This is a genomic window from Bacillus cereus group sp. BfR-BA-01331, assembly GCF_022663915.1.
Taxonomy (GTDB): Bacteria; Bacillota; Bacilli; order Bacillales; family Bacillaceae_G; genus Bacillus_A; species Bacillus_A mycoides.
On the sequence record NZ_JAKUGJ010000003.1, the window covers coordinates 57,198 to 114,868 of the forward strand.

The following is a 57,671-nucleotide window of genomic DNA, read 5'->3' on the forward strand; positions in this document are numbered from 1 at the left end:
TCACGCGATGTGAAGCACCAACCCCTAAAATAGAAGAAGAGATAACGTGCGTCGTACTAACCGGTAAGTGAATAAATGTTGCGCCGAAAATAACAAGTGATGATGATAAATCGGCAGCTACACCATTTACAGGACGAATTTTCATAATTTGTCCACCGACAGTTTTAATAATTTTCCAACCACCGACAGAAGTACCAAGACCCATTGCGATTGCACAAGATAATTGTACCCAGAAAGGGATATCGCCAGAAGTATGATAGTTATTGGCCATAAGAGCCATCGTAATGATTCCCATTGCTTTTTGTGCATCATTCGTACCGTGCGTATAAGCTTGTAATGCAGCGGTGAAAATCTGGAATATACGGAAGTTCTTGTTCGTTTTCGTTAAGTTAAAGTTTTTAAATACCACTTTAAAAATACTATATACGATGTAACCAATAACAAAAGCGATGATCGGTGAAATGATTAAAGCTTCAAGAATTTTTATAAACCCTTTATAGTTTAATGAGCTAATACCAGCAGCAGCAATTGCTGCACCAGCGATTGCGCCAATGATTGCATGCGAAGAACTACTTGGAATGCCATAGTACCAAGTGATCAAATTCCAGACTATTGCCGCAAGCAAAGCAGCTAAAATTACAAGAGAACCATTTTGCAAAGCAAACGGGTCAACAATATCTTTTGTAATCGTTTTTGCTACACCTGTAAATGTCATCGCACCTAAAAAGTTCATAATAGCTGCCATAACAATTGCATGTCTAGGCTTTAGAGCTTTCGTTGAAACAGCCGTTGCAATAGCGTTTGCTGTATCGTGAAATCCATTGATAAAGTCAAAAGCTAAAGCGCAAATGACTACTAAAACGGTCAGTATCAAGAGTGTATCCATGATCAAACTCCTTACGCGTTCTTCATAATGATTGTTTCTAATACGTTTGCAACGCTTTGACAGCTATCAGCTACTTCTTCAAGCTCTTCGTAAATCTCTTTAAATTGAATAATCTTAATCGGATCTTTCTCACGAGAGAATAAGTGCTTAATCGCATGACGGCGAATATCATCACATTGTGACTCGTAATCCTTAATCTTGATCGCATTTGTACGAATATCGACTAATTTCTTTTTAGAAAGTAGTTCAACAGAATTTGCAATCTCAATCGCACATTGATTAATTGCTTCAACGAATTTAATCATGTATTCATCAGCTTCTGTAATAGAATACATTTCGAATAGACTAGCACTGTGATCTAATCCGTCTAATACATCATCCATACTCATTGCAAGTTGTAGGATGTCTTCACGTTCAATAGGAGTAATAAATGCTTTGTTTAGCTCCATAATGATTTCGTGAATGAATGAGTCACCTTTTGACTCATACTCTTTCATGCGCATAGAAAACTCTTTTAAATCGCTAGCATTTTTAATTTTATACTCCACGAAAAACTGCGCGCCTTCTTTTAAATTTTCGGAAACGTTCATAAGCATTTCAGAAAATTTATCTTTTTTTGATTTAAAGACCATTATTGTTACCCCCACAAAAGTAATATATGTAAAATATATTGGCTAATCAATTCTAACAAAAAACTGTCGTTTTTTAAAACATTTTATCGAAAAGTTTACAAAAACTTAACATAACTCTCATTGTTGTATTAATAATATTAATACTCAACAATGAATATCTTACTTGTAGAATGTCCTTTTCTTGCAAAAAGTATGAATGTGAAAGAAAAGCTTTACACTATAGGAACGACTACGTTATTATAATAAATTTAAAAGGAGGTATATTCTTCCTTTTAAAAAGAAGAGTGTAAACAAATGAAGGAAGTGAACCAATGAAATTGAAGAACACTCACTTAAAAAAAACGCTTGAGTGGTTCAATAAGAGGAAGAAACTACGCAATTCATTAATTGTATTGGGAAGTTTACTTGCTACTCTATTTATTGTTGTAAATATAATAATTTCCATTCAAGATATATCTGAATTAAAACAAGCTGTTCCACAACCGACTTTAATTTATGATGCAAATAATGAAGTTGCGACTAAATTAGCTTCTTCTAAAACAGAAGGGGTCAAAAGGAAAGATATTCCTGATATTATGGTTCAAGCAATTGTTGCAGTAGAAGATAAGGAATTTTTTAGTCATCATGGTATTTACTATAGTGGAATTATAAGTGCTGTATTTAAGAACATTACAGCTGGAGAAGTTGTGGCAGGTGGTAGTACAATTACACAACAACTTGCGAAAAATGTATTTTTAACGCAAGACCGTACATTCTCTCGTAAAATAAAGGAATACTTTCTAACGAAAAAAATAGAACGTACTTATACGAAAGATGAAATTGTTGAAATGTATATGAATCAAATTTATTTTGGTGAAGGTGCTTGGGGGATAAAAAGAGCAGCTAAATCTTATTTTGATAAAGAAGTAAAAGACTTAACGATTTCAGAAGCTGCAACGATTGCAGGATTAATTAAAGCGCCATCTGCGTATTCGCCGTATAAAAACTTTAATAAATCAATTGAAAGACGTAATGTCGTATTAGGTTTAATGAAGGAGCAAGGATATATTTCTGAAGAACAATATAATCAGGAGAAAGAATCAGGTCTTGTATTACGACGTGGTGTTGACGATAAATATAAGGGGAAATATTCTCAATACGTAGATTATATTGTTAGAGAAGCGATGGACAAGTATGAATTAACACAAAATGAAATTTTAGCAGGTGGCTATCGTATTTATACGGAACTTGACTCGAAAAAACAACAAGCGGTTGAAGATGTTGTGAATAATGATAGTTATTTTAAAGATAGTGGCTCAGATCAGCTTATGCAAACTGGAGTGGTCCTTATGAATCCAAAAACTGGCGGTGTTCCGGCTTTAGTTGGAGGCAGAGGTCCTTATCAATTTTTACAGTTTAATCATGCAACACAATTAAAAAGACAGCCAGGTTCAACGTTAAAGCCTCTTGCAGTGTATGTACCAGCGTTAGAACAAGGATATGAAGTATACGATGTCTTAAAAGATGAACCGTTTAATATTAAAGAATATGCACCACAAAATAGTGATCATACGTTCCATGGTAATGTGACGATGTATGAAGCGGTGGCAAAGTCATATAATGTTTCAGCAGTTTGGCTATTAGAGAAAATTGGATTAGATAAAGGATTGAAATCTTTAGAGCGGTTTGGTATTCCATTAGAGCCTGAAGACCATACGTATCCGATTGCTTTAGGAGGTATGCATGTAGGGACTTCACCATTTGTAATGGCTCAAGCGTATAGCGCACTTGCAAATGATGGTGTCCAAGTAGAAGCTCATGCCATTAGAGAAATCCAAAATGCTGAAGGGGAAACAATTGGAAAATGGTATAAGAAAGAAACTCGTGTGACGAACGAGAAAGTTGCCCAAAAGATGACATACTTATTAAAAGGTGTTATTGAAAGGGGAACAGGTGAAAAAGCGAAAGTTAATAATATCGATACCGCAGGCAAGACAGGGACTACCCAGCTTGTAAATGGACCAAGCACTGGTGCGAAGGATTCGTGGTTTGTTGGATACACACCGGATTTAGTAGGTGCGATTTGGGTAGGGTATGATAAAACGGATAGTGAGCATTATGTGCCAGGAGGCAGCCAAATTACAACGACAATGTTCCGGGATATTATGAAGAAAGCGAATGGAAATCCAACTCAAAAGGCATTTCAGTTATCACTAATACCTGAGGCGGATTATACAAAACAATTAAAAATGATTGAGGAAGAAAAACGAAGGAAAGAAGAAGAGAAAAAACGAAAAGAAGAGGAACAACAAAGAAAAGAACAGCAAAATGAATGGATAGATAAAGTGAAAGAGTGGATTCCATTTTGGTAAAAAAAGAGGCGAATAGCGAGTTCGCCTCTTTTTTATGAGAAATGAGCGGTTTTATCTCGGTTCAAAATGCGGCAACAGAAAAGAAGTTAGGTGAGAATCGAGCTGCCTATAAAAATTTGATGGGTTTAACTTAATAATCCGTGGGGATGGGAAAAGCGCCACGGATTAAAGCTTCAGTTTATTTAGCGTAACATTGGTCCTACCGAAGGATTGAGAATCATACGTGACGGTTATTATTCCTTTACTAATAGGTTCATATGGCAATTCCTCTTCGAAACTTCCAGTATTTTCATTATGGATAGAGAGTATTATTTCATCAACGTCTTTATTTTTATATTGATCTTTAATCGTTTCAGCGATTTGAAGTAGGTTTTCATAACTAGAAGCTTCTGTAATAAGCATTCCTTTTATAACTTTTTTTTCATTTTGTGTGGAAGAGGAATACGGGATGTTGTTTTGTTTTGTATACAGAAGTTCGTATGGAATGGTTTTTCTTTCTGCTTTTGAAACATCTGAATAGTTTAGAGTTAAAAGAAACCCTATACATAAAATTATGCATACCATAAGAACAAACCAAAAACGTGTCAGTGATATAATTCGCATTGTCATCCCTCTTTCATGTCTTTGTCTTCACTATTCATCATACAAAAAGAGGATTAAGCTAGAGTAAATTTGAAGTAAAGAAACGTAAAGAAGGAGCACTTATCCTCCAAAATAAGTGCTCCTTTTTATTAAAAGAAAGATTTAACATACAATCAAAATAATACAAATTACTATAAATCAAACATTCTTGGTCGTTCAAAAATAAAATGAAAACTAAAATTAGTAAATTCGGAAGACTGATAGTGTAGCTGTTGTGTCACCAGTGTTAGGGATGGAAATAGTATTTACTGTAGGTTGTACAGAGATTGTTGTACCAGCTGTTAAAGTAACAATTGTGGAGAAAGAAACCGCACTACCGATAACGTTAGTTGAAAAATTACGAGTAGGTGGTTGACCGTTGAATGAAATACCGAATCCAAATGGTGAAGAACCCGGGAAGGTTGTAGATGCTGAGAAACTAATATCGTATACTCCTGTTTCTAAAATAGTTAAAGTATCTGAAGTGTCATTAAAAATGAGATTATTTAGTTCGAAAACTTGATTGAATTGGATATTCGTTCCAGGTGATATAGTTTGTGGATTCGAATTTCCTATTGCTGCTATAGTTACAGGGATTGGTGTGCCCGACGGTCCAGTAGCACCTTGAGCACCAGTAGCACCAGCCGGACCTTGAGCACCTTGAGCGCCAGTAGCACCAGCCGGACCTTGAGCACCTTGGGCACCAGCAGGTCCTTGAATACCTTGTGGTCCTTGAAGTCCAGTAGCACCTTGAGCACCAGCCGGTCCCTGAGTCCCTTGAATACCTTGAGGTCCTTGAGGTCCAGTAGCACCCCGAGCGCCAGCCGGTCCTTGAGGTCCAGTAGGTCCTATTGTTCCTCCACCAAGGCAAGCTGATCCATATTGAACTAGGATAGCTTGAATTTCTGTAATGAGCTTAACTAGTTTATCGATAGTACAGCAATCGATTTTGAATAACTTAGCAATATACAATAAATAATTAAGCAAACTTTGTAGTTCAACGTACAATGCTCCGCATGAGAAAGGTGAGGACTTTAGGATAGTTAATAAGTTAGCAATAATAGAACTACCAATTTTTTCTTGTGCAGGTGATAAATTTAAGCAACTGAGGAATTTTTGAAGATTATTCAGGAGAGTAATTAGTTTATCGATGTTATCTTGAGAAGGGTTTTGAAATACAGCTTGAATACTTTGACCAAGAGCTTGAAGAAGTCTAGCATACTCTTTTAGTTCTGCCTTAGAGATGTTAATATAACTGCAAGCTCTTACTTCGCAACAATCATTACCATAAAACACTTTCCCTTTATTTTTGTTGGACATTTGTTCATTCCTTTCTTTTATAGAATAAATAGTCGTGACTATATAATAAAATGAAAATTAAACTGAATTCGTGAGGGACAAACTACTATTTCTAAAAAAATAAGAAGTTTACCTATCTTGTGAAAACAAAGAACAATTAAGAGATAGAGAAAGATTTATATGAGTTAAAAAAGAATAGGTTAGAATAAAAAAACTGCACGCAAATTGTTAGATTATATCTAACAATTTGCGTGCAGTTCGTGGAACAGCCCAACCTTTTTAATGATTAATTCGTTCATAGTTCGCTTTAGGTAAAATTGGAATAGAAATAGTGAAAGTTGTACCGTTTTGATTACTAGACATTTTTAATGTACCGTTATGATTTTGAATAATTTTCTTCGTTACTGACAAGCCCAGTCCTGTTCCTGAATCTTTTGTTGAGAAGAATGGATCAAAGATATATTCTTGAATAGCTGGAGGAACCCCAGTTCCGTTATCTGTGAAAGTAATCCGAACAAAGTTATCTAGGCGATAACTAGAGATTTGAATGGAAAGAGGTCTTTCGCCTCGAGCATCGATAGCATTTTGAAATAAATTTAAAAAAACTTGCACAAGTTCATGACGATCGATATTGACAAGTACACCATCTAATTCCGTAGAAAATTCATAGTCAATAGAAATGTTGTGTAAAAAAACTTCACTAGCAAGTAGTTGTTGAATATATTCGCGTAAAAACGTATTGATGGGAAAAGGTTCTCTAGTAAATTCACGCGTTTTTGAAATGGCTAAAAATTTTGTGATAATACTATTTGCACGATCTAGTTCAGGAATGAGTAGACTTTTAAACAATTCTTTATTGGATGGAGAAACGTTATCTTGTAGAAATTGCAAGTATCCACGTACCGTTGTAAGGGGATTTCGTACTTCATGAGCAATCCCAGCTGCGATTCGTCCTGCTAATGAAAATTTTTCTGCATCACGTTCTGTGTTTAAATAATGGAAGACACTAATAACTCTAAAAATCTCTCCGTTATAATCCCGAATAATTCGATTGTTTAAAATACCATAGTTTTTGTCTAACACTTCTTCATTATATATTTCTGTTCCTGTTCTTAATGTTTCAATCGCTTTAATTTGTTCTTCTGGCAAGTTTAGTAATTGTTGAATTGGCTTTCCAATTATATCATTTCGTACTACACCAAAATCATCTGCTGCAGCTTGATTACATAAAGTTATATTTCCTTTACTATCAACAAAGGTGACATGATGTGAAAAAGCATCAAAAATATGAACAAAGTATGTTTCAAGTTGTTCAAATAAAAATAATGAATCGCAAGTAAGTTGAAAATCAGCCTTTTTATTCTCTTTTTGTATGTTTTGAATGGAATGAGTCGTTCTCGTTTTCTTTATTTGTAAACCAATATGTGGATTTTTGTATGTGAAATGATGTGGTAATTGATTCACAAGCTCTTCATATAACCGCACTTTATTTTCTAGTTCTTCTATTCGTTTTTCATGAGATACAATATCATCGTTTGGAAGCATAAATAAATAACCCCTCAATTTAAAAATTCTTCCATTTAGTATATCATATTTTTATACGGATACTCTTAAAGAAGGGGATACTTAATGAAATTGATTAGCTGAAATGTCCGGGAAGTGAGTAGAATGGATAGAAGGTGAAGTTAAAAAGGGAGGGATATATTTGCTTTTCATTGGAGTGACAGGGTGGGGAGATCATGATTCTTTATATATAAATCCCTATGAAAATAGAAATAAATTGCGAACTTATAGTGAACATTTTCCCATTGTGGAAGTAGATAGTTCATTTTATGCGATACAACCTGCGCGGAATTATACAAAATGGGCGATGGAAACACCGAAAGATTTTTCTTTTATAGTAAAAGCCTATCAAGGAATGACAGGACATATGAAAGGGGAAATCCCTTTTTCTACGTTCGATGAGATGTTTGATGTGTATAAACAATCCATTCTTCCTTTAATAGAAGCAAATAAATTAAAAATGATTTTATTTCAATACCCACCATGGTTTGATTGTAAAGTGAAAAATGTAGATTTACTTCGATACACGAAAGAAAAAATGGAAGATTTCCCATGTGCAATAGAATTTCGAAATCAAACATGGTTTTATCCAGAAATGAGAGATAAGACGTTACAGTTTTTAGAAAAAGAAAACTGGATTCATACAATTTGCGATGAGCCTCAGGCTGGAATAGGATCAGTACCGCTTATATTAGAGGCAACAAACTCGGACATGGCGTTAATACGTTTTCATGGCCGAAATGTTCATGGTTGGCTGGATAAAGGAGAAAATTGGAGAGCGGTTCGCTGTTTATATCGTTATAATAGTAAAGAATTGGCGGAATGGGTAGAACGATTAGAGCGATTGAAAAAGAAGACGAAGGATATATTTGTATTGTTTAATAATAATTCGGGCGGAGATGCAGCGGATAATGCGAAACAGCTTATGAAAATGATGAACATTACATATGGTGAGCCGAAGCCTGAGCAATTAAATTTGTTTGAATGATGATAAACAAGAAAGGCACTGTACAAACAGGGGGAATGTACAGTGCCTTTCTATATGAAAAAGAGGGGTAACAATGTTACTGAGCGTTTGGTTGATTCATCAATTGTTGGCTTCATAATAAATGATAATGGTTATCATTATCATTGTCAATGGTTTTTCGGAAAATAAGTAAAAAACTTTTTATCCCGCTATTTGCGGCAGTAAAACCCCTACCTCAAAATTCGGCTGGAGCAAAGAAGTTAGGTGGGAGCCCTGCTGCCCGTAAGCGCCCGATTGGTGAAGGCTAATAATCAGTGGGGGATGAACAAAACCCCCACTGATTAAAGTTTCACTTTATATTTTAAATAGTAATAAAAAAAGAACAGCAATTACTGCTGTTCTTTTCCATTGATGATTTGTTGTAAATCAAAAGGAGTTATCGCTTGGATAAATTCCTTTGAGATAAGTGTTTGAACGAGAGTGCTTTCAGAAATTGTAGCACCTGTTTTCTTTTCATAAGATTTCTTTAATAAATCAAGTTTTTCAGCCGTTTCTTTCGGTAATTCAATTGTTAATGTGTTCATAATTTCTCCCCCTTACTATTAGAGTACCACTACAGTATAGGAGAGACAAGAAAAGAGAATATGAAACATAAAAAAGGTTACCAAATTTACAAATGGTAACCTTTTTATGTATAAGAGTTATTAAGCAATACCGATATACTTTAAAGTTTTGGATGGAGTACTGTGATCAAAGAAGTGTTGTAAAAATGCAATATCAACACCTGATTTGTATGCACAATAGCCCCAAGTTTTTCGAAGTGTATGTGAGCTAATCCCTTCTAATCCAACTTCTTTTGCAGCTTTGTTTAAAATGTACCATGCATGTTGTCTCGTAATAGACTTTGTTCCTTTTTGAGACTTTAATAATGGTTCATTACGTTTCCAAGTTTTACGTTCTTTCATGTAGTCTTCGATTGCGTGCTGTAAGTCTTCATTTACAGCAAACCATTTATGTTTCTTTACTTTTTCATTGTAAAATAAAATGGAATGGCGAACATTTTCGTCTTCATCGATTACATCACTAACTTTTAATTGTAAGATTTCACTTACTTTTAAGCCAGAATTTACAGCTAATACGAATAATAAGCCATCACGTTTCGAAGATTGTAAAAGTATATTTTTGATAGTTTCTAATTGTTTTTCATTTTGAATAGGTTGTCCTGCTTGTTTCATTTCACGCACTCTCCTCTTTTATATGTGTAAAGGAAAGGATTAACTTGTTTCTTACTATAAAGGGAGAGTGTGAATTTCATGTGAACTCCTAGTGAAATTAAGACAAATTATTTGACTTCTTTTACTTTTTGTAAATTAAAATAAAATACAACGCTATTAGTGGTATTATACACGCCGTATTCAGCGTGATGGAGATCTAAAATGTTTTTCACAATGGATAACCCAAGGCCAGTACCTCCAGTATGACGGCTACGAGAAGCGTCTAAACGGTAGAAGCGATCCCAAATTTTTTCAAGGCTTTCTTCTGGAATAGGATTACCTGTGTTTTCAATTTTGATTTTCACTGTATCTTCCGTTTCTATAATAGAGACGTGTATTTTTTCACCATCTGGAGTATATCGAATTGCATTGCTAAGTAAGTTTACAACGACTTGCTCAATACGGCTACGATTTGCTTTAACAAATAGAGAAGAGTCAGCATGGATGTCCACTTGTAAATGTTTTTCCTCCATGCTAAATAATAATTTTGTATAGACTTGTTGAATTAATTCACCGATCGAGAATGTCGACATTTCTAGTTTGTACGTACCTGATTCTAGTTTTGCTAATTCTAACATTTCAACAATGAGCCTGTTCATATTATCTGTCTCTTCCAAAATAACATTTGTATAATATGTCGTATCTTTACTTACGCCATCTTGAATACCTTCAGCGAAGCTACGAATAACACTAAGTGGTGTTTTTAATTCATGAGATACACCAGAAATGAATTCTTTTCTCGTTTTTTCCAATTGACGTTCGCGTTCAATATCTTGTTGTAATTTTGTATTAGCAACATTTAATCGGTCGATTCGATCTTTTAAATTTACAGAGAGTGTATTAATACCACTTGATAACCCGCCAATTTCATCGTCTGCTGTAACAGGTAACTTCTCGCTAAAATCAAAGTTGGCCATTTTCTTTGTAACACGATTTATCTTAATTAATGGTTTAACAATGATTTTTGAGTAGTAGAAGGATAACAAAATAATAACGAGAAACACGATAATTAAGGCATAGACATAATAATCTTTTAAAACGAGCATTGCTTCATTCACAGGTTGTAAAGATGCTATCACAAAAGCGTACTCCTTAGTTTTTCCGTTTTCCATAATAGGCTTTACAAAGACACTGTTTTTTATATTTTCCCCACTATCTAAAATATACGTGTTTAATTGATTTGAATTAGAAGTACCTTGTCTAATAGTGCTTGCAAAATATTCAACAGCTTGTAATGTTTCAAAATCATTTGCAAGGCGAACCTCAGATTTGGAAGGGATATGTAATTTAGATATCACACCGGTAAAACTGATCTGAGACGTAGTTTTATATCGATTTGTGAGTCTATTTTTAGAGGGGTTACCACTAATTGTTTGAAAATCCGAATTGACATTTTCATTTCGCCATCGATTATAATTAGTCGTCAGTTCTAGTGGCGTTATTATATTATCTTGTAAAAATCCCTCTACGTGAATCATGCCCTCTTTTTTTAAGCCTAAATTTTCGAATTTATTATATTCTTCGGGTGTTAAAAGATTATTAAGTGGGATGGAATAGGTTTTATTGTTATTAGGGTTAATTACCTCAATGTAGTAATTGTTTTCACTTTTAATAATGCCGTTAGAATCTAAAAATTGCATTTCAGCATTCGTTTTATCGTGGAATTCTTGTTTTAGCTTTCTGATTCCCTCAAAACTTTTGTCGCTTTTTTCATAATTATCTACGAATTTTTCAAAAGCCGTTTGAACGGTTTTTACTTTTTTATTAATATAAAACTTCTCTAAAAATAGAGATTGTCCAAGGAAAAAAAGGAGAAATATGATTGTAAATAAAGTTGATGTTAATAAAAATAGTTTAAAGACGATGCTTCTGTTCTTCACTGTTTCACCTCGTATGAAAAATACTGTAATATAAATGATTTCTTAATTATAACAAAGGTTACAAAAAAGTAGAGGGGATAAATCTGTCTATCTCTAAAGTAGTTTTTTATAGAAAGTCACATAAAGAGACGGTACAGTGACTATAGAAGTATTTTAGCATAAAAAAGAACTCGCCAGACGTATGACGAGTTCTTTAGTGTACTATTGCTGAATTGCTGCATCTAAAGCGATTTCAATCATTTCGTTAAATGTAGTTTGACGCTCTTCAGATGTTGTTTCTTCACCAGTGAAGATATGGTCGCTTACTGTTAATACAGATAATGCATTTACACCATATTTAGCTGCTAATGTGTAAAGAGCAGTCGTCTCCATCTCTACTGCTAATACACCGTAATCTCCAAGTTTTTTAACCATGTCCATGCTCTCACGATAAAATACATCTGCTGTTAATACGTTACCAACACGAACGTGTAATCCTTTTTCTGTTCCAGCATCGTAAGCTTTCTTTAAAAGATCAAAGTTTGCAGCAGGAGCAAAATCAAAACCCGGGAATGTTAAGCGATTCATATTAGAATCTGTACAAGCCGTCATCGCAATAATAACGTCACGTACCTTAACATCTTTTTGAATTGCACCACATGTCCCAACACGAATTAAATTTTTCACTCCGTAGCTTTGAATTAATTCGTTTACATAAATAGAAATAGAAGGAACACCCATGCCTGTACCTTGAACAGATACACGCTTTCCTTTGTAAGTTCCAGTAAAACCTAACATACCACGCACGTTATTATAACAAGTAACATCCTCTAAAAATGTTTCAGCAATATATTTTGCACGTAATGGATCACCAGGTAATAGAATAGATTCAGCAATTTCGCCTTGTTTTGCTTCAATATGTACACTCATGAAAAATCCTCCTTATAATGTATTGATAGAAATCAATATCATTTGCATTATACACTACGACTCCTTTCAATTAAAATCTTTTTTATTTGTAATATGTACAAAAGAGGAGGATTTCATAAATCATAATCTAGAATATATATTTAAGAGGTTTTGCATGGATAAAGACAATAAAAATGGTAGGTGATATTTTGAAAAATCTTGTCATTGGGCTTATTGCACTAGTACTTATTGTGGCAGGAGGATTTTACATAAAAAAATATCAAGAAACTGTAGAAACGACCGGAGATGTTCAAGAAGTGAAATGGGATGTGAAAAATAAAAAGGGAAATGAAAAAGCCGATATTTCGTTTCAATTGCTAAATAAAATGAATAATGAAGTTCGTGGTGTGAACGATCAAATTCGAGCAGTGATAGTGGATGGGAATTTGAAAAACATACAACAAACGAAGCCTATATTTGCTGGAAATGGATCGTATAAGCTATCTTCAGATGTAGCAAAAGGTGAAGGGTACACGATATTTTTGTATGAAAATGAAAACAAGTCAGTGGAATCATTTGCTAAGAAAGATTTTGGTGAAGAAAAAAAGGAGACAAACAAGGACAAGAATAAAAAGAAACTACCTGTCGATACTGTACTTACAAAAAATATAGGAGAGCATCAAGTGTCTCTTTTATTTGGTGCATTACATCCGAATGAGGCAACGACATTAACATTTCAGTTTCAAGCGAAAAAGGGAGAAAAGCTGAAATTAAATTCAGGGAGAGGCGAAGTCAACGCGCTATATATCGTTGATGAAACGAGGGGACATTTTTTATATGCCATTCCTGTTGATACGGATGAGCAATTACAATATCGTATTACATTTCCAGAAGAAGGAACATATAAAATATGGGGGGATTTCTATATAAATGGTAAGAAGTATGAAAAGGAGTTTAGTATACAAGTGCAAAAACGAAAAAACAGCTAAGTACTTAGCTGTTTTTTCGTTTTCCTATTAATTTTGTTACAGAGAGCATTGTAATTGGTAAAGAATGATTCTTTCGAAATGCTAAATATTTTCCACTCCATGCAGGTTTATATTTTTCTTTGAAATGTCGTAAACCGCTGAAGCTATATGTGTAACGAACGTTATTAAATATTGCAGCAGCAACTCGTTCAGACCAGAACGATTGCGTTGATAAACCGACATTTGAGAGTGGTGCCATACCAATATTAAAGGAATGGTATTCATTTTCTTTTGCCCAGTGGAATAAGTGGATAAAAATTGCATCCATAATTCCGCTAGGGGCATCTGGATAATAACGCATTAAATCAACAGATAATATGCCACTTTGATATACTGGCATAAAGGTTGTGAATGCAATGATTTTTCCTTCTGCATCAGATAATGTAGCGATAGGGGCACGACTAATATACTCACGATCGAAGTACCCAAGTGAAAATCCTTTCTCTTTTTTTCCGCCGAGCCAAGCATCAGACACTTTCTTTAATTCCTCGTATAATTCGTCTGAGAATGGTGGCTCATGAATAGAGAATGTATAACCTTCTCGTTCAAAACGGTTGAAAGTGGCTCGCATACCAGCACGTTTCTTTCCTGTTATTGTAAACGTATTTAAATCAACGACAGCCTCTTCACCAAGTTTAAAGAAGTTGTAGCCAAAATCGTGGTATAAGCTCATCCATTTGCTTTCAATTTGATAGAATACGCAAATATACCCAAATCGATCAGCTTCAGTCAAAAATTCTTGCAACACAGTGCGGTAGGAGGATGGATCACCAATTGGATCACCTAGTACAACAAGACGTTTTCCAGTAATTGAAAAGAGAAGAAGTGCTTTTCCGTCACTACTGAAGAAGAACTGTTTATCTCCTAAAAAACCTAAATGACTAAGTACATTCCCGCCATGTTCATCTAAGAAGTTTTCTAACCTTTTATCATTAGCTGGTTGCCCGGGAAATTGACTACGATAACGATTGGCAATTAGTGAGCCGATAAGTAAAAAAGTAGGAACGAAAAAGGCTGCTGCTAATGCACTTCGTTTAACTTGTGTAATATTTCGAACGACAAAATCAGGCTGGAACGCTTCTTTTGCACCCGCAAATAAAATACCTAAGTTTTTATATAAATATAGCGTAAGTAATAAGAAGATAAATACTTTTACGATATCAGAAAGTGAGACTTCCATTTTCTCGCGTATAAATCTTTTACGAAGCATATACAACACAGCAAGTACGATTAATAAAATAAAGGTTTCTTCAATGTCAATTCCTTTTAGGGTATTAAAGATTGCTGCTCCAATTAAAGAAACAATCGTCATATAGTAAGAACGCTTCGTTCCATAATATATGCCTCGCGAAAGAATCAGGAGGAGAATACCGAATGTTAATGATAAGCTAAAAGAAAATTGAATAAGGTGCTTTGGAGCTAAAATATGTAAGGCGTGAGCTCGATTTATACTAGTCGGTAAAATTGTTGATAGAATAACCATTAAGCCAGCGAATACTGTTAAAGCGGCGGATGCCCATGAACCTAATTTCCCTAAAAAATCACGTTGTAAAGTCCAAATTACACCAGTTGTTTCTAACGCAGGTGCAATAAAGGGTTTATCTTCAATTTTTTTTATGGCCGCTCCTGTCATTTCAAAGGCTGCAAAAATGAGACCTAGGCAGAATGGTAAGATGTAATAGACAAGTCGGTATAATAACATAGCAGGTAGTAATACGCCTGTATCAACGCCGTATTGTCCTAGTCCAGTTAAGAAAACAAGGTCAAATGAACCAAGGCCACCAGGAACAAGACTTACGACACCAGCTAAAGCAGCGATTACGTAAACACCTAAAAACTTTTGAAATTCGATATCAATTCCAAACAATATTAAAATGACGTACATAACGATACCGGCAGATACCCACTCGACTAATGAAACTAATGAATATAAAACAGTTGGATTTTTCTCTTCTTCTTCTTCCTCTTGTCCGTCTAGCTGTTTTGTTTTTCTATTTTTAATTTTAGAAAACCCAATATATATAGGAACGAAAAGAGCAAAGAAGATAAGAACAGGCCATAACCACGGTTTTTCGTGCAGAATAAAACTAGTGTCTAATATTCCAATAAGGCCGAGGAATGACAGAATGGCTAATCCGTTAATAAAAGCGGTTGTCATCCAAGCAATACTTTTAATAAGTTTTCCATTATCTTTTATATGCGGACGATATAGCATTGTACGTACACCGGCACCAACAAGACCACCAAAACCGATAAATCCATTTAAAGTGTTTGCAATCCATGAGATGCGGAAAATCTTTTGTACAGGTATGTCTGCTTTTAAGTAACGAAGCATAACAAAGTCATAAAAGAACATTGTTGAAACGGCAAATGCACCGAGTGTAATCGCTAAAAATACCCCACCAGTTGGAATGTTTTTAATTGTTTCAATTGCTTCTAAAAAAGAAATGCCTGCTAATTCTTTTTTAGCTTGAAAGAAAACAATTGTTAAGACAACAAATGGGAAGATTATTTTCCCGATTTGTAAGAAACGTTTCCATGAAAACGACATAAATACAACTCTCCTTGTGTAAGAAAACTGAGACAATAATATTATTATGACAAACTTCAAGAAAAATAAAAAGGTAAATTCCTGTATAGGGAAGCTATTTTTTATATAGGTTATATTTAAAAGAATATTTCGTTTATCAGAAAATTAAGTTAAGATAAGATGAAAGAAGGAAGAGAGGGGAAGTAGATGATTATAATAGGTTATGCAGGATATGAGTTAGAAAAAGCAAAACCGAATACATCAGAAGATTTTTTTAATAGATCTGAAGTGACATATATATTAAATAATCAAGAGAAAACCTTTTCTGTCTTATATGTTCGATATTTTGAAGAAATTTTACAAGAAATTACCCCTTTTGAAGGAAATCCAGTTTATAAAGTAGAAGAACAAGACGTATATTTACGAGATATTGTAGCGATCGCTTGTTTACTGAAAGATAAAGAGCTACGCGCGCAGAAGCGCTTGTATCTCAATGAAGTAACAGACTTTCAACGATACTTTGATGAGGGAACAGTGGTGAAAGTACAAGAAATATTAGCTGAATTACATAAAAATAAAAGAGTAGAAATAGCGTAAAACGGCAAAGGAGAGAGAAGCCATGTCTAATTTGATGGTTGAAAATCAAACAGAACAAGTTTCTATATTTTTAGAAGATGTAATTTCCTTGATAACTAATTATGTAAATTATCATACGTTACCTTCTTTATTGGAGGAGACACCAACAGGAAACGAGCAATACTATAAAGGGATATTAGCATCAATAAGAAGACTTCTTGTTTTTTGTGAAGAAGGACTTGATGCATGTTTTGTTTTGCTGAATAGCCAACCATTTCGAAAGACCGCAGCTGAAACAGTTTTATATAAGATTTACCATCAAGTAATTGCAGAGTTTTTTTCGCCAAAGAATGATCATTGGTATGAAAATAGTCGTTCTGCTTATACAGGGAAAAATTCTATTGTTTTTCAGCAAATCCCCCCTAGATCTATAGAACGAATGATGAAGGATTTAGAAGGGAAATTTCAATTGATGCGTGAAGAACTAGAATATTATGAGACAGATTACCAAACAAAAATGTTGCACAAATATTAATTAAGGAAAAGAAGCTAAGAATACTTAGCTTCTTTTCCTTTTGTCCAGTTATATAAGGGATTTTAATTGAATATAGTTAAAGTGGATAGCATCAAGGAGGTGTGACATGAGTCAGCAAGGTGTATTTACAGATTACTTTCATGAAGTAGAAAGCTGGTGTGAAAGTGTTCTTCAAGTATTAGATAGCCGTGCAATGGAAGTGTATGATGTCCATATGCTTGCTTATAAAATTCAAACGTTATTAGAGCGTATGAAAGAGCATGAATACGACACAGATGCCGAGTTTATGTATGAAATAAGTGATGATGTAGAACATATTCAACACCATTTACAGGAAGTATTTATGCAAGAAGGAGAGGAATATGAACTATGTGAAAGAGGGGATAGCGAACGAGCTGTTCCGATTGGGGGGCATACCCTTCCGCCATTACCTTATCCATATAATGCGCTAGAACCGTACATTTCACGAGAAATTATGATGTTACACCATGATAAACACCATCGTAGTTACGTGGAAGGATTAAATAAAGCAGAGAAGATGATGGAAGAAGCGAGAAAAACAAATCAATTTGATTTAATTAAGCATTGGGAAAGAGAAGCGGCTTTTCATGGATCAGGTCATTACTTACACACGATATTTTGGAATAACATGAAAAAAGATGGTGGTGGAAGTCCGAGAGGGGCTTTTTCACAACAAATTGAGCAAGATTTCGGAAGTTTTTTACGTTTTCAAAAGCATTTCACGGAAGCCGCTTCTAAAGTGGAAGGTTCAGGATGGGCAATTCTTGTATGGGTACCTCGTTCAGGAAGGTTAGAAATTTTGCAAAGTACGCTTCATCAATTGTTTACACAGTGGGATACGATACCACTCCTTGTACTGGATGTATGGGAACATGCGTATTATTTACAATATCAAAATCGAAAAGATGAATATATTAAAAATTGGTGGAATGTTGTAAATTGGCCAGATGTAGAAAAGAGATTTGAAAGTGCGAAGCAAATTGAATGGACACCGTATTAGACGCATATCTCATGCGTCTTTTTTAGTGGAGGTGGAAGGAAAATTTCGTTCATATTTTAAAAGGCCAAGCATACACTTGTACAAAAAGTGCCAAAAGGACGTGGGGGGAAATATGAGACGAATTTGTATAATAATTACGCTAATTATAATGTACGCAAGCGTTATGCCAATTCCTGCATATGCAAAAATGAACGGTGGTGTCAGTGCTCGTAACGCAGTCTTAATGGAACAACAATCCGGTCGTGTGCTATATGGGAAATTAGAACATGAGCCACAAAAAATTGCTAGTATAACAAAAATTATGACAGCATTGTTAGCTGCTGAATCAGGAAAAATGAAAGAATTAGTATCGGTTAGTAATGAAGCGGTACGAGTAGAAGGATCGGCAATTTATTTAAAACCTGGACAAAAAGTTAAGTTAGAAGATTTAGTTTACGGATTAATGCTTAGATCTGGTAATGATGCAGCACAAGTAATTGCTGAAAATGTGGGAGGGAGTATAGAAGGATTTGTATATTTAATGAATCAAAAGGCGAAAGAAATCGGAATGAAAGATACGCATTTCTCAAACCCGCATGGCTTGGATGGGGATGGATCGCATTATTCGTCGGCTTATGACATGGCATTATTAACGAAATATGCAATGGGGAACGAGACCTTTAAGAAAATTTTTGGAACAAAAACGTATAAATCAGATTCTTGGGATTATCCGTGGAAAAATAAACATAAGCTTGTGACATCTTATTATGAATTTGCAACAGGGGGAAAGACAGGTTTTACGAAGAAAGCAGGACGGACGCTTGTCACAACAGCTTCAAAAGATGGACTAGATTTAATTGTCGTAACTTTGAGTGCTTCTAGTGACTGGGATGATCATATGAATTTGTTTGATAAAGGCTTTGAACGCTATAAGCAAGCGAAAGTTTTAGGACAAGGCGCACTCGCTGAAATAAATGAAAAGAAATATGCCAATCATGTTTATACGAAAAATAGTTTTTCTGTACCTTTAACTGAAGAGGAAAGAAAGAGCGTGTTATTGAAAGTTGAGCTCGATAAAAGTGCAAAACTTACGGATGGAGTAAAGATTGGGAAGACAGAAATTTATGTAGGGAACGAGAAAGTTGGAGAACGAAATTTGTTTTACAGTAAACGAAAGTTAGTAGCTACAACGGGAATGTATTGGAATAACGTAAAAGAAATCTTCTCTTACATGATAGGTGTTGGGATAGATGGTTAATCTCGTATGGGCAGCGATGGCAGTTATAGGGATTGTGTATGCCATGATAAATGGAACGATGGAAGAAGTGACCAAAGCAGTGTTTGAAGGGTCAAAAGATGCTGTAACGATTTGTATTGGACTTATTAGTGTTTTAGTATTTTGGCTCGGTTTAATGAAAATTGCTGAGGAAGCTGGATTGTTAAAGAAGTTAGTATCACTTTTTATGCCGATAGTAAAAAGATTATTTCCAGAAATACCGAAGGATCACCCGTCAATGGGATTCATTTTATCAAATATGATGGCGAACTTTTTTGGGTTAGGTAATGCAGCAACACCTTTAGGTATTAAAGCAATGGAACAACTGAAAGAGTTAAATGGTGGAAAGGATTCAGCAAGTCGTTCTATGGTGACGTTTCTAGCATTAAATACTTCAGCGATTACATTAATTCCGACTACTGTCATTTCGATTCGAATGACTTATGAATCAGCAAACCCTACTGAAATCGTTGGCGTAACATTTATAGCACAAGTGTTATCGATGATTGGAGCGATTTGGATTGACCGCTATTTTTACCGGAGAAGGAGTAGAAAGGGGCGGAAAAAATGAGTATTGTAAATACAATTTCATTATGGGTAATTCCTTGTGTAATTGGTTTTATCCTTTTGTATGGCACGATAAAGAAAGTTCCAACGTACGAATCGTTCGTTGAGGGCGGAAAAGAAGGGATTCAAATTGCGGTTTCCATTTTGCCGTTTATGGTTGGAATGCTTGTATCTATTTCTATTTTCAGGGCATCAGGTGCTCTAGATGCGATGATATCGGTAATGAAGCCGATGTTAGACCTTATTCATGTACCAGCCGAAATCGTTCCACTTGCACTTATACGTCCGATTTCGGGATCTGCTGGTTTAAGTATTACGACCGACTTAATCGCTACATATGGGCCAGACTCGTTTATTGGTAGGTTAGCTTCAACGATGCAAGGTAGCACAGATACGACTTTTTATATATTAACAGTATACTTTGGGGCTGTCGGTATTAGAAAAATGGGAGATGCATTAAAGGTAGGACTTTTTGCAGATTTAATCGGAATTATTTGTTCGATTGTGTTTGTTTCCCTATTGTTTCGGTAATGCTATTCATTTTTTGCGCTATTTCGCTTATAATACGTATACGACCACTATTAACGTGTAGTTTAATAGTGGTTTTTTTATGCGGTATTTTTGACAAAATGGTGAACTTTTATCGTGGACAACATGAAAAAGTGTAAATAATAATAAAGGGTGAAAACGTGATATAGCCTTTATACGTTTATTATCATTGCTATGTTGTTAAAGGTAGGCGAAGTAAATGGCATAAAGCTTAGGCGGTTGCCAAGTCTTTCTAATGTAAGGTAAGATAAATTTGAGGTGAAAAAAAGAAATGGAACGATTACAAAAAGTGATTGCGCAAGCAGGTATTGCATCGAGAAGAAAGGCTGAGGAATTAATTCAGCAAGGGAAAGTGAAAGTTAATGGGAAAATAGTGAAGGAGTTAGGAACAAAAGTAACTCCTCAAGATAAAGTGGAAGTAAATAACATCCCTCTTGAAAAAGAAGAACCTGTTTATTTTTTACTATATAAACCAACTGGTGTAATTTCAAGTGTATCAGATGATAAAGGAAGAAATGTTGTAACAGACTTTTTCCCTGAAATTAGACAACGTTTATTCCCAATAGGACGCTTAGATTATGATACGTCTGGCGTATTATTGATGACAAATGATGGTGAATTTGCAAATGTATTAATGCATCCGAGATATAAGGTTGAAAAAACGTATGTTGCGAAAATTAAAGGGCCATTAACAGGTGATAAAATTCGCATGTTAGAACGAGGTGTTGCATTAGAAGATGGGAAAACAGCACCAGCACAAGTGAAAATTATTTCTTGGGACAAGCGTAAAGAGATGGCGATTGTACAATTAACGATTCATGAAGGACGTAACCGTCAAGTACGCCGCATGTTTGAAGCGTTAGATTGTAAAGTAATGAAATTAAAACGTGAACGTTATGCCTTTTTAGAAGTGGGTAGCTTGCGTCCTGGTGATGCAAGAGAATTAACACCACATGAGGTGAAACAATTACGTGCATTGGCTTCTACAAAGCCTCGCTAATCTATATTGTGAAACTTTCACCAGTGGAATGCTCCGCTGGTGATTTATTAAAAAATACATATATTTATCACTCGTCGAAGAGAGGGGAGACAACATGAAAAAAAATCGCTTATTATTTCGTGTTATCATTTTGCTCATTTTAAGCGGTGCGGTAGGGTTTACGCTATATCAAGGATTTTTTACTGATAAAGAGAAAATGCAAATTGGAAAAGAAGCACCTAACTTTGTTGTAACTGATTTAGAAGGAAAGAATATTGAATTAAAAGATTTAAAGGGAAAAGGTGTATTTTTAAATTTTTGGGGAACTTGGTGTAAACCTTGTGAAAAAGAAATGCCTTATATGAATGAGTTATATCCGAAATATAAAGAAAAAGGCGTTGAAATTATTGCCTTAGATGCAGATGAAACGGATATCGCAGTGAAGAACTTTGTGAAACAATATGATTTGAAATTCCCAGTTGCAATTGATAAAGGGCAAAAGATCATAGGTACATATGGAGTGGGACCATTACCAACAACCCTTTTAATTGATAAAGAAGGAAAAGTAGTAGAGCAAATTATAGGTGAGCAAACGAAGGAACAATTGGAAGAGTACTTAAAGAAAATCACTCCATAATTAAGAAAGCCTTTACATAAGAGGTGCTTACGTATAGCGCCTTCGCTTTAAAAATTCTGAGTATTGCGGTAACTCTAAGCTGGAATATACAATAGTACATATAGATAAAAGGGCGGTGAGAGCTTTGAAAGAAATTAAGTGTGAATGTGGACATGTTAATCCGATAGGAACCATTTTTTGTGAAGCATGTGGGAAACCATTTGAAAGTAATGAAAATATAAAATTATTGGATATGAGATATGAGGGGAGTGCTCGGAGATCTCTCACACATACAAAAACGATAGTCGATAAAATTTGGAGTTTTTTCTCTTCTGTAAAAGTAGGTGTATGGTTAATCGTAATAACTTTAGCTGCATCGGCAATAGGAACTATCTTTCCCCAAGAAATGTACATAACTCCAGGAATCGAACCAGCTGAATATTATAAGACCGAGTATGGATTTTTAGGACAATTATACTATCAATTAGGATTTAATAATTTATATGGATCATGGTGGTACATGATTTTAATTGCTTCTATTGGTATTTCACTTGTTATATGTAGTTTAGACCGTGTCATTCCTCTTTATAAAGCTTTAAAAAAACAAGGGGTGAAAAGACACCCAAGTTTTTTGAAAAGACAGAGAGTGCACGGGATTGGTACGCCGCATGAAGGTGACTTAGAACGAGTTCAAATTAATTTAAAGAAACGTAATTATAATGTGAAAGTGGAAGACGGGAACGTTTTAGCGGAAAAGGGACGTTTTTCCCGTTGGGGTCCATATGTAAACCATATTGGTCTTATTATCTTTCTATTCGGTGCAATGCTACGTTTTTTACCGAGTATGTATGTAGATGAAGCACTTTGGTTACGTGACGGTGAAACGAAAGAAATACCAGGAACAGAAGGTCAATACTATTTGAAAAACGAAAAGTTTATCAAGGAAGTTTATGATAAGAGTAAGGATAAAGAAGTTTTTGATGAAGCAATTGATCGTGTTGGTGATAAAATGATTGCGAAAAACTTCCAAACAAATGCTGTATTATATAAAGCGGTAGGAGAAAATATAGCGGGTCAAAAACCAAAATTAGAAAAGGTAAAAGAAGCTGAAATTCGAGTGAATGAGCCACTGAAATTTGATCAATTTGCTGTTTATCAAGTGGATTACAAAGAAAGTGAATTTAAAAGCATGTCTTTCCATTTGCAAAACAAAGAAAATAATCAAAAGTTGGGACCGATTAAAGTAGATTTAGCGAATCCTACAGAAAAATATGATTTAGGAAATGGGTATTCTCTAGAACTATTAAGCTATTTTCCTGATTTTTATTTTGATGAGAATGGAAGGCCGAATACGAAAACAAAATTACCGAATAATCCTGCATTCGTCTTTAAAATGTTTACCCCGGAAACACCAGATGGTGAAGTTAGTTTCGTCGGTATTCAGCAAAACATAGAGCCTGACGGGAATAATAAATATAAAATGTCATTTGCAGGTGTGGAAATGCAAAATGCAACAGCTCTTACAGTAAGAAAAGATTTGACGCTTTGGATTCTCGGTATTGGAGGATTTATATTTATGGTTGGTGTGATTCAAGGTATGTATTGGAACCATCGCCGTATTTGGATACAACGTGTTAATGATGAATGGTGGGTTGCAGGCCATACGAATAAAAATTGGTTCGGCTTAAAGAAAGATATTGAAAGAGTACTAGAAGGAACAGCGATTCCACAACCACACGATAAAATGAATGAAAAAAATTAGTTAAGGTGGGGAAACGATATGGTACAAATAAGTAGTAATTTTCTGTTCGCGGCGTTTATCTTATATTTAATTGCAACTTTATTTTTTGGAGGAGCAATTAAAGAAAAAGGTAACAAGTGGGCAAATATAGGTATAACTATAACAATTTTAGGATTTATTGCACAAATAGTATATTTTGTTACAAGATGGATCGCATCAGGACATGCACCGGTTAGTAACTTTTTTGAATTTGGTACATTTTTTGGCATGATGCTTGTGGGAGCTTTTATCATTATGTACTTTGTATATCGTGTAAGTATTATTGGTTTATTTGCTTTACCGGTAGCTCTTTTATTAATCGCTTATGCAAGTATGTTCCCGAGAGAAATTTCGCCGCTTATCCCATCTTTAAAGAGTAATTGGCTACATATTCATGTAACGACAGCGGCAGCGGGACAAGCAATATTAGCAATTAGTTTTATTACAGGCGTAATGTATTTACTGAAAAATGTAGATCAATCAACAAGAAGTAAGCGTACATTTTGGTTAGAGACAGTAGTTTTCACACTTGTTTGTACAGTTGGGTTTATTGGAATAACAACGGTATTTTCTAGTATGAAATACGAAGCGAAGTTTCAATGGATTGATAAAAATGAACAACAAGTTGAAATGAAGTATAATCTCCCTGCTTTAGTTGGACCGCATGAAGGGAAGTTAATGACAGAAAATAAATTAGAACCGGCGGTTGAAGTTCCAGCGATTGTAAATGCGAAAAAGTTAAATACTGTTATTTGGTCAGTGTTAGTCGGAATGCTACTTTATATTGTATTAAGACTTGTTTTACGTAAGCGAGTGTCAGCGGCACTTCAGCCGTTAGTAAAGAATACGAATAGTGATTTATTAGATGAAATCGGATATCGTTCTATTGCGATAGGCTTCCCGGTGTTTACATTAGGAGCATTAATCTTTGCAATGATCTGGGCTCAAATCGCTTGGACGCGCTTTTGGGGTTGGGATCCAAAAGAAGTTTGGGCGCTTATTACTTGGCTCTTTTATGCTGCGGTATTACATTTACGTTTATCTAAAGGATGGCATGGAGAAAAATCCGCCTGGCTTGCAGTGATTGGTTTTGCAATCATTATGTTTAACTTTATTGTAGTAAACTTAATTATCGCGGGTTTACATTCATATGCATAGAGAACTAAAATAGGAGAGTGTATGTCACTTTCCTATTTTATTTTTGTCAAATTTTCTTCTTTTTTGAGAAAAACATGACAAAGTAGCGGTTGATTCTGTAAAATGATGTCGAGGACCAAATATACTGTTCAAAAAAAATACATAGTTTTGGAAAAAAAATGAACAAACTTTATTATTCTTGTGAAGCATAATATGGGAAGTGGAACGTTAAAAAATGCTTAATTAAACGAGGATAGGTGCAACATTATATTGTAGAAGGGTAGGTGTAAACCGTTGTGGTAAAAGTACGCAGCGGGTAGAAATGGAAAATGAATCAAGAATTTTAATTGTAGACGATGAGGATCGTATTCGTCGTTTATTAAAGATGTATTTAGAAAGAGAGCAATACACAATTGAAGAAGCGGATAATGGTGATACAGCTTTAGAAATGGCGTTACAAAATGATTATGATTTAATCCTACTGGATATTATGATGCCTGGTAAAGATGGTATCGAAGTGTGTAAAGGGATTCGTGAGAAGAAAGCGACGCCAATTATTATGCTGACAGCAAAAGGTGAAGAAGTAAATAGGGTACAAGGGTTTGAAGTTGGAACTGATGATTATATTGTAAAGCCGTTTAGCCCGCGTGAAGTAGTACTTCGTGTGAAAGCGGTATTACGCCGTGCTGTACCAACGACATTCTTTACACAAGATACAACGACGAAAGATGTTACTGTTTTCCCTCATTTAACAATTGATAATGATGCGCACCGCGTTACAGCGGATGGTAATGAAGTAAACTTAACACCGAAAGAATATGAATTACTATTATTCTTAGCGAAATCCCCGGATAAAGTTTTTGACCGTGAGCAATTGTTAAAAGAAGTATGGCAATATGAGTTCTTCGGAGATTTACGTACAGTTGATACGCATGTAAAGCGTTTACGTGAAAAGTTAAGTAAACAATCACCAGATGCAGCGAAGATGATTGTTACCGTTTGGGGCGTAGGTTACAAGTTTGAGGTTGTGAACGACTGATGCTTTGGAGAAGTGTAGTAGGGAAGTTATGGATGACCATATTACTTCTCGTTTCGTTTGTTCTTGGATTTGTTGCGATTTTACTTTCACAGTTTTTTAGAACATATTATGTTGATATGAGTGAAGCTAGGCTTCAAAAAGTTGCAACTAGTGTTTCAGAGTTAATTGAAGAAGGTGCCGATGTAAAAACGATTGAGAATATCGCGTACAAATTCTCTGATCCACTTTCAAGAATCATTATTGTAGAAGATGGTAAGGAGATTTCCTCTTCTCCGAAACAAGAAGGGTTAGTTACTCTAACAATAGATAATTTAAAAGAAGATAAAGAATTAGCGGCTGTATTTAAAGACAAAAAAGAAATTAAAAATAACATTAGAAAAGCTTCTAATAGTAGGAAGAATAAAAATACTGAAAATGATATTATGATCGTCGGGAAACCAGTACAGTCAAAAAATCAAAGTGCAGTGTTTGTATATGAATCATTGCAAGTTCCAATACAAGGTATGGAGAGAACGACTGATTTTATTTTCTTATCAGCCGGGATTGCGATTATTTTAACAACTTTCTTTGCATTTTTCTTATCTACTCGAATTACGGCACCGCTTCGTAAAATGCGTGAGGTTGCATTTGAGGTAGCGCGCGGGAAATTTGATACGAAAGCCCCTATGGTGTCGCAGGACGAAATTGGTGAGCTTGCAACTGCTTTAAATCAAATGGGGAAACAGCTGAAGTTTAATATGAATGCCCTGCAGCAAGAAAAAGAGCAGTTAGCTAGCATTTTGAGTAGTATGGCAGATGGTGTTATTACGTTAAATCAAGAAGGTGAAGTCGTTGTTATCAACCCACCGGCAGAAAACTTCTTACAAGTTTGGCAAGAAGAAAAAGAAGTAGAGTTAATTAAAAAACTGCCTTCTGAACTTGTTGAACTATTCCATCTCGTTGTAGAAAGTGAGCAACAACAAGTTGTTGAAATTAATTTGCAAAAAGGTAACTACGTAGTTCTTATGACACCGCTTTACAATCAAACAAAAATTCGTGGAGCTGTAGCAGTATTGCGAGATATGACGGAGGAGCGTCGTCTTGAGAAAATGCGTCAAGACTTTATTGCGAATGTATCACATGAACTTCGTACACCGATGGTAATGCTTCAAGGATATAGTGAAGCAATTTTAGATGATATTGTGCAAACGAAAGAAGAAATTAATGAGTTTGTTCAAATTATTTATGATGAATCTGTTCGTTTAGGTAAACTTGTAAATGAGTTATTAGATTTAGCCCGTATGGAAAGTGGACATGTAGAGTTACATATAGGTGAAGTAGATATTCATCCATTTGTCGAAAAAATTGGACGTAAATTCCAGGGGATTGCAAAGGATAAAGAAGTCCAATTAACAGTGGATTTCCAAAGTCCAATTGCACAATATCCGTTTGATGCAGACCGTATGGAACAGGTACTGACGAATTTAATTGATAATGCAATCCGTCATACAAATGCAGGTGGACATGTTACACTTGTAATTAATACGAAAAATAGTGGCCTTACTTTCGAAGTGCAAGATTCAGGTGTTGGTATTCCAGAAGAAGATATTCCGTTCTTGTTCGATCGATTCTATAAAGCTGATAAAGCGAGAACTCGCGGGAAAAAAATTGGAACTGGACTCGGGCTTGCGATTGCTAAAAATATTGTTCAAGGTCATGAAGGGAAGATTTTTGTATCAAGTGTCGTTGGAGAAGGAACTACATTCTCTGTATATTTACCAAATCGTATAATTTAGATATATATGTTTTTAAAAAGTTGATCATGAATAAAAGCTTTACTGTTTTTTATTTTTTTGTAAGTGCAATTAAATAAAGAATGGTAGAGTTTTTTTCTTTAATAATCAGAATGAAAATAAAAAGAGAGGTGTCATAATGAAATGAAACTTTATACAAAAACAGGTGATAAAGGGGAAACGAGTGTCATAGGTGGCCGAGTGGATAAAGATCATATACGTGTAGAAGCTTATGGAACAATTGATGAGGCGAATTCTCATATCGGATATGCCATGTCTAAATTACAAGAGGAATGTTTTCGTAACATTTATAACGAACTTGAAAATATTCAACATGAACTATTTGATTGTGGAGGGGATTTAGCAATAGTAGAGAAGAAGATCCCTTATAAAGTAACGATAGAGATGGTCGAGTATTTAGAGAGTCGAATTGATTCGTATACAGAAGAAGCGCCGCCTTTAGAGCGTTTTATTTTACCAGGCGGTAGCGAGATATCGGCTGCACTACACATTGCACGTACAGTTATAAGAAGAGCAGAACGTTGTATAGTGTCATTGCAAAAAGAAGGAGAAACCAATGAAATTGTTCTAAAGTATGTAAATAGGTTATCTGATTATTTATTTGCGCTTGCTAGAGTAATAAATGCGCGTTTACAAGTGAAAGATGTGGAATATAACCGCAGTGCACTTGTTTTTCGTAATAAAGAAGAGAAGGAAGTGGAGTAATACACTTTCTTTTTTTTGTATACTTTTTTCTGTAATATCCCACAATAGAGAAGGTATGACGGTTATTAGAAAACGGAGGATGTATATGAAAGCGTTAAAATGTGGCGTGGTGATATTGAGTGTATTATTTTTATCTCAATTACATGTTTACGCTGAAGGGAATCAGTGGATATGGCCTGTTGATGGGCAGATAAGTGATTATTTTGGGACAAGACATGGGAAACACTATGGTATTGATATAGCTGCGCCAATTGGAACGCCTGTTGCAGCTATTCAAAATGGTAAGGTGACAAAGTCTTATTTTTCAAGTAGTTATGGAAATGTTGTGTTTATTAAACATGGAGAATATGAGGCTGTTTATGCGCATTTAAATAAGAGATATGTAGTTCAAGGTGATAACATTTCAAAAGGAGAGCTAATTGGAGAGGTAGGGAATACAGGAGAATCGCGAGGAGCGCATTTACATTTAGAAGTGCATCAAGGGAGATGGACGATGGAGAAAAGGAATGCGATGAATCCGTTGCTTGTTTTAAATGAACAAAAAAATCAAGTTGTGTCATCATCACTATATATTGTACAAAAAGGTGATACTTTAGTGGGTATTGCCCGGAAATTTAGTATGACAGTTGAGGAAATTAAAGTGAGGAATGGATTGCGACAAGAGCAAATCTATCCGAACCAACAACTATACGTCAAGTAAAGGCAACGTCCCAAAAGCATAACTTTTGAATAAATTTATTTTCTTCTTATTTAAGATTGCGATAGTAAATGAAATTATATCGACATTTCGACAAGAAATGTCGATATAACAATAAAATGCGACAGTAAGAGCAACCTATCCTTAACGAAAAACCGTCCCAAAAGATCTTTTGGGACGGCTTCTTTTACCAAAAAATAAAGACACATATAAATCCAGTAATAGCTAAGTAGCTATATAAGTAAAAGACTTTTGTTCTTGTTTTTTCTTTTGTCCGAAATAGTACGATAGTTGGTTCGATTAGACCAATTGTAAGACAAAGTAAACCAAGAAGCATAAAGCCAATTGAAAGAGAATACAGGGCGATTTGTGGTGCTTGAAATGGAATCATCCATTTTAATAAAAATGCAATAAGTGCAGTGTAACAAATGCTACCGATGTATTTATTCAATGGTGTATCAGAACGGAAACCAGGAAGTTTCTTGGAAAACGGACGGGAAACAACTTCCGTTTGTAAAGATGTATGTTCTTCAATTATTTTTTGAGCTTCTTTTCCTTTTTGGAAAAGGGATAAAATCCAGTTTCGCTCACCTTGGAAAATAAATTGAGAAGTTGTTAAATAGTGATCAACTTTTACCTTATTCCAACTCTTCCATGGATGACGCTCACACAATTTTAATTTACTTTCTGTTTTTTTATCATACTGATAAATACTTATGCCATCTTGGTCAAAAGTAGCGTAGTATGTCTCTCTTGAGAATGTGCCTAGATCAATTGGACAGTAGAAAAGTAATTCTTTTTTCAAATAAAAGTATTCTTTTCTTAAGTTCTTTTTCATTGCTTCTCGAATAGAGTGTCTTTTATCTTTCTTCATGACATTTCCTCCATAACTCAGAAAATGTTCTTATCTTAACAATTCAACATCTTATCACTTTTGACGACATATGACTAGGGGGATTCATAGGAGAAATACCGAATTATAAAAAATATGGGTTGTATTGTAAAATATAGTGATCGTTTCTTTAATGATATAAAATTAATAACTTATTTTTAGTAAGTTACACTTTTTTTGTTCACAATACGATCATGTTGTTGTATAATGAAGTGGAAAATAGAATATCGGTCTATCTTCGGGGCAGGGTGAAAATCCCGACCGGCGGTGATGAACAGTTAATAATTTCGTTCTAAGCCCGCGAGCCGTTAAGGCAGGATTTGGTGTGATTCCAAAGCCGACAGTACAGTCTGGATGGGAGAAGATGGAGGTTCAAGCGTTCAAAAAAGATAAGTATTTGAACGTCTGTTTGATGTGCCTTAAAATTCTCCCTTTGTGTAAATCACAAAGGGTTTTTTCGTTCTATGAAAAATAGGCATAGCAGAACCTTTCCACTTTCCATGAGAAGATCGATGGAAAAGGAGAGAGAAAGATGAAACAAAAAAACAGTGTAGTGCAGATGGTGAGTGTAGCGATGCTAAGTAGTATTGCGTATTTACTAATGATGTTGGATTTTCCATTCCCAGGGCTTCCGCCATTTTTAAAAATTGATTTTAGTGATGTGCCAGCTTTAATTGCGGCAATAATTTTTAGTCCAATTGCAGGTGTAATTGTAGAAGCGATAAAAAATATTTTGCATTACGGAATTCAAGGAAGTTTAACGGGAGTACCAGTAGGAGAAGTAGCAAACTTTATAGCGGGATGTTTATTTATTGGTCCAGCAGCATTCTTATTCCGAAAGTATCGCACAGTAAAAAGTTTAACGACAGGATTAATGTTAGGTACAATTACTATGACAGTTATTATGAGTGTGTTAAACTACTTTATTATTTTACCAGCGTACACTTGGTTTTTAAATTCACCAGCTATGTCTAGTGATATTATGCGACAAACTATTGTAACGGCGATATTACCGTTTAATGTAATTAAAGGAATTGTTGTAACAATTGTATTTGTAGCATTATTTTCACGCTTGAAAGTATGGGTATTTGCAAAAATGAAAAATGCTTAAAAATATTAAACCATTGGCAGCGTAACTGCTAATGGTTTTTTTGTTAGTGAGAATGAAAAAGAGTGCAAAAAATCCCCCTCATACTTATGAGGGGGATTTTTTGAAGTTAATAAAAGACTATTCGAATTTTAAAGAGTCGCCATCAAATGATTCGTCAGCAACTTTAATTGAGTCAGTTGGACAACCTTCGAATGCATCCATCATATCTTCAATTAATACATCTGGAATTTCAACGATACCTTGGTTATCGTCTAATGTTACAAATGCAATGCCTTCATCATCATAGTCATAAATGTCTGGTGCAGCAGCACCACAAGCACCGCATGCAATACAAGTATCTTTGTCAACGATTGTATATTTTGCCATATTTTTTCCCTCCTGATAATATGTATGTGAAAAGTTCGCCAAAAAATTATAATCTTATTGTAAAACGGTTTTTAAAACTTTTCAACATAAAATTATAATGATAATGCTTATCAATTAGAGTGTCAACTTATTTTTGAATTATTTCATAAGATTTTCAAAATACTTAAATGTTATTTCGTTTGATACAATAGAATATATAAAAGCATGTAGTGTGAATATGATAAGTTGAATGAATAGCAGTTAATGTGCAATCATATTGAAAAAAGAATGAAGTTAGACTGAGAGGTGGAAGCGGTAATGCAGCTACAATATACTTTATTATATTGTTTAAAACAATTGAATGGTGAAAGAACCGTTTCTTCAATTTATTATTTACTAAAAGGAAAGAGATCGTCGCAAACATTACAAGATGGGAATATGTTTCAAATTTCTTTTTTGTTTGGGATTTATAAGTCATTAAATAGAGCTGATTATGATCAAGAAGTTGCAAAGTTGTTACAAACGGATTTAGTTCAAGGTATACATGATAATACATATGTGTTAACGACTGCTGGTAACGTGCAATTAAACAAATGGGAAGGTGACTTTGCCTTTCCGACATATTTAAATGGTTTACACTATGGGGAAATAGGTGAAACGTTTTGGAAGAGATTATCATTGATCGTTCAAACCATTTCGAATTTACAACAGGCGAATACGAAATTTATTCCAATTCAACAGGATACAGAAATAATGATGTGGGTGAAACGTTTTCTCACTGGAATACCGTATATGAGAAGTGAATTGGCTAAAAGATTATGGAAGGAAATGCATACTCTTTTACAAAAAAATAATCCAGTAGAGGCGACGATCGTAATATATCGGTTAACTGGGTATAAACGTATTGGGTGTACTTTACAACAATTAGCGGAAATTACGAAACAAGATATATTTCGAGTGTATTTTTTATTTTGGGGTACAATTCATTTCCTTATTCAAGAAGTTCGCAATAAAGAAAACGAGTTTCCATTATTAGCTGAAATTATATCGTATCCAAATGAGAAAGCTGATTTATTTAGTTTATCAACGAAAAAAACATATAATCTTTGGAGACAAGGACGCTCTTTAGAAGAAATAGCAACAATTCGGAATTTGAAGGTTGCCACGATAGAAGACCATTTTGTAGAAATTGCTTTACGAGAAAAAGAATTTTCTATTGAAATGTTTATGGAAAAAGAAAAAATGGAAAAAGTAACAAAAGTAATCGAAGCATTACAAACACGTAAATTGCGTGTGTTGAAGCAAGCGGTTGGAGAGGAAATCTCTTATTTTGAAGTACGTCTTGTATTGGCACGGATGGAGGGTATAAATGAAGCTTGAGGAATATTTATATAAGTGGTTTGGATATTCTGAATTTCGTCCGGGGCAAAAAGGAGTTATTACGGACTTATTGGAAGGAAAAGATGTTGTAGCAATGCTTCCGACTGGAAGGGGAAAGTCAATGTGTTATCAACTTCCGGGGCTTCTGCAAGAGGGTACGGTGCTTGTTGTATCACCATTATTATCTTTAATGGAAGACCAAGTTACGCAATTAAAGTATGTCGTGAAAAATCGAGTTATTGCATTGAATAGTTTTCGGACGTTAATTGAAAAAAGAGAAGCAATGAAAAAGCTATCTTTTTATAAATTTGTTTTCGTATCACCAGAGATGTTGCAGTCGGAACTTCTAATAAGAGAATTGAAAAAAATTCATATTTCATTATTTGTCGTAGATGAAGCGCATTGTATTTCACAATGGGGCTATGATTTTCGGCCAGATTATAAAAAATTAGATAAAGTAATTGAGAGTATCGGATCTCCGACGGTACTAGCATTAACAGCAACTGCGACAAAGGATGTACTGCGAGATATAGCGGAAAGTTTAAATCTAAAAAATATTGCTGAGCATGTGTACTCAATTGATCGTCCAAATATTGCGATGGAAGTGCAATTTGTGGAAACAATAGAAGAAAAAAAAGAGGCGCTTTTTGAGCATGTAATGTATTTGCAGGGGCCTGGTATTGTTTATTGTTCAAGTAGGGCCTGGACAGAGCGTTTAACCGAGTATTTAAGAGGAAAAGGAATTACAGGTGTAGCTTTTTATCATGGTGGTATGGAACATGAAGAGCGTATGTTAATTCAACAGCAGTTTATGAATGACCAGTTGCAAATTGTAATATGTACAAGTGCTTTTGGGATGGGGGTAAATAAGGCGAATACAAGATATATTATTCATTTTCAATATCCGACAAATGTAGCTTCCTATTTACAAGAAATTGGAAGAGCGGGAAGAGATGGAGAATTGAGTATAGCCATTTTATTATGTAGTCCATTGGATCACGATTTGCCAATTTCAATCATTGAAGATGAATTACCAAGTAAATCGCAAATACAATTTTTATTTTCGTTACTACAAGAAAGAATGTTTCAAACGAAAGTATTACCATTAGAAGATGTAGAAGAAATTTGTTATAATGCAGCAAGATTTAATGAACAGTATTGGCGCTTTACACGTTATCATCTCGAACATCTTGGAATCATACAACAGCGAAATCTCATGCTAGAGAGCTTGTCAGATGAAATAATGCACAGATTAATAGCGGAAGTGGAAGTGAGAATACGTAATAAATATAGTGAGCTAGAAAATATGAAGTCATGGATACAAGTTCAAGGATGTAGACGTGAATATTTATTACAACAATTCGGTTATAGAAAAGAAAAAGAGATAGAAAACTGTTGTGATTACTGTGGTATTACAAAAACGGATTATAAAAAAAGACGAGCGCAACAGTTAGTTTTCGACTATAATTGGGAAACAGAGTTACAAAAGCTTTTCGGCCTAGGAAAGATGGAGGAATGATGAACATTCAAAGGCATAATGTTGAAGATATGAGTCCGAGAGAAATAAGACTGAATCTCTACATAACACAACTAATCATTATTGGTATCGGTTGTTTACTAGCATATATATTATTTCAAGATAAAAGAGAAGTTTATAGTTTATGGAAATGGGAACCGGTTTCTATACTTTTAATAGGTAGCTTGTTAGCGATTTGTATTGTGTTATTAGATTATGTTGCAATGCGAGTGTTTCCAGAATCTTGGTTTGATGATGGTGGCATTAACGATAGAATGTTTCAAGGGATTTCTGTCATGCATTTACTCGTTATCACGTTTATTATTGGTTTTGCGGAAGAGTTTTTATTTAGAGGTGTAGTGCAGACTCATTTCGGAATTGTAATAGCGAGTTTAATTTTTGCTGTGTTACATATTCGGTATATAACGAAGCCTTTTTTGTTTTGTTTCGTCTGCTTTATTAGTTTTGTTTTTGGTTATGTATTCGAGTGGACAGGAAATTTGTTTATAACAATCTTTGCACACTTTCTTGTTGATTTTATAATGGGGCTCCAATTAAGAAAATAAATGGAAGGTGGTGGTGAACAACATGAGAAAACGAATTCCTGATTTTGAAGAGGAGTTAGAAGTTGAGCAAGTGGAAGAAGATGAAAGTTTACCGCCGCGTAGTGAAATTCATAGAAATAAAGAGAACAAACCAAAGTTTAAAATGAATCACATTTTCGTCCGAGTGTTAACATTTTTGTTCATATTGTTACCTATTAGTATCCTATGGTATACGGATAAATATATACAGGTAAAAAGTGATAGTAATAATGCTGAGAAAAGTGCGTTTGAAGTAATTTTCTTTGATTCCGCTAAGACTGAATCAAAGAAGCAGTCTGAGAAAGTAGCAACTCATGTTGTGAAAGATGGAGAAACTTTAGAAAGTATAGCGAAGCAATATTTCTCAGATGAAGATGGGATAGAAATAATAAAAAAGTATAATGATTTACAAGAAGACGAAGTGAAGGTAGGACAAGAATTGAAAATTCCTATAAAAGATAAGTCCACGAAGTATGAGAGCTAGCTAAATGAGTGATATATAGCTCCACATAAAATTAAGGACTATACTTTACGAGGAGGGAGAGTAAAAAATATATGTCATGGATTATATTATTATGTACTCTCATATGCATTGGTTTTGTATGTCTTCTTGGAATGTATAAAGAAGCGATGCGTAATACAGTGTTGGAACATACTTTAGTATTCGAAGAATTTCCGGAAGGTTTTCAAAAAGTTAAAGTTTTTTTTATTTCGGATATTCATAGAAGGATCATTTCTAGCTCGCTAATTGAACGAGTGAAAGGAAAAGCAGATATCGTAATTATTGGCGGTGATTTAGCTGAAAAAGGAGTACCTTTATCGCAAATCTCTTTAAATATTCAAAAGTTAAGAGAAATAGCCCCTGTATATTTTGTATGGGGAAATAATGACTATGAAATTGAATATCACGAATTAGATGCTTTATTAATAGAAAATAATGTGAAGGTATTAGATAATACAAGAGTTGTATTTGAGTCTGAATTAGGAGAGAAAATTTGCTTACTCGGTATCGATGATGTTGGATTAGAACGAGATCGTTTAGATTTAGCGTTGTCTGATTGTAAAGAAGAAGGTTTTCGCATTTTAATTAGTCACAACCCAGATATAATAAAGAAAATGTCTGGTAATGAACAAATTTCGCTCGTATTAAGTGGACATACACATGGAGGCCAGATTCGGTTGCTTCCATCTGAAAAGTATTTAAAGGGTGGCGTATATAAGCATTCTAATACAACTCTCTTTGTTAGTAATGGGTATGGAACAACATTGTTCCCTCTTCGTTTTCGGGCACCTTCCCAAACACATATCATTACGTTATGCGGAGGGAAATAATGCCGAATTCAAATGGAAAATATAATATAAAAGCTGTCTCAAATATACTCGGAATTCAACCGAGTACACTTCGCGCATGGGAAAGACGCTATCATATTATTGCCCCAAAGAGAAATCGTGCGGGGCATCGTTTATATACAGAAGAGCATATTCATATTTTGAAATGGTTAATGAACAAAGTTTCTGAGGGGATGATGATTGGACAAGCAGTTCAGTTATTAGAAGGGAATCGGTTGCAGAACAACGTTCAAAAAGAAAAAATTACTGATACAGAAGTTGTTTTAGTGGACGATATACTACAAGCTTTGTTAGAATTTGATGAAATTACAATTTCTGCATTATTAAACGAGGTTTTTAGTATATATTCAACGGAAAAGGTTGTTGCAAGCATCATTCTTCAAGTGGCAAACAAGTTGTTAACTTTAAAAAGTAATAATGAGATTACAATGTCGCAATTCAAATATGTTGTATCATTCTTACAAACACGTTTAGGAATGATCTATCATAATGCGTCGGTGTATTCTTCCGTTAACAAGGTTTTCGTCTTAGAAAATAATATATTAAAAGGATTTATTTTCGCGACGTATTTACGACTAAAAGGATATCAAACAATGTATATGGGGACAAGTTTAGATGAAGAAGGTATTTTACTAGCTATTGAACAATTACAACCTAAATATTTGTTTATATCTTTTGATGATGAACGAGAACTTGAAGAGGCAGTAGAATTTATTGACTTGTTACAAGAAAAAAATGAAAACATCTCTGGTGGTTTTATAGGAAGAAAAGGTATTGGAGATCAATTAAATCTTCAAAATATCCTAATTGGTAACACGAAAGAAGAATGGGATGGATGGTTAAAGATGTCGGAATAGTCGTTCGAAAAGAACCATCTATTTTCTATTTCATATAATAAAAATTAGATGCAATGGTTACGTAGGGAGGGTATGAGATGAGACTGGAACGTTTAAATTATAATAAGATTAAAATTTTCCTAACATTTGATGATTTATCTGAACGAGGATTAACGAAAGAAGATTTGTGGAGAAATGCACCGAAAGTACAGCAACTATTCCGTGATATGATGCAAGAAGCAAATACAGAATTAGGGTTTGAAGCGGATGGACCGATTGCTGTTGAAGTATTTTCTCTACAAGCTCAAGGTATGGTTGTAATTGTAACAAAAGAAAATCACGAAGTGGACACAGAAGATGAGTTCCGTGACGAGTTTATTGAAATGCAAGTGACTCTTGATGAAAGTGAACATATACTTTACGAGTTTGCTACATTAGATGATGTAATCAATTTGTCAAATCGCTTATATAACCTTGGTGTAACTGATGGGAAGTTGTATACGTGGGATGATCGTTTTTATCTTTGGATAGAAGAAGAAGAGCAATTTCAATTATTGAAGGCGGATTTTATAGCTATTTTAGCGGAGTACGGTAATCCTTCAACAGCAACAATTTACCGCGTAATGGAATATGGTAAAGAATTAATGGATTCTCAAGCAATTGAACAAATATACAATTACTTTGTGAAAAAACAAAACCTCAGCTAATGTAACGTAGCTTGAGGTTTTATTTTTATTCAGCTGAAAATCTAAAATCTATAAAACGAAGTGTAGGTAACAAGACTAGCCGATCTGTATGTTAAAATGTAATCAGTATTTCTTGATGAAATAATTGTTTTATCGAATGTATTTTGATGAAAATAAAAAATATTTAAATATTTAAGTATTTTACTTTTCTAAAAGCAATAAAAGGACTATAATAATAGTGAAAACGCTTGCAATACAAAATAGTTTGTATATATTTGTTAGCGTTTTCTATTGCATTCCAAATTTAACGGTGTATACTAGGCAATGAAGGTTTACTAAACAAGTGAAATTACAGGGGGTTTACTTACTATGGTAGCCGAAAAGGGAACTCAAACGAAAACACAACAACAAGGGGAACAACATTTTGAATTGTTAAATTCAACACAAATTGTAATTAATGAAGCATTAGAAAAATTGGGTTATCCAAACGAAGTATATGAATTATTGAAAGAACCAATTCGTATGATGACAGTGAAAATTCCAGTTCGTATGGATGACGGGACTGTTAAAATATTTACAGGATATCGTGCACAACATAATGATGCTGTTGGTCCAACGAAAGGTGGAATTCGCTTCCATCCAAACGTAACAGAAAATGAAGTGAAAGCACTTTCTATTTGGATGAGTTTAAAATGTGGTATTGTTGATTTACCATATGGTGGAGGTAAAGGTGGAATCATTTGTGACCCACGTGAGATGTCTTTCCGTGAATTAGAAAGATTAAGCCGCGGTTATGTACGAGCAATTAGCCAAATTGTTGGTCCGACAAAAGATATTCCGGCTCCAGATGTATTTACAAACTCACAAATTATGGCATGGATGATGGATGAGTATAGCCGTATCGATGAATTTAATTCACCAGGATTTATTACAGGTAAACCACTTGTATTAGGTGGATCACACGGACGTGAAACAGCGACTGCAAAAGGTGTAACAATTTGTATTCGTGAAGCTGCGAAAAAACGTGACATTGATATTAAAGGTGCACGCGTTGTTGTTCAAGGATTTGGTAATGCGGGTAGCTTCTTAGCTAAATTTATGCATGATGCAGGCGCGAAAGTAATTGCAATTTCAGATGCTTACGGTGCACTACATGATCCGAATGGATTAGATATTGACTACTTACTAGATCGTCGCGATAGCTTCGGTACTGTAACAAAACTATTTAATAATACAATTTCAAATACAGAACTGTTAGAACTTGATTGCGACATTTTAGTTCCTGCTGCAATTGAGAACCAAATTACAGGAGAAAATGCTGATAAGATTAAAGCGAAAATTGTGGTTGAAGCTGCAAATGGTCCAACTACATTAGAAGCAACAAAAATCTTAACAGATCGTGGTATCTTACTTGTTCCAGACGTATTAGCAAGTGCTGGTGGCGTTACGGTATCTTACTTTGAGTGGGTACAAAATAACCAAGGTTACTACTGGACTGAGGAAGAAGTAGAACAACGTTTAGAAAAAGTAATGGTAAAATCATTCGATTCAATTTATGAAACATCACAAGTTCGTAAAGTGAACATGCGCTTAGCTGCATACATGATTGGTGTTCGTAAAATGGCTGAGGCTAGTCGCTTCAGAGGTTGGGTATAATATATAATGTTTTGAGAAAACGTGATTTCCTTTCGAGGGAATCGCGTTTTTTTGTTGAAGTATTAAATGAGGTGTTGTATATGGGGAATGAAATAATGGAACGAGTAGACCAATTAGGTGTTAGAGGGTGAACTTGCAAGAGCTAAGAGAGCCCGAAAAACAAGTGTCGTTAGGGTGTTCGGCGAAGGATTATTGTTTTTAATATTTGGTGCAGTTGTAGTTGGAACAATTATCGCGTTTATATTCACAATTATTACTTGGTTTGGTGAAAAATAGAATAAAAAATAAAAAAGAACGCTTGTTCTACACGAACAAACGTGCTATACTTTCCTTAGATAAGCAAAACGGAAATGATTTTAAGGAGAGATAAATGATGAAAATGACAGTAGACCAAAGATTTATGATGCCAGCAGATGTTGTAGAACGAGTGGGAGTATTACGAAACAAACAAAGCAAGCGTGGCACATTATTACAATCGGTAAATAAGTTTTTCGGTTTAGATACGAAAGAAGATTGTGTTTGGTTTTACGGTTTTTATGGGGTGGCTGTAAGTATTGTATTATTTATGGTATTCACATCAAATATTTTCGATGTTCTCTTCGCATAAGAAATATGCCATAAGGACATTGCCACCGAATACATATATAAGGAAGTAAGGTAATTTTTTAGGGCGGGAGTTGGTAGTAATGGCGATGTTCCCTATAGAGCGTAACTATATTGGGTATGGAAATTCACGACCAGGAATTCCTCTTTCAAAAGTAAGATTTATTGTAAGTCATGACACGGGGAACCCTGGTAGCAATGCGATAGGAAATCGGGATTACTTTAATGAAATACAACCGAAAGCTTCAGCGCATACATTTATTGATGATAAAACAATATTAGAAATTGTCCCTATAAATGAAGTTGCGTACCATGTTCGATACAATGTGCCAACGGATAATGAGTTATTCGGTTATGATGCGAATAAGGCTGCAATTGGGGTTGAACTTTGCTATGGTGGCGACGTAAACTTTTGGGAGGCGTATACTCGTTTTACGTGGTATCACGCTTATTTATGTCAAAATTTCGGTTTAAATCCTAAAAAGGCTATTGTGTCACACAAAACGTTGGATCCTACTCGGAAAATCGATCCTGAGAATGTATTAGGGCAACAAGGAATTAAATTTCAGCAGTTTTTAGCAGATGTCTATCGGATGTATGTTTCGTTTAGATGACAAATATATGAAAAATGAATACAATAAAGATAGATGCCTACTGCTGTAAGTAGGTTTTTTCTTGTTTATATAAATAGAGCAGAGGTAGAAGACTAGGAGTGAACTAAGTATGCAAAAAGAAACAGTTATTATTATCGGAGGCGGTCCATGCGGATTAGCAGCGGCGATTTCGTTGCAAAAAGTGGGGTTAAATCCGTTAGTAATCGAAAAAGGAAACATTGTAAATGCAATTTATAATTATCCAACTCATCAAACATTTTTCTCCTCTAGTGAAAAATTAGAAATTGGTGAAGTTGCTTTTATTACAGAAAATCGTAAGCCATTTCGTAATCAGGCGCTTGCGTATTATCGTGAAGTAGTAAAGCGTAAATCTATACGTGTAAATGCATTTGAACGAGTGGAACAAGTTCAAAAAGATGGTGATGTTTTTAAAGTTGAAACGACGAAGCGTGACGGAAACAAAGAAATATATGTTGCGAAATACATTGTTGTCGCAACTGGATATTATGATAATCCGAATTATATGAATGTACCTGGTGAGAAACTTGAGAAAGTAGCTCATTATTTCAAAGAAGGACACCCTTATTTTGATCGAGATGTCGTTGTAATAGGTGGTAAAAATTCAAGTATAGATGCAGCGTTAGAGCTTGTTAAATCGGGTGCACGTGTAACAGTTCTATACCGTGGTGGGGAATACTCGCCAAGTATTAAGCCGTGGATTTTGCCGGAATTTGAGGCGTTAGTACGAAATGGGACAATTCAAATGCATTTCCATGCGCATGTAAAAGAAATTACTGAGCATACGTTGACGTATACAGTAGATGGTGAGGCAAATACAATTCAAAACGATTTTGTATTTGCTATGACGGGTTACCATCCAGACCACAGCTTCTTAACAAAAATGGGAGTTCGGATTGATGAAGAAACAGGGCGCCCGATTTATATAGAGGGTAGTATGGAAACAAACGCTGAAAATATTTTTATTGCAGGTGTAATTGCTGCGGGGAATAACGCAAATGAAATATTTATCGAGAACGGTAGATTCCATGGAGATGCGATTGCGCAAACCATTGCATCAAGAGAAGAATAAAAAGAAGCTGTCGAAATCTTCGACAGCTTCTTTTTTAATCGTGCATAAACATATGTTGGATTGTTTCGTGAGAGTTTGTGTTTTCTAGTGCGACTAGTAATTTAATTCGCGCCTTTTGAGCGTTTAAACCGTAGGTGAAAACAATGCCCATATCTTTTAATTGTTTTCCGCCACCTTCATAAGAGTATACGTCTTGAACGATACCGTTAAAGCAGCGTGAAACTAATACAATTGGAATGCCTTTTTCTATTAATCGCCCTAGACTAGGAAGTGTTCTTGGAGGTAAATTACCTTGTCCAAGTGCTTCAATAACAATTCCGTCTACTGGTAGTGTTTCGATTGCTGATAATAATGTATCATCCATACCTGCGTATGCTTTTAGAACGACAACGTTTTTAGAAATCTGTCGTACTGTGCATGTTTCGTGATGCACTAAAGCATGATGGAAAACAACACCACGTTTTGTTACCATGCCAATTGGTCCGTACTGTGGACTTTGGAAGGTCGCGACATTACTTGTGTGCGTTTTTGTTACATTTGTAGCACAATGTATTTCGTCATTTAATACGACTAGAACGCCTTTTTCAGCAGCTTCATTACTACTAGCAACTTTTACAGCTGATAAGAAATTATATAGACCATCGGCACCTAATTCATTACTAGAACGCATTGCCCCTGTCACAACGATTGGGATAGTTGCTTGAACTGTTAAATCAAGAAAATAAGCTGTCTCTTCTAATGTATCGGTACCATGCGTGATGACTACGCCGTGAATATCGTCTTGTTTTACTCTTTCGTCAATGATGACTTGCAATTGTAGCATTTCGCTAGGAGTCATGTGAGGAGATGGAAGATGGAACACATCTTCGACAATTAAATCAACATCGCCTTCTAAATCAGGAATAAATTTTAAAAGAGGATTCTTTTTACCTGGTTGTACGACCCCAGTTTCTTTATCTTCCTCCATTGCAATTGTTCCACCTGTGTGTAAAACTAGGATTCTTTTCAATGCTTATACCCCTTTCAAGTTGAAAAATACATTTAGAACATAACATGTTTTGAGTAAATTCGACAATGAAAATGTATAAAAGTATGCTTAGAAAATGACAATAAAATAAATTACTTTAAGTGTGCTCCGGTAAGTGGTTATTAGGTTAGGTTTTGTTTGTGGAAATTTATGAGAGTAGATGTGTAAGTGTAGAGAGGGAAGGAGTGAGTTTTTTGAAAAAAGTGGAGAAAATTATAATTCGTATATTACTGATTCAATTTATTTTTCTTTCTGTCGTCCAACTGCTTTTTATACATAAATCTTCAGTGAAATATTTATCGAAAATTGTTTATTACGAAGGTGTCGTCACGAAAAATAAGGTGGAAATCTTACAGGTGAATAAGTAGTTTTCATTTTCTTCTATGATGGATTATGCTACAATTATTGAGGATTTAATGACGTGAGGCAAATGAGAAGAAGCAGGGGGAGAATACCTGCTTTTCGTTTTGTTTTATAAGTGAAAAATGAGGTGTTACAATGGATAAACGAATTTCGATTGCTATAGATGGTCCAGCGGCTGCTGGGAAAAGTACAGTTGCAAAAGTTGTTGCAAAAAAACTTTCATATGTTTACATTGATACAGGCGCAATGTACCGTACTATTACATATGCAGCCCTTGAACAAAAAGTGGATATTGAAAATGAAGAAAAGTTAATGGAAGTCGTAAAAAATGTAAATATTGAATTTCAGCAAGGGGAAAATACACAACTTGTATTTTTAAATGGACAAGATGTTTCTGAGGTGATTCGTACGCCAGATGTGACGAATCGCGTATCTATTGTAGCAAAGCATCGTCTTGTTCGTGAAGAAATGGTACGTCGTCAACAAGGATTAGCTAAAAAAGGCGGCGTAGTAATGGATGGCCGTGATATTGGTACACATGTACTACCGGATGCTGAAGTGAAAATCTTTATGCTTGCTTCTGTAGAAGAAAGAGCGGAAAGAAGACATTTAGAAAATATGAATAAAGGTTTCGATTCTAATTTAGAGCAGTTAAAAGAAGAAATTGCTAGGCGTGATAAATTAGATTCAGAACGCGAAGTTTCTCCTTTGAAAAAAGCTGATGATGCATTGGAATTAGATACAACTTCTTTATCAATTGAAGAAGTTGTCCAAAAAATTATGGGTATTGTTTCAGGAGTATTTGCGAAATAAAGAAAGAGGACTATCCTCTTTCTTTTTTTTTGAAATGTAAAGGATAAGTTAATTATAAGTCTCTTTTCTTGACAAATGGGCTAATTTGTAAGAAGTTAGTTACAGAGGAAAAAAACTGTCAGAATATATTCGCTATTATATTTCAAATCATACTTTCTTCAAGATGATTTTGCTGTATACTATTTATATAGATTTAATATAGCTTCTTGTGAACTGTATTGAAACAGAATATGTGATGATAAATTCTTAAACATGCAAATGAAAACATTTGTTTTCATTTCGTATATACATACAAATGCTTTGTCAATTCTGTAGGGAGGTATTTCCATGGTAGAGAAAATGAATGAAGAAGTTATGAATTCAAAAGAATTACAAGTTGGTGACGTTGTTACAGGTTCTGTAACGAAAGTTGAAGAGAAACAAGTTCTTGTAAATGTTGGATACAAAACAGATGGCGTAATTCCGATTAGTGAATTAGCTAACGTTCATATTGAAAAAGCAAGCGATGTTGTAGAATTAGATCAAACACTTGAATTGAAAATTATTAAATTAGAAGATGATGATCTTGTTTTATCTAAGAGAGCTGTTGACGCAGAAAAAGCGTGGGTAGAATTACAAGAAAAATTTAATTCTGGTCATGTATTTGATGTTACTGTAAAAGATATCGTGAATGGTGGGTTAGTTGTGGACCTTGGTGTTCGTGGATTTATCCCAGCTTCACTTGTAGAGGTACATTATGTAGAAGACTTTGCTGACTATAAAGGAAAAACATTAGCGGTGAAAATTGTTGAATTAGACCGTGAAAAAAATCGTGTTATTCTTTCACATAAAGCGGTAGTAGAACTAGAACTAGATTCTAAGAAAAAAGAAGCAATCTCTTCGTTAAAAGAAGGGGATATTGTTGAAGGAACAGTACAACGATTAACGGATTTTGGTGCTTTCGTTAACGTTGGTGGTGTGGACGGTTTAGTTCACATTTCACAAATTTCACACGAACGTGTAGAGCAACCTTCTGAGGTATTAGAGCAAGGTCAAAAGGTAAAGGTAAAAGTGTTATCTGTTGATGCTGATACGCAACGTATTTCTTTATCAATTAAAGCAGCTCAGCCAGGACCTTGGGAAAATGTTGCTGGTGAAATAAAAGCTGGAGATATTCGTGAGGGAGTAGTAAAACGCCTTGTTACATTCGGTGCGTTTGTTGAAATTTTACCTGGTGTTGAAGGGCTTGTACATGTATCTCAAATTGCAAATCGTCACGTGAAAAATCCAAATGAAGTATTGGAAATGGGACAAGAAGTAAAAGTGAAAGTACTTGAAGTCCATGTAGCAGAAAAACGTATTTCTTTAAGCATAAAAGAAACGCTTGAAGAAAATAATGTAACAGAAGATTATAGCCAATATGAGCCAAATGCTGATTCGGCTACTTTCCAGTTAAGTGATATTATTGGTGAACAACTGAAAAAATTAAAGAAATAAAGAGGGGTACAAGTGGTAAGGGCAAAACGTAAATTAGATCATATTGAATATGCTCTTTCTACTGGTCAGTCTCGTACGCATGGCTTTCATGATATTGATTTTGTGCATCAAAGCTTGCCAAATTCAAGTTATGACACTATAACATGTGAAACAAAAATCGGCGAACTTTCACTAAGTTCGCCGATTTTTATCAATGCGATGACTGGTGGTGGAGGAGAGCAAACATTACATATTAATGAGCAATTAGCATATGTAGCGAAACATCATAACCTTGCTATGGCTGTAGGCTCGCAAATGGCAGCTTTAAAAGATGAAAGTGAATCGGCTTCGTATAAAGTTGTTAGGAAAGTAAATCCGAATGGGATTTTTTTCGCAAACTTAGGAAGTGAGGCAACTGTCGAACAGGCAGAGCGTGCCGTTGATATGATTGAAGCGAATGCACTGCAAATTCATTTAAATGTCATACAGGAGTTAACGATGCCAGAAGGAGACCGTGATTTTACTGGTGTACTTCAGCGGATTGAGAAAATAGTTTTAAAAAGTAAAGTACCTGTCATCGTAAAAGAAGTCGGTTTTGGAATGAGTAAGGAAACAGTACAACAGTTAGCGAATATAGGTATAACAGCAATTGATATTGGCGGACAAGGTGGTACGAATTTTGCTGCTGTTGAAAATGAAAGAAGACAGCGAATGCTTTCTTATTTTAATAACTGGGGCATACAAACAGCTACCTCGATTATTGAAGCAACCTCTACAAATAATAACCTCTCTTTTATTGCATCTGGGGGTATACAAACAGCACTTGACGTGGCGAAGGCAATCGCATTAGGGGCGAATACAACTGCGTTTGCTGGATACTTTTTACGTATTTTAATGCAAGATGGTGTTGAGAATTTAGTGGATGAAATTGATCTTTTACATACAGATTTAAAATTTATTATGACAGCTCTTGGCGTGAAGACGATAGAAGAGTTACAATCTGTACCTCTTGTTGTAAAAGGTGAAACGTACCATTGGTTAGCGCAGCGAGGGATTGACACTGCATATTATAGTAGGCGATAAAAAATCAACCATCCGGTTGATTTTTTTGCGTTTTATTTTCGTAAAATGAAGAGGGAGGGCGAGAAATTATCATTCTATATAATTCTATAAATGGAAAAAAGAGAGAATTTATATTATAATAAAAGTATATATGAATATTGTGCGGAAAAGCTAAAATTGAAAAAAGGGTTATAAAAATGAAGAAATGTAGAAAATGTGCTGCTGAATTATTGGAGGAATCTTACTTTTGCCATGTTTGTGGAGAAAAACATGGTAAAAGTAAGAAAGTATTCCTCTCTATATAGCTGGTTAGCGATAAAACAAGATAAGAGATTGCTATTTAAGAGTCAAAAGAAACAAGGAAAAATTTACAATAATTTAGGGGATGAGGATGTTAATAAAAAAGGAGATAATGTATCTTCAAATAGTAAAAATACAATAGGACGGATTAAATATAATAGTGAAGATATTAACATCCATGCACGAAATATAAGAGAAGATACAGCGGTTTCTGGATATAATAAAAAGGTTGAAATTTCATTAACTTCAAATGTAAGAGAAGGAGATTCTAGTTCAACAACAGCACAATTAGCAATTAAAATGGCGAATATTGCAATCGCAGTCGGGAATAAATTGTATAGGAATACAACGGTGAATGAAGGAAGGGGAATAGAAGCACTAATTTTGCCAAGGGAATTAGGAGAAGACAAAAACCCATCGGAAGATTCGTATGCAATTTATTATTTTAATATACCAAATGAAGTGAGTTTAAGTAATGCTGAAGTAGTATTACTTTCTGATCAAGGAAATACCATTGTGAGTAGGGAAATTAAAGGAGAAAAAGAAGATATTGTAGGTGCGAAAAAAGAGGTTGAGCGAAAGTTAAATGAGATAGGAGAGACGGATTATGTACGTGTAGAGGTAAAGAGTAAAAATCCTTCTCTACATACGTATTATGTTATTACATATTCTAAAAAACCAACAGGTGTAGTTACGATTGATGCCTCGTTGAGTGATAGGGTTTATAATGCGAAAACAAAAGAATTATATTACGAGTAGAAATAAATAAAATAATTGTGTAAAAAGACGGTTTCGTACAATATCGAAACCGTCTTTTTGTATTGCCTATTTGAGGGCAGCTCGATTGGTGTGGGCTAATAATCAGTGGGGATGGATACCCCCCACTGAGGTTTCACTTTATTTAATGCTGATTTTGCTTTCGAGCTTGCTCCGGTGTATCAAGACTTGTTGCACCGGGATATTGAAGTGATTGGTCGCGATCAGATTCAACGCGGCGTGATTCTCTTAGCTTTCGTTCTTGGCGATCTTTACCCATTGTGAGTTACACCTCCTTATTAAAAGTTTTGCTGTTATGAGAAAAACTATGCACAAAGAAAAGGAGGATTAACTTTCATAAAAAGTTCCCATAATGGAAATCATAGGAGGTGAAATGATGGATGGGAGTACTTTTTATTTTGTTGCTTGGATAGGGTGGATTGTCGTGACCTTTTTTATGAAAAAGGAATCTATTCGTTGGAAGATAAGTGCTTGTATATTAATTTTTATTATTTGTTCTCCGTTAAATGTGACGATTGCTTCTTTCACGATATCGGTAAATGCCCTTTTGCTTTGTATTATTTCTTTTGTAGGTATCGCGTTATATTCTATTTGGAAAAAATTATATACCTTACTTTCGGCACTTATTATTGCAATGTTATATACAAGCTTTCATTTGTTAGAAGTATATGATCCAATTTGGATTGTGGTTGATAGGTTGTTGCTGTTAAGTGGTGCACTTGTGTATGCATCGGTTTTATTGCACGGGGATCGCATATTACGATTATGCTCCTTATATATAGGGATGTTACAAGGAGAATTATTGGTGACGCTGATTTTTCGTAAATTACATTTTCCTTATGAATACGGCAGTTTAGCTTTTTTAGATGTTGCTGCTGTTTCCACTTTATTTATGGCGATTTTACTTTGGATTACAAAGGCATCGGTATATATGGAACAATTTAAGAGGAAAACACGTAAAAGAAAGGCGAGGGTAATACATGACTGAATATACACCAGCTATTTTATGTGGCGTAATTGCAGGTACAATAACTAGGTTGTTAATGCTTCGTACCGATACGAGGCAATATCCGACGAGGCTTCACGGGAAAATTATTCATATCGCGATGGGATTAATTGCGGCTGCCTTAGGAGCAATTGCGATTCCGTCTGTTTTGAAAAAAGATTTCTCTGCAATTACATTTCTTACGTTAGCAGCGACGCAATTTCGTGATGTGCGCAATATGGAAAGAAATACACTTCAACAATTAGATGGATATGAGCTCGTACCACGTGGTAATACATACATTGAAGGAATTGCATTAGTATTTGAAAGTCGTAACTACTTGGCGATGTTAACGTCGTTTGTAACAACGTTTGCGTATATAGGATTCGATTCATGGATTGCCGGGGTAATTACTGGTATAGTAAGTTTTTTCATTGCGAAAAAATTAATGTCAGGTAAAAGACTTCATGACCTTGTAGAAATAGAGCATGTTCCACTTCGTTTTGAAGGAGCGGGACTTTATATTGATAATATTTACATTATGAATATTGGATTGCCAGCAAGGCAAGAAGAAATTATGAAATATGGAATGGGATTTATTTTAAAACCAAAATCGATAGATGCGATGGTTACAATCTCAAACTTAGGACAACGGCAAGCTATTTTACATGATGTTTCGGTTGCTTTAGGAATATATAGAGATTCTGGAACGCCGGCACTTGTACCGTTAGCGAAGCGTGATTTAGAGGATGGGAGAGTTGGGGTTTTTGTTCTGCCGCAAGATCAAGATGCAGAAAAAGCGATAGGGGTAATCGGAAATGTACCAACATTAGAGAGTGCTGTTCATATGTCATCAGAAGCTCCGAAAGGAAGGGGAGATAAGAGATGATGTTAGAAAGTGTTATTCTCGCAGTCATTACAACAACGCCAGAGAAATTTGCAGGTGGTGCCCCTTTATTTATTTGCGAGTCGACAGAGGAACTGGAATTTGTTGCAAATAATTTAGAGGCTATTTTAGATGGTATTGCACATCGCTTACAAGATAATGTATATATTATTGTGAAACATTAGTAACGTGTGGTATAATGTGAGGTGTTTTGATACGTTGAGAAATATTCTGGAATGCAAATCCCTTCTTGCACAAAGAAGGGTTTTTTACATAATAAACAGAAGCAAGTTGAAAGGATGAAAGTATATGCCGAAACCAGTAATAGCGATAGTAGGCCGCCCGAACGTAGGGAAATCTACTATTTTCAATAGAATTGTTGGAGAAAGAGTTTCAATCGTAGAAGATATACCAGGTATAACGCGAGACCGTATTTATAGTGCGGGAGAATGGTTAAATCATGAGTTTAACATTATTGATACAGGTGGAATTGATATTGGAGACGAGCCGTTCTTGACACAAATTCGTCAACAGGCGGAAGTAGCGATTGATGAAGCAGATGTTATCATTTTTATGACGAATGGTCGCGATGGTGTAACTGCAGCAGATGAAGAAGTTGCTAAAATTTTATACCGTTCTAAAAAACCAATTGTACTTGCGGTAAATAAGGTTGATAATCCAGACATGCGTAGTGATATTTATGATTTTTATGCATTAGGATTTGGCGAGCCATTCCCGATTTCAGGTACACACGGTTTAGGACTTGGTGATTTGTTAGATGAAGCTGCAAATCATTTTCCAAAGATTGAAGAAGAAGCGTATGACGATGAAACAATCCGTTTCTCTTTAATTGGACGTCCAAACGTAGGGAAATCATCACTTGTAAATGCACTTCTTGGTCAAGAACGTGTAATTGTAAGTAATATAGCGGGAACGACACGTGATGCTGTTGATACACCATATAGTAAAGATGATCAAGATTATGTAATCATCGATACAGCTGGTATGCGTAAAAAAGGGAAAGTATACGAAAGTACAGAAAAGTATAGTGTACTTCGTGCACTTAGAGCGATTGAACGTTCTGACGTTGTTTTAGTCGTTTTAGACGGAGAAGAAGGAATTATTGAGCAAGATAAAAAAATCGCTGGATATGCTCATGATTCAGGACGAGCTGTTATTATCGTTGTAAACAAATGGGATGCAGTGAAAAAAGATGAAAAAACAATGAAAGCATTTGAAGAAAACATCCGTGCTCATTTCCAATTTTTAGAGTATGCACCGATTGTATTCTTATCTGCGAAAACGAAAAAGCGTACACAAACGTTATTACCGGTTATCAATGAGGTAAATGAAAGCCATAGCATCCGTGTACAAACGAATGTATTAAATGATGTAATTATGGATGCGGTAGCGATGAATCCAACGCCGACACATAATGGTAGCCGTCTGAAAATCTTCTATGCGACACAAGTTGCGGTAAAACCACCAACATTTGTTATATTTGTAAACGATACAGAATTAATGCACTTTTCATATGAGCGCTTCTTAAAGAACCGTTTACGTGAAGCGTTCGGTTTTGTAGGAACGCCGATTCACATTATCGCTAGAGCAAGAGACTAATGGAGAGGATGTGATTTTATGACAAAAATCACAGTAATAGGAGCAGGTAGCTGGGGAACAGCGTTAGCGATGGTATTAGCTGACAATGGGCATGATGTACGTATTTGGGGAAACCGTCCTGAACTCATGAATGAAATTAATACGAAGCGTGAGAACAGTAGATATCTTCCAGGGATTACATTGCCAAGCACAATCGTAGCCTACTCTTCTTTAGAAGAAGCATTAGTAGATGTAAATACAGTACTGCTAGTAGTACCGACGAAAGCGTACCGAGACGTATTGCAAGAGATGAAAGAAATTGTTACAGAGCCAATTACTTGGATTCATGCAAGTAAAGGAATCGAACCAGGTACGTCAAAACGTATTTCGGAAGTGATTGAGGAAGAAATTCCAGAGAGCTTGATTAAGGATGTTGTTGTGCTATCTGGGCCGAGTCACGCTGAAGAAGTTGGATTGCGTCAAGCGACAACTGTTACGTCTGCAGCAAAGCGTATGGAAGCGGCTGAGGGAGTACAAGATTTGTTTATGAATAGCTATTTCCGTGTATATACAAACCCAGATATCGTTGGAGTTGAACTTGGTGGTGCTTTAAAAAATATTATTGCACTAGCTGCGGGGATATCTGACGGGCTTGGATTAGGTGATAATGCGAAAGCGGCATTAATGACACGTGGTTTAACAGAGATTGCTCGTTTAGGAAGAAAAATGGGCGGAAATCCGTTAACATTTGCTGGTCTAACTGGTATGGGAGACTTAATTGTAACTTGTACAAGTGTGCATAGCCGAAATTGGCGCGCTGGAAATATGCTTGGAAAAGGGCACTCTTTAGAAGAAGTGCTAGAAAGTATGGGTATGGTTGTAGAAGGTGTAAGAACAACGAAAGCTGCTCATGAATTGGCAGAGAAAATGGAAGTTGAAATGCCGATTACAGCTGCTTTATATGACGTGCTGTTCAATGGGAATAATGTGAAAGACGCAGTAGGCTCATTGATGGGACGTGTTCGAAAACATGAAGTTGAAGCGATACCTGATTTGTTATAAAGAAAGCGGTAGAAGTACATTTCGTACTTCTACCGTTTTTTATTTTTTATGGGTCTTTTCACCAATTTTTTATCTCTGCATAGGATGAAGAGTAACTTGAGGAGAGGGTGAAAAGAATGGATAACAACATTTTTAATAACATTGAAAAAGAAGCGAAAGTGAACAAAGAAGATATTTTTAAATTAGCGTCGTCTGTTCAAAATGCGAACTTACGTGATGAGACAGTGCTTCGCCAATTGATTCATCAAGTTGCTCTAATGGCAGGACGCGAAGTGCCGAAAGAGCAAGAGGATCAAATTGTAAAAGCAATTATTAACAATAATATGCCGGCGGATTTTGGTTCGTTAAGTAAAATGTTTAAAAAATAAATTATGAGAAACAAAGAGTTTAGAGAATGCATATGATAGTTATGAAAGAATGGGAATAGAGCTGTTAAGGGCATATTTGGTCAACCGAAGCGCATCATTTCGTGCTTCGGTTTTATTATTTTAAATAAAAATCATCAATTCACGGAAAAATGATGATTTTTATTTGTTTAAAGATTTTAATTTGTTAAAATAGTATAAAAATAGATTGAAAGTAAAGGGGTGTATATATGTCGGAAGGACTTATGAAAATGTGGTTTGCTTTAGGGGCAATTGGATTTATGTTTCTTGCAGTAAGTTTTATTTTATTGAGTAGGCATAAAATGAAGAATAAATTTTTGAAAGGGATTACAGCTTTAGTAGCGTACACCCTCATGATTGTATCGGGAATTGTTATTTTCCTTGTTGTATTTAGTGGCCCTATTGAGCAATAAAGGATGTGTAGTCGGTAAATGTTACAAAAGCAACAGTCCATACTAGCATGAAAAGGTGATTGTCAGTGAAAAAAATCCATATTATTTTAATATTTTGTTGCATGAGCATTTTAACAGGGTGTATGTATCCAAGAGAAAATATGAAACAAAGTGCTATTCCTTATGAAGACCAGTTGCAAGTTGTACAAAAAGCCATTAATACATATAAGGAGCAAACGGATGGTTTATTACCAATTAAGACGCGTGATATGAGTACGCCGATTTATCAGAAGTATCCAATTGATTTTCAAAAAATTGCTCCAAGGTACATACAAGAGGCACCAGGGAATGCGTATGAAAGTGGTGGAGTATATCAATATGTATTAATAGATGTTGAAAAAAATCCGACAGTAAAGTTAATTGATGTGAGAATGGCGGAACAAATTCAAGAAGTGGCATTGAAGCTAAGAATGTATCGTGATGAACATCAATATCCACCTTTTAAAAAAGTGATCACAGATGGTGTTTATGAATTAGACTTCAAAAAACTAGGATATAAAGATGTACCACAAGTGACAAGTCCGTACTCAGGAAAAGGTCTCCCTCTTGTAATTAATGAAAAAGGAGAATTGTTTGTTGATTATAGAATCGACTTATATGAAGCGTTGAAAAAAAATGAAGGACAATTTAAAGAAGGTGAAGATATCCGGAGTATACTATCGAAGGATTCCCCGTTTGTTCCTGCATACTCTTTGCCGTATACAGTAAAAAATGGAGAACCAATTTTTTTAAAATCATAAGTCATGAACCTTTCTTTTAGTGAATAAGTTCTAGAAGAAAGGTTTTTTATGTTATACAACTTGCGATGCAAACAAAAGGTATTTTTAAATAGTCATATGAAATTGGACAAAATTATATGATATATTGTCCGAACTTCTAGAATACCATTATATTATATCAGATATTATAGGCAACATTAGAGAAGGTATTAGTTGACTATAAACGTGGAATTATTCCCAAAAATATTGAGGGAGGGAATCACTTGGAAAAGGTAGATATTTTTAAAGATATTGCGGAACGCACAGGCGGTGATATTTATTTTGGAGTTGTAGGAGCTGTTCGAACAGGGAAATCAACATTTATTAAAAAATTTATGGAACTTGTTGTTATTCCCAATATTGAAAATGAGTCAGACCGTCAAAGAGCGCAGGATGAACTGCCTCAAAGTGCTGCTGGTCGTACAATAATGACGACGGAACCGAAGTTTGTTCCAAACCAAGCGGTTTCTATCGAAGTAGATGAAGGTCTTGAAGTAAATATTCGATTAGTAGATTGTGTTGGATATACGGTTCCAGGAGCAAAAGGCTATGAAGATGAGAATGGTCCGCGCATGATTAATACTCCTTGGTATGAAGAGCCTATTCCATTCCATGAAGCTGCAGAAATCGGAACACGTAAAGTAATTCAAGAGCATTCAACAATTGGTGTCGTTATTACAACAGATGGAACAATTGGTGAAATTCCAAGAAGAGATTATATAGAGGCAGAAGAACGCGTTGTAAATGAGTTAAAAGAAGTAGGAAAGCCTTTCATTATGATTATCAATACTGTACAGCCATACCATCCAGATACGGAGCAGTTACGTCAAAGTTTATCAGAAGAATATGATATCCCAGTAATTGCGATGAGTGTAGAGAGTTTAAGAGAAACAGATGTGTATAACGTACTGCGAGAAGCATTATTCGAGTTCCCGGTTTTAGAAGTGAATGTAAACCTTCCAAGCTGGGTAATGGTGCTAAATGAAGGGCATTGGTTACGCCAAAGTTATCAGGAAGCGGTTCAAGAGACTGTAAAGGATATAAAACGTCTTCGTGATGTGGACCGTGTCGTTTGGCAGTTTAGTCAATATGAATTTATTGATCGAGCAAGTCTAGCTGGCATCGATATGGGGCAAGGTGTGGCAGAGATTGATTTATATGCGCCAGATGAATTGTATGATCAAATTTTAAAAGAAGTAGTAGGAGTAGAGATTCGAGGGAAAGATCATTTATTAAAGCTTATGCTCGATTTATCTCATGCGAAAACAGAATATGACCAAGTGGCGGATGCCTTGCGGATGGTAAAACAAACCGGATATGGAGTAGCAGCGCCTGCATTAGCTGATATGAGCTTAGATGAACCGGAAATTATTCGTCACGGCTCAAGGTTCGGTGTTAAATTAAAAGCGGTTGCGCCGTCTATTCATATGATTAAAGTGGATGTAGAATCAACATTTGAACCAATTATCGGTACTGAAAAACAAAGTGAAGAACTAGTTCGTTACTTGATGCAAGATTTTGAAGATGACCCGCTATCAATTTGGAATTCTGATATATTTGGGCGCTCTCTTAGCTCTATTGTTAGAGAAGGAATTCAAGCGAAGTTATCTCTAATGCCAGAAAACGCTCGTTATAAATTAAAAGAAACGCTAGAAAGAATTATTAATGAAGGATCTGGCGGATTAATTGCGATTATATTATAAGAAAAAAATCCCTCTAATTGTAGAGGGATTTTTTTCTTTTTGAGTAAGTAATAGAAAAATAAACAGTCATTATCTAATATTTTGTTGTAAATTGTCAAGTTTCATCAGAATTTCACATTTTTAGAGTAACAATTTCCTTAAAAATATTGAATTATAAAGGAGAATCGTATAATATAGGCGTTGATAATGATTTATCTACATCTTTGTAGTATAGAATTTGTAAAAATTGCCTACAAATGAAAGTAAGACTCATTTTATGATCATTATACAGTCTTATCTTTGGGAGGAGGTGAATGGCATGAACAAGACAGATTTAATCAATGCTGTTGCAGAAGCAAGTTCCCTTTCTAAAAAGGACGCAACAAAAGCAGTGGACGCTGTTTTTGATTCTATCTTAGAAGCTTTAAAACAAGGTGATAAAGTACAACTAATCGGATTCGGTAACTTCGAAGTTCGTGAGCGTGCGGCTCGTAAAGGTCGTAACCCACAAACAGGTGAGGAGATTGAAATCGCTGCAAGTAAAGTACCTGCATTCAAACCTGGTAAAGCGTTAAAAGATGCGGTTAAATAATCCTTACATATTAACAGGGAAGAAGAGTTTCCTTTTTGGAAACTCTTCTTTTTGCTTTTAAAAACATAAATATGCTAGAATGTGTTCGTATCACTTTTAGGTTTTTCGGGAGGGCTAGCGGATGGCAAAAGTTAATTTAGAACAAATTGAACATGCAGTACGTCTTATTTTAGAGGCAATCGGAGATGACCCAAATCGCGAGGGAGTACTTGATACACCGAAACGTGTTGCGAAAATGTACGCAGAAGTATTCTCAGGAATGCATGAGGATCCGAAAGAGCATTTACACAAAGTATTCGGAGAAGACCACGAAGAGCTTGTGCTAGTAAAAGATATACCATTCTATTCGATGTGTGAGCATCATCTTGTTCCGTTTTATGGAGTTGCTCACGTTGCATATATTCCGCAAGGTGGAAAAGTAACGGGACTAAGTAAATTAGCTCGTACTGTAGACACAATTGCGCGTCGTCCGCAACTACAAGAACGTATTACATCAACAGTAGCTAACTCTATTATGGAAGTACTAGAGCCGCATGGTGTAATGGTAGTAGTAGAAGCAGAGCATATGTGTATGACGATGCGTGGTGTGAAAAAGCCTGGTGCGAAAACAGTAACGACTGCAGTGCGCGGCGTGTTAGAAAATGATGCAGCAGCACGTAGTGAAATTTTATCGTTTATTAAGACGAATTAAAGAAGAGCGGGAAACTGCTTTTCTTTTTTTTATATACAAAAAAATGATATAGTTTTAATGTTAAAGAGCAAGAATATAAAGGTTGAAAATTACTTCTGCCTTTTGTGTAAATGAATGTTTGTAGTTGTTAGAGACGAAGATAACTTGTATGAATAAAAGTTGAGGCTTTATTCGGTAGCAGTTTGGCAGAAGTAGCCAAGTTTTGATTATAGAAAATAGAATGTATGTGTTATAATAAATTTTATGAATTAGAAAACAAGGGTGATTTTTTGTGTGTGACATCTACGGAGGGTATGCGGGTATTAAAGAGAAATTGATGGAGAAATTACGCCATCCTTATTTTATAAACTATATTGAAGAACCATTTATTGATGAAGAAAAAATAGCGCTGTTATACGGTGCATTAAAAAGTGCAAATATACATAAAGAACAAATTGATCATTATGTCGTAACGATTATGCTTGTACAAATTGCTCTTGATACACATGAAAAAGTATCAAATAAAGCAAACGAAGAGACGAGTGGATTCCATAAGCGTCGTCAATTGACAGTTCTTGCAGGGGATTATTATAGTGGTCTATACTATTACTTATTGTCAATGAATTGTGATATTATCTTAATTCGTGCACTTGCTGAAGGAATTAAGGAGATTAATGAACATAAAATTATGCTATATCAAAAAGCACATGTGGCGATTCAAGACATAATGGAAAGTGTAGTAATAATTGAATCTGCGCTTTTGCAAAAAACATGTGATCATTTTCAGTTATCTAATTGGAAACGATATATAACTTATGTGTTAGGAAAAAATCGTCTTCAAAAAGAGTGTCAATTGTATGCTGATAAACAAAATTCACCTGTTTTTCAAGCAGTCCAAAAAATCTCATTGGATGATGATAAAAATCTGGAAACAGTAATTAATGAATGGCTTATGGAAATGAGAAAGCAGG

General features: G+C 35.1%; 61 protein-coding genes, 1 pseudogene and 1 riboswitch (2 of these 63 cut by a window edge). Of the genes and pseudogenes, 48 read left to right on the forward strand and 14 right to left on the reverse strand.

Annotated features, from left to right (window positions below; genetic code table 11):
- Window positions 1–886 carry the 5' portion of an inorganic phosphate transporter gene (locus tag MR155_RS07025; protein ID WP_002126356.1) on the reverse strand. The gene continues 113 nt to the left of window position 1, outside the view, so only the first 886 of its 999 coding nucleotides appear in the window; its start codon is at window positions 884–886; the stop codon falls past the left edge of the window.
- An 11-nt stretch (window positions 887–897) separates the two neighbouring features.
- The gene (locus MR155_RS07030) at window positions 898–1,518 is read right to left on the reverse strand and encodes a DUF47 domain-containing protein (RefSeq protein ID WP_002086688.1); all 621 of its coding nucleotides are present in this window, start codon (window positions 1,516–1,518) and stop codon (window positions 898–900) included.
- Between the two features lie 311 nt (window positions 1,519–1,829).
- On the opposite strand from MR155_RS07030, the gene MR155_RS07035 reads away from it, so the two are divergent.
- Complete coding sequence (locus MR155_RS07035) at window positions 1,830–3,869, forward strand: transglycosylase domain-containing protein (RefSeq protein WP_219301808.1); 2,040 nt, start codon at window positions 1,830–1,832, stop codon at window positions 3,867–3,869.
- 165 nt (window positions 3,870–4,034) lie between these two features.
- Here MR155_RS07035 and MR155_RS07040 read toward each other — a convergent pair whose 3' ends face one another.
- From MR155_RS07040 to MR155_RS07050, 3 genes are all read right to left on the reverse strand, one after another.
- Entirely contained in the window at window positions 4,035–4,472 is a 438-nt protein-coding gene (locus tag MR155_RS07040; RefSeq protein ID WP_242308992.1) for a hypothetical protein, read from the reverse strand.
- 219 nt (window positions 4,473–4,691) lie between these two features.
- The gene (locus MR155_RS07045) at window positions 4,692–5,810 is read right to left on the reverse strand and encodes a Gly-Xaa-Xaa repeat protein (protein WP_242308994.1); all 1,119 of its coding nucleotides are present in this window, start codon (window positions 5,808–5,810) and stop codon (window positions 4,692–4,694) included.
- A gap of 258 nt (window positions 5,811–6,068) precedes the next feature.
- Window positions 6,069–7,334, reverse strand: coding sequence for an ATP-binding protein (locus MR155_RS07050; RefSeq protein ID WP_002126365.1), 1,266 nt, complete (start codon window positions 7,332–7,334; stop codon window positions 6,069–6,071).
- A 160-nt stretch (window positions 7,335–7,494) separates the two neighbouring features.
- Between MR155_RS07050 and MR155_RS07055 the strand changes: the two genes are divergently transcribed.
- Both MR155_RS07055 and MR155_RS07060 read left to right on the forward strand, forming a co-directional pair.
- Complete coding sequence (locus tag MR155_RS07055) at window positions 7,495–8,340, forward strand: DUF72 domain-containing protein (RefSeq protein WP_219301810.1); 846 nt, start codon at window positions 7,495–7,497, stop codon at window positions 8,338–8,340.
- Between the two features lie 143 nt (window positions 8,341–8,483).
- A complete protein-coding gene (locus tag MR155_RS07060; RefSeq protein WP_242309281.1) occupies window positions 8,484–8,627 on the forward strand; it encodes a hypothetical protein in 144 nt (47 codons plus the stop codon).
- Window positions 8,628–8,708: 81 nt separating this feature from the next.
- On the opposite strand, the gene MR155_RS07065 is transcribed toward MR155_RS07060, so the two are convergent.
- The 4 genes from MR155_RS07065 to deoD form a co-directional block, all read right to left on the reverse strand.
- Window positions 8,709–8,903 (reverse strand): DUF3924 family protein, encoded by a 195-nt coding sequence (locus MR155_RS07065; protein ID WP_002011737.1) that lies wholly within the window; start codon window positions 8,901–8,903, stop codon window positions 8,709–8,711.
- Between the two features lie 120 nt (window positions 8,904–9,023).
- Entirely contained in the window at window positions 9,024–9,554 is a 531-nt protein-coding gene (locus MR155_RS07070) for a tyrosine-type recombinase/integrase (protein WP_000806230.1), read from the reverse strand.
- A 107-nt stretch (window positions 9,555–9,661) separates the two neighbouring features.
- Window positions 9,662–11,473 (reverse strand): sensor histidine kinase, encoded by a 1,812-nt coding sequence (locus tag MR155_RS07075; protein ID WP_242308997.1) that lies wholly within the window; start codon window positions 11,471–11,473, stop codon window positions 9,662–9,664.
- Window positions 11,474–11,674: 201 nt separating this feature from the next.
- Complete coding sequence (gene deoD, locus MR155_RS07080) at window positions 11,675–12,382, reverse strand: purine-nucleoside phosphorylase (RefSeq protein ID WP_000110707.1); 708 nt, start codon at window positions 12,380–12,382, stop codon at window positions 11,675–11,677.
- Window positions 12,383–12,555: 173 nt separating this feature from the next.
- Between deoD and MR155_RS07085 the strand changes: the two genes are divergently transcribed.
- The gene (locus tag MR155_RS07085) at window positions 12,556–13,350 is read left to right on the forward strand and encodes a hypothetical protein (RefSeq protein ID WP_044438004.1); all 795 of its coding nucleotides are present in this window, start codon (window positions 12,556–12,558) and stop codon (window positions 13,348–13,350) included.
- Window positions 13,351–13,354: 4 nt separating this feature from the next.
- Here the strand turns inward: MR155_RS07085 and mprF are convergent, their stop codons facing one another.
- Window positions 13,355–15,940 (reverse strand): bifunctional lysylphosphatidylglycerol flippase/synthetase MprF, encoded by a 2,586-nt coding sequence (gene mprF / locus MR155_RS07090; RefSeq protein WP_044438005.1) that lies wholly within the window; start codon window positions 15,938–15,940, stop codon window positions 13,355–13,357.
- A gap of 186 nt (window positions 15,941–16,126) precedes the next feature.
- Between mprF and MR155_RS07095 the strand changes: the two genes are divergently transcribed.
- The 14 genes from MR155_RS07095 (at window position 16,127) to MR155_RS07160 (ending at window position 29,171) form a co-directional block, all read left to right on the forward strand.
- On the forward strand, window positions 16,127–16,516 hold the full coding sequence (locus MR155_RS07095) for a hypothetical protein (RefSeq protein ID WP_002135238.1): 390 nt from the start codon (window positions 16,127–16,129) through the stop codon (window positions 16,514–16,516).
- Between the two features lie 22 nt (window positions 16,517–16,538).
- Window positions 16,539–17,030, forward strand: a complete 492-nt coding sequence (locus MR155_RS07100) for a YpuI family protein (protein ID WP_002135239.1) — start codon at window positions 16,539–16,541, stop codon at window positions 17,028–17,030.
- Window positions 17,031–17,136: 106 nt separating this feature from the next.
- The gene (locus MR155_RS07105; protein WP_002030730.1) at window positions 17,137–18,051 is read left to right on the forward strand and encodes a superoxide dismutase; all 915 of its coding nucleotides are present in this window, start codon (window positions 17,137–17,139) and stop codon (window positions 18,049–18,051) included.
- Window positions 18,052–18,163: 112 nt separating this feature from the next.
- Window positions 18,164–19,288 (forward strand): D-alanyl-D-alanine carboxypeptidase family protein, encoded by a 1,125-nt coding sequence (locus MR155_RS07110; protein ID WP_113937035.1) that lies wholly within the window; start codon window positions 18,164–18,166, stop codon window positions 19,286–19,288.
- Window positions 19,281–19,877, forward strand: coding sequence for a spore maturation protein SpmA (spmA, locus tag MR155_RS07115; RefSeq protein ID WP_002086662.1), 597 nt, complete (start codon window positions 19,281–19,283; stop codon window positions 19,875–19,877). The genes MR155_RS07110 and spmA overlap by 8 nt, the downstream gene beginning before the upstream one ends.
- On the forward strand, window positions 19,874–20,404 hold the full coding sequence (gene spmB, locus MR155_RS07120; RefSeq protein ID WP_002201161.1) for a spore maturation protein SpmB: 531 nt from the start codon (window positions 19,874–19,876) through the stop codon (window positions 20,402–20,404). The genes spmA and spmB overlap by 4 nt, the downstream gene beginning before the upstream one ends.
- A gap of 289 nt (window positions 20,405–20,693) precedes the next feature.
- Window positions 20,694–21,422, forward strand: a complete 729-nt coding sequence (gene rluB, locus MR155_RS07125) for a 23S rRNA pseudouridine(2605) synthase RluB (RefSeq protein ID WP_002064494.1) — start codon at window positions 20,694–20,696, stop codon at window positions 21,420–21,422.
- A gap of 94 nt (window positions 21,423–21,516) precedes the next feature.
- The gene (resA, locus tag MR155_RS07130; protein WP_242309039.1) at window positions 21,517–22,038 is read left to right on the forward strand and encodes a thiol-disulfide oxidoreductase ResA; all 522 of its coding nucleotides are present in this window, start codon (window positions 21,517–21,519) and stop codon (window positions 22,036–22,038) included.
- A gap of 124 nt (window positions 22,039–22,162) precedes the next feature.
- Window positions 22,163–23,779 (forward strand): cytochrome c biogenesis protein ResB, encoded by a 1,617-nt coding sequence (resB, locus tag MR155_RS07135; RefSeq protein WP_219301815.1) that lies wholly within the window; start codon window positions 22,163–22,165, stop codon window positions 23,777–23,779.
- A gap of 18 nt (window positions 23,780–23,797) precedes the next feature.
- Window positions 23,798–24,955: a cytochrome c biogenesis protein ResC gene (gene resC, locus MR155_RS07140; protein WP_242309068.1), complete on the forward strand. Its 1,158-nt coding sequence runs from the start codon at window positions 23,798–23,800 to the stop codon at window positions 24,953–24,955.
- Between the two features lie 301 nt (window positions 24,956–25,256).
- Entirely contained in the window at window positions 25,257–25,973 is a 717-nt protein-coding gene (gene resD, locus MR155_RS07145) for a DNA-binding response regulator ResD (protein WP_002011758.1), read from the forward strand.
- Complete coding sequence (gene resE / locus MR155_RS07150; protein ID WP_219301817.1) at window positions 25,973–27,748, forward strand: sensor histidine kinase ResE; 1,776 nt, start codon at window positions 25,973–25,975, stop codon at window positions 27,746–27,748. The genes resD and resE overlap by 1 nt, the downstream gene beginning before the upstream one ends.
- A gap of 141 nt (window positions 27,749–27,889) precedes the next feature.
- Window positions 27,890–28,471 carry a cob(I)yrinic acid a,c-diamide adenosyltransferase gene (locus MR155_RS07155; protein ID WP_016092975.1) on the forward strand — a complete coding sequence of 194 codons (582 nt, stop codon included), beginning with the start codon at window positions 27,890–27,892 and terminating at the stop codon, window positions 28,469–28,471.
- Window positions 28,472–28,556: 85 nt separating this feature from the next.
- Window positions 28,557–29,171: a peptidoglycan DD-metalloendopeptidase family protein gene (locus MR155_RS07160; RefSeq protein WP_002141020.1), complete on the forward strand. Its 615-nt coding sequence runs from the start codon at window positions 28,557–28,559 to the stop codon at window positions 29,169–29,171.
- 184 nt (window positions 29,172–29,355) lie between these two features.
- Here the strand turns inward: MR155_RS07160 and MR155_RS07165 are convergent, their stop codons facing one another.
- Entirely contained in the window at window positions 29,356–30,042 is a 687-nt protein-coding gene (locus MR155_RS07165) for a hypothetical protein (protein ID WP_002011767.1), read from the reverse strand.
- A 248-nt stretch (window positions 30,043–30,290) separates the two neighbouring features.
- Window positions 30,291–30,430, forward strand: a riboswitch (FMN riboswitch).
- A gap of 162 nt (window positions 30,431–30,592) precedes the next feature.
- Between MR155_RS07165 and MR155_RS07170 the strand changes: the two genes are divergently transcribed.
- Window positions 30,593–31,171: an ECF transporter S component gene (locus tag MR155_RS07170; RefSeq protein ID WP_002011769.1), complete on the forward strand. Its 579-nt coding sequence runs from the start codon at window positions 30,593–30,595 to the stop codon at window positions 31,169–31,171.
- A 117-nt stretch (window positions 31,172–31,288) separates the two neighbouring features.
- On the opposite strand, the gene MR155_RS07175 is transcribed toward MR155_RS07170, so the two are convergent.
- Complete coding sequence (locus MR155_RS07175; protein ID WP_001151994.1) at window positions 31,289–31,537, reverse strand: ferredoxin; 249 nt, start codon at window positions 31,535–31,537, stop codon at window positions 31,289–31,291.
- 297 nt (window positions 31,538–31,834) lie between these two features.
- On the opposite strand from MR155_RS07175, the gene MR155_RS07180 reads away from it, so the two are divergent.
- From MR155_RS07180 to MR155_RS07235, 12 genes and pseudogenes are all read left to right on the forward strand, one after another.
- Window positions 31,835–32,896, forward strand: a complete 1,062-nt coding sequence (locus MR155_RS07180; RefSeq protein ID WP_002086645.1) for a YpbB family protein — start codon at window positions 31,835–31,837, stop codon at window positions 32,894–32,896.
- Window positions 32,886–34,415: a RecQ family ATP-dependent DNA helicase gene (locus MR155_RS07185; RefSeq protein ID WP_219301818.1), complete on the forward strand. Its 1,530-nt coding sequence runs from the start codon at window positions 32,886–32,888 to the stop codon at window positions 34,413–34,415. Before MR155_RS07180 ends, MR155_RS07185 begins: the two co-directional genes overlap by 11 nt.
- Entirely contained in the window at window positions 34,415–34,978 is a 564-nt protein-coding gene (locus tag MR155_RS07190; RefSeq protein WP_002064506.1) for a CPBP family intramembrane glutamic endopeptidase, read from the forward strand. Before MR155_RS07185 ends, MR155_RS07190 begins: the two co-directional genes overlap by 1 nt.
- A gap of 22 nt (window positions 34,979–35,000) precedes the next feature.
- Window positions 35,001–35,480 (forward strand): LysM peptidoglycan-binding domain-containing protein, encoded by a 480-nt coding sequence (locus MR155_RS07195; protein ID WP_002030746.1) that lies wholly within the window; start codon window positions 35,001–35,003, stop codon window positions 35,478–35,480.
- A gap of 71 nt (window positions 35,481–35,551) precedes the next feature.
- On the forward strand, window positions 35,552–36,328 hold the full coding sequence (locus MR155_RS07200) for a metallophosphoesterase (RefSeq protein WP_242309070.1): 777 nt from the start codon (window positions 35,552–35,554) through the stop codon (window positions 36,326–36,328).
- Window positions 36,328–37,203, forward strand: a complete 876-nt coding sequence (locus MR155_RS07205) for a MerR family transcriptional regulator (RefSeq protein WP_002166076.1) — start codon at window positions 36,328–36,330, stop codon at window positions 37,201–37,203. Before MR155_RS07200 ends, MR155_RS07205 begins: the two co-directional genes overlap by 1 nt.
- 77 nt (window positions 37,204–37,280) lie before the next feature.
- Window positions 37,281–37,889, forward strand: a complete 609-nt coding sequence (locus tag MR155_RS07210; protein ID WP_002011786.1) for a genetic competence negative regulator — start codon at window positions 37,281–37,283, stop codon at window positions 37,887–37,889.
- A 348-nt stretch (window positions 37,890–38,237) separates the two neighbouring features.
- Window positions 38,238–39,524 (forward strand): NAD-specific glutamate dehydrogenase, encoded by a 1,287-nt coding sequence (gene gudB, locus MR155_RS07215; protein ID WP_113937042.1) that lies wholly within the window; start codon window positions 38,238–38,240, stop codon window positions 39,522–39,524.
- 80 nt (window positions 39,525–39,604) lie between these two features.
- Window positions 39,605–39,800, forward strand: a pseudogene (locus MR155_RS07220) (hypothetical protein).
- A gap of 94 nt (window positions 39,801–39,894) precedes the next feature.
- Entirely contained in the window at window positions 39,895–40,131 is a 237-nt protein-coding gene (locus tag MR155_RS07225) for a DUF3961 domain-containing protein (protein ID WP_242309072.1), read from the forward strand.
- 79 nt (window positions 40,132–40,210) lie between these two features.
- Complete coding sequence (locus MR155_RS07230) at window positions 40,211–40,741, forward strand: peptidoglycan recognition protein family protein (protein WP_002011791.1); 531 nt, start codon at window positions 40,211–40,213, stop codon at window positions 40,739–40,741.
- Between the two features lie 109 nt (window positions 40,742–40,850).
- Complete coding sequence (locus MR155_RS07235) at window positions 40,851–41,831, forward strand: YpdA family putative bacillithiol disulfide reductase (protein ID WP_002030753.1); 981 nt, start codon at window positions 40,851–40,853, stop codon at window positions 41,829–41,831.
- Between the two features lie 34 nt (window positions 41,832–41,865).
- On the opposite strand, the gene ansA is transcribed toward MR155_RS07235, so the two are convergent.
- Window positions 41,866–42,840, reverse strand: coding sequence for an asparaginase (ansA, locus tag MR155_RS07240; RefSeq protein WP_002030754.1), 975 nt, complete (start codon window positions 42,838–42,840; stop codon window positions 41,866–41,868).
- A 212-nt stretch (window positions 42,841–43,052) separates the two neighbouring features.
- Here ansA and MR155_RS07245 point away from each other — a divergent pair, with 212 nt between their 5' ends.
- From MR155_RS07245 to MR155_RS07265, 5 genes are all read left to right on the forward strand, one after another.
- Complete coding sequence (locus tag MR155_RS07245) at window positions 43,053–43,226, forward strand: DUF5359 family protein (RefSeq protein ID WP_242309074.1); 174 nt, start codon at window positions 43,053–43,055, stop codon at window positions 43,224–43,226.
- 130 nt (window positions 43,227–43,356) lie between these two features.
- A complete protein-coding gene (gene cmk, locus MR155_RS07250) occupies window positions 43,357–44,034 on the forward strand; it encodes a (d)CMP kinase (protein WP_002086629.1) in 678 nt (225 codons plus the stop codon).
- 327 nt (window positions 44,035–44,361) lie between these two features.
- On the forward strand, window positions 44,362–45,510 hold the full coding sequence (gene rpsA / locus MR155_RS07255) for a 30S ribosomal protein S1 (protein ID WP_002030757.1): 1,149 nt from the start codon (window positions 44,362–44,364) through the stop codon (window positions 45,508–45,510).
- Window positions 45,511–45,522: 12 nt separating this feature from the next.
- Entirely contained in the window at window positions 45,523–46,572 is a 1,050-nt protein-coding gene (gene fni / locus MR155_RS07260) for a type 2 isopentenyl-diphosphate Delta-isomerase (RefSeq protein ID WP_242309076.1), read from the forward strand.
- Window positions 46,573–46,821: 249 nt separating this feature from the next.
- On the forward strand, window positions 46,822–47,610 hold the full coding sequence (locus tag MR155_RS07265) for a hypothetical protein (protein WP_242309269.1): 789 nt from the start codon (window positions 46,822–46,824) through the stop codon (window positions 47,608–47,610).
- Window positions 47,611–47,752: 142 nt separating this feature from the next.
- On the opposite strand, the gene MR155_RS07270 is transcribed toward MR155_RS07265, so the two are convergent.
- Window positions 47,753–47,887 carry a YpzI family protein gene (locus MR155_RS07270; protein WP_000513901.1) on the reverse strand — a complete coding sequence of 45 codons (135 nt, stop codon included), beginning with the start codon at window positions 47,885–47,887 and terminating at the stop codon, window positions 47,753–47,755.
- Between the two features lie 117 nt (window positions 47,888–48,004).
- Here MR155_RS07270 and MR155_RS07275 point away from each other — a divergent pair, with 117 nt between their 5' ends.
- From MR155_RS07275 to MR155_RS07330, 12 genes are all read left to right on the forward strand, one after another.
- On the forward strand, window positions 48,005–48,616 hold the full coding sequence (locus MR155_RS07275) for a YphA family membrane protein (protein ID WP_002086626.1): 612 nt from the start codon (window positions 48,005–48,007) through the stop codon (window positions 48,614–48,616).
- Entirely contained in the window at window positions 48,609–49,502 is an 894-nt protein-coding gene (locus MR155_RS07280) for a YIEGIA family protein (RefSeq protein WP_002135269.1), read from the forward strand. The genes MR155_RS07275 and MR155_RS07280 overlap by 8 nt, the downstream gene beginning before the upstream one ends.
- Window positions 49,499–49,684: a capping complex subunit for YIEGIA gene (locus MR155_RS07285; protein WP_002086624.1), complete on the forward strand. Its 186-nt coding sequence runs from the start codon at window positions 49,499–49,501 to the stop codon at window positions 49,682–49,684. The genes MR155_RS07280 and MR155_RS07285 overlap by 4 nt, the downstream gene beginning before the upstream one ends.
- A gap of 124 nt (window positions 49,685–49,808) precedes the next feature.
- The gene (der, locus tag MR155_RS07290) at window positions 49,809–51,119 is read left to right on the forward strand and encodes a ribosome biogenesis GTPase Der (protein WP_002011811.1); all 1,311 of its coding nucleotides are present in this window, start codon (window positions 49,809–49,811) and stop codon (window positions 51,117–51,119) included.
- Window positions 51,120–51,137: 18 nt separating this feature from the next.
- Complete coding sequence (locus tag MR155_RS07295) at window positions 51,138–52,160, forward strand: NAD(P)H-dependent glycerol-3-phosphate dehydrogenase (protein ID WP_002011813.1); 1,023 nt, start codon at window positions 51,138–51,140, stop codon at window positions 52,158–52,160.
- A 116-nt stretch (window positions 52,161–52,276) separates the two neighbouring features.
- Window positions 52,277–52,528: a stage VI sporulation protein F gene (locus tag MR155_RS07300; protein WP_000369753.1), complete on the forward strand. Its 252-nt coding sequence runs from the start codon at window positions 52,277–52,279 to the stop codon at window positions 52,526–52,528.
- Between the two features lie 227 nt (window positions 52,529–52,755).
- A complete protein-coding gene (locus MR155_RS07305) occupies window positions 52,756–52,959 on the forward strand; it encodes a DUF2768 domain-containing protein (RefSeq protein ID WP_002011815.1) in 204 nt (67 codons plus the stop codon).
- A 65-nt stretch (window positions 52,960–53,024) separates the two neighbouring features.
- Window positions 53,025–53,738, forward strand: a complete 714-nt coding sequence (locus MR155_RS07310) for a hypothetical protein (protein ID WP_002126422.1) — start codon at window positions 53,025–53,027, stop codon at window positions 53,736–53,738.
- Window positions 53,739–53,980: 242 nt separating this feature from the next.
- The gene (spoIVA, locus tag MR155_RS07315) at window positions 53,981–55,459 is read left to right on the forward strand and encodes a stage IV sporulation protein A (protein WP_000416521.1); all 1,479 of its coding nucleotides are present in this window, start codon (window positions 53,981–53,983) and stop codon (window positions 55,457–55,459) included.
- 298 nt (window positions 55,460–55,757) lie between these two features.
- On the forward strand, window positions 55,758–56,030 hold the full coding sequence (locus MR155_RS07320; RefSeq protein ID WP_001043860.1) for an HU family DNA-binding protein: 273 nt from the start codon (window positions 55,758–55,760) through the stop codon (window positions 56,028–56,030).
- A gap of 121 nt (window positions 56,031–56,151) precedes the next feature.
- A complete protein-coding gene (gene folE, locus MR155_RS07325) occupies window positions 56,152–56,721 on the forward strand; it encodes a GTP cyclohydrolase I FolE (RefSeq protein WP_002011819.1) in 570 nt (189 codons plus the stop codon).
- A 271-nt stretch (window positions 56,722–56,992) separates the two neighbouring features.
- Window positions 56,993–57,671, forward strand: partial view of a heptaprenyl diphosphate synthase component 1 gene (locus MR155_RS07330; protein WP_113937053.1) — the 5' portion only. The gene runs 74 nt beyond the window's last position; the window shows 679 of its 753 coding nt (coding positions 1–679); its start codon is at window positions 56,993–56,995; its stop codon lies beyond the right edge, outside the window.

Bases quoted from the DNA above. Each gene is read 5' to 3' on its own strand.
- rpsA (WP_002030757.1), top strand. From the start codon at position 44,362: ATGGTAGAGAAAATGAATGAAGAAGTTATGAATTCAAAAGAATTACAA.
- MR155_RS07225 (WP_242309072.1), top strand. From the start codon at position 39,895: ATGATGAAAATGACAGTAGACCAAAGATTTATGATGCCAGCAGATGTT.
- MR155_RS07035 (WP_219301808.1), top strand. From the start codon at position 1,830: ATGAAATTGAAGAACACTCACTTAAAAAAAACGCTTGAGTGGTTCAAT.
- MR155_RS07320 (WP_001043860.1), top strand. From the start codon at position 55,758: ATGAACAAGACAGATTTAATCAATGCTGTTGCAGAAGCAAGTTCCCTT.
- MR155_RS07110 (WP_113937035.1), top strand. From the start codon at position 18,164: ATGAGACGAATTTGTATAATAATTACGCTAATTATAATGTACGCAAGC.
- MR155_RS07070 (WP_000806230.1), bottom strand. From the start codon at position 9,554: ATGAAACAAGCAGGACAACCTATTCAAAATGAAAAACAATTAGAAACT.
- resC (WP_242309068.1), top strand. From the start codon at position 23,798: ATGGTACAAATAAGTAGTAATTTTCTGTTCGCGGCGTTTATCTTATAT.
- cmk (WP_002086629.1), top strand. From the start codon at position 43,357: ATGGATAAACGAATTTCGATTGCTATAGATGGTCCAGCGGCTGCTGGG.
- resA (WP_242309039.1), top strand. From the start codon at position 21,517: ATGAAAAAAAATCGCTTATTATTTCGTGTTATCATTTTGCTCATTTTA.
- deoD (WP_000110707.1), bottom strand. From the start codon at position 12,382: ATGAGTGTACATATTGAAGCAAAACAAGGCGAAATTGCTGAATCTATT.
- MR155_RS07265 (WP_242309269.1), top strand. From the start codon at position 46,822: ATGGTAAAAGTAAGAAAGTATTCCTCTCTATATAGCTGGTTAGCGATA.
- MR155_RS07170 (WP_002011769.1), top strand. From the start codon at position 30,593: ATGAAACAAAAAAACAGTGTAGTGCAGATGGTGAGTGTAGCGATGCTA.
- mprF (WP_044438005.1), bottom strand. From the start codon at position 15,940: ATGTCGTTTTCATGGAAACGTTTCTTACAAATCGGGAAAATAATCTTC.
- MR155_RS07280 (WP_002135269.1), top strand. From the start codon at position 48,609: ATGACTGAATATACACCAGCTATTTTATGTGGCGTAATTGCAGGTACA.
- MR155_RS07185 (WP_219301818.1), top strand. From the start codon at position 32,886: ATGAAGCTTGAGGAATATTTATATAAGTGGTTTGGATATTCTGAATTT.
- MR155_RS07165 (WP_002011767.1), bottom strand. From the start codon at position 30,042: ATGAAGAAAGATAAAAGACACTCTATTCGAGAAGCAATGAAAAAGAAC.
- MR155_RS07300 (WP_000369753.1), top strand. From the start codon at position 52,277: ATGGATAACAACATTTTTAATAACATTGAAAAAGAAGCGAAAGTGAAC.
- spmB (WP_002201161.1), top strand. From the start codon at position 19,874: ATGAGTATTGTAAATACAATTTCATTATGGGTAATTCCTTGTGTAATT.
- MR155_RS07270 (WP_000513901.1), bottom strand. From the start codon at position 47,887: ATGGGTAAAGATCGCCAAGAACGAAAGCTAAGAGAATCACGCCGCGTT.
- MR155_RS07160 (WP_002141020.1), top strand. From the start codon at position 28,557: ATGAAAGCGTTAAAATGTGGCGTGGTGATATTGAGTGTATTATTTTTA.
- MR155_RS07195 (WP_002030746.1), top strand. From the start codon at position 35,001: ATGAGAAAACGAATTCCTGATTTTGAAGAGGAGTTAGAAGTTGAGCAA.
- MR155_RS07065 (WP_002011737.1), bottom strand. From the start codon at position 8,903: ATGAACACATTAACAATTGAATTACCGAAAGAAACGGCTGAAAAACTT.
- MR155_RS07030 (WP_002086688.1), bottom strand. From the start codon at position 1,518: ATGGTCTTTAAATCAAAAAAAGATAAATTTTCTGAAATGCTTATGAAC.
- MR155_RS07205 (WP_002166076.1), top strand. From the start codon at position 36,328: ATGCCGAATTCAAATGGAAAATATAATATAAAAGCTGTCTCAAATATA.
- MR155_RS07045 (WP_242308994.1), bottom strand. From the start codon at position 5,810: ATGTCCAACAAAAATAAAGGGAAAGTGTTTTATGGTAATGATTGTTGC.
- MR155_RS07085 (WP_044438004.1), top strand. From the start codon at position 12,556: ATGGTAGGTGATATTTTGAAAAATCTTGTCATTGGGCTTATTGCACTA.
- rluB (WP_002064494.1), top strand. From the start codon at position 20,694: ATGGAACGATTACAAAAAGTGATTGCGCAAGCAGGTATTGCATCGAGA.
- MR155_RS07180 (WP_002086645.1), top strand. From the start codon at position 31,835: ATGCAGCTACAATATACTTTATTATATTGTTTAAAACAATTGAATGGT.
- MR155_RS07095 (WP_002135238.1), top strand. From the start codon at position 16,127: ATGATTATAATAGGTTATGCAGGATATGAGTTAGAAAAAGCAAAACCG.
- MR155_RS07155 (WP_016092975.1), top strand. From the start codon at position 27,890: ATGAAACTTTATACAAAAACAGGTGATAAAGGGGAAACGAGTGTCATA.
- gudB (WP_113937042.1), top strand. From the start codon at position 38,238: ATGGTAGCCGAAAAGGGAACTCAAACGAAAACACAACAACAAGGGGAA.
- MR155_RS07190 (WP_002064506.1), top strand. From the start codon at position 34,415: ATGAACATTCAAAGGCATAATGTTGAAGATATGAGTCCGAGAGAAATA.
- MR155_RS07230 (WP_002011791.1), top strand. From the start codon at position 40,211: ATGGCGATGTTCCCTATAGAGCGTAACTATATTGGGTATGGAAATTCA.
- MR155_RS07295 (WP_002011813.1), top strand. From the start codon at position 51,138: ATGACAAAAATCACAGTAATAGGAGCAGGTAGCTGGGGAACAGCGTTA.
- resD (WP_002011758.1), top strand. From the start codon at position 25,257: ATGGAAAATGAATCAAGAATTTTAATTGTAGACGATGAGGATCGTATT.
- MR155_RS07105 (WP_002030730.1), top strand. From the start codon at position 17,137: ATGAGTCAGCAAGGTGTATTTACAGATTACTTTCATGAAGTAGAAAGC.
- MR155_RS07235 (WP_002030753.1), top strand. From the start codon at position 40,851: ATGCAAAAAGAAACAGTTATTATTATCGGAGGCGGTCCATGCGGATTA.
- MR155_RS07040 (WP_242308992.1), bottom strand. From the start codon at position 4,472: ATGCGAATTATATCACTGACACGTTTTTGGTTTGTTCTTATGGTATGC.
- MR155_RS07305 (WP_002011815.1), top strand. From the start codon at position 52,756: ATGTCGGAAGGACTTATGAAAATGTGGTTTGCTTTAGGGGCAATTGGA.
- MR155_RS07100 (WP_002135239.1), top strand. From the start codon at position 16,539: ATGTCTAATTTGATGGTTGAAAATCAAACAGAACAAGTTTCTATATTT.
- MR155_RS07210 (WP_002011786.1), top strand. From the start codon at position 37,281: ATGAGACTGGAACGTTTAAATTATAATAAGATTAAAATTTTCCTAACA.
- MR155_RS07200 (WP_242309070.1), top strand. From the start codon at position 35,552: ATGTCATGGATTATATTATTATGTACTCTCATATGCATTGGTTTTGTA.
- der (WP_002011811.1), top strand. From the start codon at position 49,809: ATGCCGAAACCAGTAATAGCGATAGTAGGCCGCCCGAACGTAGGGAAA.
- MR155_RS07175 (WP_001151994.1), bottom strand. From the start codon at position 31,537: ATGGCAAAATATACAATCGTTGACAAAGATACTTGTATTGCATGCGGT.
- folE (WP_002011819.1), top strand. From the start codon at position 56,152: ATGGCAAAAGTTAATTTAGAACAAATTGAACATGCAGTACGTCTTATT.
- MR155_RS07275 (WP_002086626.1), top strand. From the start codon at position 48,005: ATGGATGGGAGTACTTTTTATTTTGTTGCTTGGATAGGGTGGATTGTC.
- MR155_RS07285 (WP_002086624.1), top strand. From the start codon at position 49,499: ATGATGTTAGAAAGTGTTATTCTCGCAGTCATTACAACAACGCCAGAG.
- MR155_RS07050 (WP_002126365.1), bottom strand. From the start codon at position 7,334: ATGCTTCCAAACGATGATATTGTATCTCATGAAAAACGAATAGAAGAA.
- spmA (WP_002086662.1), top strand. From the start codon at position 19,281: ATGGTTAATCTCGTATGGGCAGCGATGGCAGTTATAGGGATTGTGTAT.
- resE (WP_219301817.1), top strand. From the start codon at position 25,973: ATGCTTTGGAGAAGTGTAGTAGGGAAGTTATGGATGACCATATTACTT.